Origin of the sequence: Brevibacillus sp. HB1.3 (genome assembly GCF_013186635.1) — a bacterium.
GTDB classification, from domain to species: Bacteria; Bacillota; Bacilli; order Brevibacillales; family Brevibacillaceae; genus Brevibacillus; species Brevibacillus brevis_D.
The window spans coordinates 114,106-171,776 of record NZ_JABMIT010000009.1; the positions used below are offsets into that span (position 1 = coordinate 114,106).

Below are 57,671 nucleotides of genomic sequence, written 5' to 3' on the forward strand. Positions count from 1 at the left end.
GATTATGCCGATCGGGGAAAACCCGTTCTAATTTGTCTCCCACTGAATAAACCTGCCCGTAGCTTAACGCAAGCCAAATCGAGTAGGATGTTCGCCAATAACGGACTAAGCGGGCCACCTTGTGGTGTGCCCTCTACTGTCGAAAGGCAGATACCATTAACCTTGGAGAATGGCTTGTTGGATTAAGCGATCTATCACGGTAGGAATACCTAATAACCTTACTCCTCCGTCAGTTTTCGGGATTTCGACTCTGCGAACAGGGGAAGGTTTATAGGTTCCTTTCATAATCTGCTCTTTAATGGTTAAGCAGTGTTCACGGATATAATCGCGCAGTTGTTCGGTTGAAACACCGTCGATTCCCGCCGATCCTTTGTTTCTTTCCACTCTTTCGAGTGCCACTAATAAATTCTCCCATGATAGAATTTTCTCGAACAGTGCCATGACGATACCCTTTCCTCCGCACGCATCCTTCTAGTCTTGCCGGACAATACTCAGCCCTCTCTTGTACCCTCAGGGCTTCACCCTTATTCTCCAAGAGTAGTTCCTAACGGAATTCTGCTTCACCCTATCATCGCGAAAGTGATTAGTAGATGCGTTGACTTAATGTTCAGCGACTCCTTACGGAGACGGTTACCAACATTTGAAGGCACTTCATGCAGATCTCCCCAGGTAAGAACGATAACTTTCATCCCATGTACCTGCCTAATTTACTGCTATACCCCTTAGCTGTATTGGACTTCGTTTTGTTTAGCAAACTCGCCCGAGTACAACAGCCTCAAATTAGATTCGTGTACCTCAGGTCGGGACTTTGCCGCCGGCTTCCTTCAAATTCCACCTCGCGATGGGCACCCTTGCCTTGGGCTAACGGTTGGTACAGCCAACCCCCGTTCGGGACTTACACCCTAGAGTTATCGCCCATGCTGGGCGCACGAAAAAATCCCGCCCCTCATGATGAGAAGCGGGATCACCTATGTTTATTGGAATGCCTTTCCTGTAACCGCATCTAGCTTGAAGTATGACCTCGTGTCGATCGAATATACCGGGACTGGCTGTGCCTGTACTTTCTTGTTCTGAACAGGGAACACATACCCCAACTCTGTAGGATGGGCTTTCAAAAACAGTTTGGCAGCTGCTTCTTTGGAAATGGCTTTCTTTTTGTCCGGGAAGGGAGCGGTCGGCTTCGTGAAGTAATCCATAAAGTTCACAATTTCCCCTGTCTGTCCGTCTACATTTACGAGGTATTCCTGGTCAGAGACGACAACACCATCATGCAGGGCGAAAAAACTGAAGCTGTACGCCGTGGCAGTAGGCATCGAGATTTTGCTTTGATCGATTTTCAGCTTTTTCACACTTGCGTCAAGGTAGGGCTGCAAAAACTGAACGGCTTTTTCCTTTGCCTCTTCATACGTAAGCTGGACATTTTCCGGATGGTTTTGGTGCTGGGTTGCCGTGGCTGCCCCCCCCTCTCTGCGAATTTGGAAGCCCGTCACGTCTTTATTATTCGTATAGACCAGGATCTTGTCTGCTCCTCCTTTAGACTTGAAAAGTGTCCCCTCCACTCCTTTCTTTTCCGGTAGGATACGCTCATCCATATCAAAGCCGATTCCCTCCATGTTGATCTGGAACTGTTCTGCCAATACTCGCTTCACGTCATCGGCATTACGAGCAGCAAACCGCTTCCCACCAGGCTTGACCGCAATCACGTCAGAGTAACGACTTGTATGCGAAGAGGCGCTTTCGACCTTTTCTCCTGTCACTGCATTCATATATCCACTCGATTTTAGCGAATACGTCAAAGCAGGCTTTCCTGTTGCCTTTTCATGCGCGGAATACGTAAGTTCCATAAACGACGCTACTTTCTCTGGGAGCTTAGCTTCCACCAACACTTTCCCGGGCTGGACAAACAACTCAGATGATGCTCGTAATGGCGCACCTTCCAACGTATCCACGTACATAACACCTTTACCGTTGACGCCGACGACATAACGATCGGTGAAAACAGGCAAACCATTTTCGTAGCGTGTATACGTTACCTGCCAATCATTCGATTCTTGACTGGCTCTGTATTTGTTGAAATCGTCGCCCAATAGCGCCTGTAATAACGCGTCCGCATTTTGTTTGGCAACTGCTGCTGAAGGCTTGTTCTTCTGCTTCGCCTCATATTCGTTTTCATACGTATGCAAAGCACCAGTCTCTGCATCAAGTAGCAGCCTAGCATACCGCTCCTTTTGATCTGTAGAATTAAAAAGCAACTCGTACACACCATTTTTCGGCGGGTTGATCATGAGGTCCATACTTTTCAAGTCCGGCTGGAGAGTGTAAAGGGTTTGGAGTGTTTGTTCTGCTGCTGGCGGCAATCCCAGATTTGTCTCAGCTTGTGCAGTCAGCACTGGATGCTGGCCCCACATTGGGGTCGTTGCTAAAATACTTGCCGTCAGCATTGTTGTTACCAGTTTCTTTGTGTAATTCATAATATTTTCCTCCATAGTAATTTTTTATTTCCTCTATGTAATAGTCGAAAAATAACCACGGAGGTTACAAAATAGGGAGCATCTTCACCCGATACTCCCTCTCTTTTACTACTTGACTACCTTTCCTGATATCGCATCAAGCAAGAAATAAGCCCTCGTGTCTACGGAATAAACCGGAAGTGGTCTTAGCTGCAGCGTCTCCTTTTCTAAAGGCAGTATGTAACCCAATTCAACAGGGTGACTCTGCAAAAATTGCTTGGCTGCTTCTTCCCTCGATATGGCCGTATCAAAATCCGGGAAAGGTCCAATCGGCTTGATAAAATAGTCCATGAAATTCACAATCTGTCCTGTCTGCCCATCTACATTGACGAGGTAATTCTGGTCAGTGACGACTACGCCATCATGCAGGGCGAAAAAACGAAAGCTATACGCTGTTGAAGTAGGCATCATGATCTGACTCTCATCGATCTTCAGTTCCTTCACACTACTGTCCAAATAAGGCTCCAAAAACTGAACGGCTTTTTCCTTTGCCTCTTCATACGTAAGCTTTGCATTTGCAGGCTTGTTATCATGCTGTGTTGAACTAGCCGTCTCGATTTTCCCGCGAATTTGGAAGCCTGTTAGCTCCTTGTTATTCGTATAAACCATAATCTTTTCTGTTCCACCCGAGGACTTGTAGAGAGTCCCTTCCACACCTTTCTTGTCAGACAGTATACGCTCATCTGCCTCAAAGCTAACCCCATTCATATCAATCCCGAACTCCTCTGCCACTACTTTCGCTACTTCATCCGCATCCCTAGCCGCCAGCTTTTTGCCTCCTGGCTTGACAGCAATCACGTCAGAGTAACGGCTCGTATGTGAGGAGACACTCTCAACATCTTCTCCTGTCTCCGCATGAAAATACCCTGTCGTCTCAAGAGAATACGTTAACAACGGCTTACCTGTATCTCTCTCTAATGAATAGGTCAGCTCTATGAGCGTTGCCACTTTTGCGATCACCTCTTCTTCGGACAAAAACGTGCCCGGTTTCGGAAATGCCTCTGACGATACGGGGGGTAGTGCACCTTCAGGTGTATTTACATATGTGACTCCCTTACTGTTGACACCAACGAAATAGCGGTCCAAAAATACCGGCAGCCCATTTTCATAGCGAGTGTACGCAACGGTACTCCAATCATTATTGGTATTCTGACTTACTTGGTATTGCTTGAATTCGTCTCCCAACAGCGCTTGTAAAAAGGCAGCAGACATTTGCTTCGCTTCTTCTTCTGTAGGCGAAGGGGCCTCCTCATTCATCGCTTTCTCATTTTCGTAGTTACTGATTTTCCCCGTGGCTGCCACCATCTCGACAGATACGTACCGCTGCTCCTTTCCTTGCTCCTTTTGATAAAAGACAATTTCATAGACGCCATCTTCTTTTCCGATGACTTTGGGTTCCATCGTCTCTAGCTCCGGAACGAGATTGAACAGCTTTTCTAAGGTTTGCTTTGCGGGAGGTGATACTTCCGCCAGCTTTAGCTGCTGACCCTTCAACACGAGAGGAGCTTCTGGCTGCATCGTCATGATGGATTCCGGATGGGTAATCAGCCGGGTAAAAATCGGCGCCAGGAAAAAGACCGCGAGTAGCACAGCTGCGGATAATCCCAGTCGAATGGTCGTGCGTCGCGTTTTGCTTCTGCTGCGATGCTGTTGATCGACCTCGACCAGCTTTCTTTCCAATGTGTGCAAAAACTCGCTCCGGGGGACTGCATCCGGTCTGTTCCGAAATTCCTGTAACACTTCTTCATCCCTAGGAAATTTCATTCACACCAGCCCCCTTTTCATAGATGTGTAACGCCACTTCTTTTACCATCTTCATCGCACGGTGAAAGTCTACCTTGACCTTCGCCTCTGTGCAGCCGAGAATTTCCGCTGTTTCCTTCACCGTATATTCTCTGATTCCCCGCAATACGATGACGTTTCGGTACTTGGGCTTTAGTTGCAGCAGCGCTTTTTCAAAATGAGTACGTTCCTCTTTATCCTGTAACTCTTTTTCCGGCAAACCCTCCGAGCTGGGCAACAGCTTTAGCAAGGTCCCGGCAAAAATCGTTTGCAGCCGTTTCTTTCTGTATTCATCGATGGCTACATGCTTGGCAATATTCAAAATCCAGGTGCGCATACTCGAGCGCTCCTCAAACCTGTGCAAGGATTTAATGACGCGAACAAACACCTCTTGGGTCAAATCCTCTGCTGCTTCCCGACTTCCGATAAAATGATAGAGATACTGATAGACTTCTTTGGAATACATCCTGTATATCCCCGATATGTCTTGTTGACCTCGATCTTCTCGAGCATCCAAGGCTGCTTCCTCCTCTTCTCGCGACAGGACATGTCTACATGATGGAATCCCGCCCCTCACGATGGGAAGCGGGATCGAATACAATTATTTGAATGACTTTCCTGTTACCGCATCAAGCAAGAAGTAAGAAGCCGTGTCGATGGAATAAACCAAACTTGGCTTTGCTTGCACCTTCTCATTCTGAACAGGGAACATGTACCCGAGCACAGTAGGACGGTCTTTCAAAAACTGCTTGGCGGCTGCTTCTTTGGAAATCGCGGTCTTTTTGTCCGGGAACGGAGCAGATGGCTTCGTAAAGGAATTCATATAATTCACGATTTCCCCGGTCTGTCCGTCTACATTGACCAGGTAATTCTGGTCTGTAACAATCACGCCGTCATGCAGCGCGTAGAAGCTAAAGCTGTATGACGTTGCAGATGGCATCCTGATCTCTTTTTGATCGATTTTCAGCTCTTTTACACTAGAGTCGAGATACGGCTGTAAAAACTGCACCGCTTTTTCCTTGGCTTGCTCGTACGAAAGCTGGGCATTTGCCGGTTTGTTGCCATGCTGTATGGCATTGCCCATCTCGACTTTCCCGCGGATCTGGAAGCCGGTCACTTCGTTGTTGTTCGTATAGACTGTGATTCTGCCATCTCTTCCCTTGGACCTGTAAATCGTTTCCCCTTCTCCTTTCATTTCCGCCGGGGTATTTGTATCCGTCTCTAACGTGATTCCATCCATCTGGATTTGAAATTCTTCTGTCAGCACTCTTATAGCTTCATCGGCATTACTAGCTGTGAGCTTTTTGCCGCCTGGCTTGACCGCAATGACATCCGAGTAACGGCTTTTAAGGGAAAAGGCACTCTCGATTTCTTCTCCTGTCACAGCATCCAAGTATCCGGTCGACTCCAGCGAGTATTTCAAAGCCGGCTTGCCTGTCTCCTTTTTATACGCGGAATACGTAAGCTCCATGAGCGAAGCTACTTTCCCCGTCACTTCTTCTTTGGACATTACCTTTCCTGGCTTGGCAAACAAGGAAGAGGCTGCTCGGAGCGGGGCACCTTCAAACGTGTTCACGTACATGACACTCGAACCGTTGACACCAACGACATAACGATCGGTGAAAACAGGTACACCATGCTCATGGCGCGTGTAGGTAACAGCATCCCATTCACCTTTTGTTGTCTGAGTGGCTTTGTACTTTTTGAAATCATCGCTTAAGAGCTTTTGCAAAAATGCCGCAGATTTTTGTTTGGCCACCGCTTCCGATGGCTGATTGTTTTGCTTCTGCATTTCCTGTTCGTTTTCGTAGCTATGCAAAGCACCAGTCGTTGCATCGAGGACCACCATGGCATACAGCTCCATCTTGTCTGGGGCAATTCTCTTGTCAAAGCGCAGCTCGTACACACCGTTTTTTGGTCCGTTCATCTTTTTGTCCATATTTTTTAATTCAGGCTGGATGGTGTAGAGTGTTTGAAGTGTTTTTTCTGCTGCAAGTGAGAGCTTCACCTGCCCTTGATTGTCTGCAGCTTGTACGGTCATTGTCGGGTGTTGTAGCCATAGCGGAGTTGTCACCAACAGGCTTGCCATTAGTAACGTGCTTGCCAATTTCTTTGTATGTTTCACAGTTGTTCCCTCCCAAGGAATTTTGTGTTTGTTTTTTTGTCCTATGTAATAGTCGGAAAAACCATCGGGAGGTTACAAAATAAAAAAACCACCCTTTCAGGTGGCGATTTTCATGACCCGTGAGCAGTAGAGAGAGTCTCTTCTGGTGCCTCTGTTTGAAAATGTTCTCCCCATTCTCGCAAATACTCAATGACAGGTCCCAAGCCTTGCCCTAGCTCGGTCAATTCGTACTCTACTTTTGGCGGAACGACCGGATATACTTCACGCTTGACGATTCCTGCTTCCTCCAACTCTCGTAATTGTTCTGCCAGCATTTTATGATTCACACCAAGTATATTTTTCTTTAACTCTCCGTACCTTTTTTTTCCTTTGAACAACTGACAAATGATGGATACCTTCCATCTTCCCGCAAAAACAGAGACGGCAAGCTCGATTGGGCAAGGATATTCTTTGCCATTTAATAGGTACCTCATCGCTGGTTTCTTCTTCATCCCACTCACTTCCCTTTTCGTAAGTATTAACCGAAAAAGTGCGTACTTACTTTTCCTTAGTGTATTCGGTATGCTTATTTTTGTAAAACACTTTTAACGGAGGTAGCTCATCATGCATAAAGATCAAATTATAGAAGCCTATCAATTCAGACATGCCTGCAAAGAGTTTGATGCAGCTAAAAAAATTACAACAGAAGACTTTGACTTTATTATGGAGACAGCTCGCCTGTCGCCTAGCTCCTTTGGTTTTGAACCATGGAACTTCCTCGTGCTGCAAGATCCGACGCTTAGAGAAAAGCTGTTGCCTGTCGCATGGGGTGCGCAAAAACAATTGCCGACCGCAAGTCATTTCGTCATCGTATTGGCTCGGACCAAACAAGAAATGGCCGCTGATTCTGAATATATCCAACATATGATGAAAGACACGCAAGCGTTGCCAGAAAACGTCGTACAGCAAAAAGGCGCTGCTTACGATCACTTCCTGAAAAACGATTTCGCCCTGTTTGATGACGAGCGAGCCATGTTCGAATGGGCATCCAGACAGACCTATATCGCGCTTGGCAATATGATGACATCTGCTGCGATGATCGGCATTGATTCCTGCCCCATTGAAGGCTTTGCAAAAGAAAAGGTTGAGGATATCCTTGCGGCGGAAGGGCTGCTGGACAGAGAACGTTTCGGCGTCGCTTGCATGGTGGCTTTTGGCTATCGGAAAAATGAACCTCGTGCGAAAACCCGACAAGCGAAAGAAGAGATTATTCGTTTTATCGGTTAAAATTCAGGATTGGTTACACGTAAAAAGCATTCGTATTCCGAATGCTTTTTGATGCTTTTTGGCGTTCATCTTGACAAAAAAAGTAGTCGCCCGCAAAAGCAAGCGACTCTCTTCCCTACCGATTTCCTTACTTATCCGTATACTGAAAACCTACGATGCGCCCTGCTTCATCCACGGAGATCGTGATTCCCTTGCCTGTGACTGGACGGAACGTCACGTCTGCTGTCACAAAGCTATAGTCATAGTCTTCAAAACTGGCACCGCCACCGCCCCGCTGCACCTTTGCCTCTACTTTATACTGGCTTGCTTGATCGCCCACCAGTTGTTTTAGGAAAGCGGCTGCTTTCTCTTTTGCCACCTTCTCGGCAGGGAGCTTTTTCGAAACCCAATCTGGATTTTGGATCATGACTTTGCCCAATTCGTTTGTACGGGCATCCATGATAACGAAAGCTTCTGCGCGAGGGGTCGGACTGTACACTCGTTTTTGTGCTTCAAGCATTTTCAGGAGCTGCCAGTTACCTTCGATGCCGTAATCATCATAATCGGAAAACTGTGCCGTGTCCGGGAAAAGCTTCGTCACCTCGGCTACTCCCTTTTCCACCTCAGGGGAAAACTTGCTCTGCTCCACACCTGCTGGAATGCTCACTTCGAATGTATTCTCATCAAAAACGGGTTGGAAATCCACCTTGTCTACGGTGTACGAAAATGCTTGTGCTTGATTGTGAGAGAAGTTGCGTTTGAGAAGCAGCCCTGTTTCTTTGTCGATCCACAGGTCATCCTGGTAATGATGAGGCTTGCCATTGATTTTCGCCTCTTCTTTTTTCGCGACGTGATACACCGCTCGATTCAACAGTTCTGCTTCCTTCACGGTGATCGCTACCTTCGAATCTGGCAGCGCCACTTTCAATCGACCTAGCTCTCGCTTCGTCTTGTTGATTTCATTATCGTATGTGCCAATCGTTGCGGAGTGGATAAATCCTCTGCCGCCTTCTTGATACGCTGCCACCTGTCCCGCCTTCCCTACGGCATGCTGAACCCTTTTCCCATCTGAGATTTCCTCTCTCCATTCTCCTTTGATCGTGTTATCCCATGTTTTTGCCTTTTGGGTCTGGGGGCCCTGCTTCACTTTCGAGGTGTGCGTGGATTCGATGTACATGGAGACAGGCTGTTTTTTATCCATTTCTTTGACGAGCTGATCAAAAGTGATCGCTTGTGCTTTATTCGCAGCGGCTACCATGTTGGTTTGTGCCTGTGCGATCCCGAATGGGGATACTGCTGAGAGAAGGACTGCTACCATGCTAACGGTAACAAGTGCTTGCTTTTTCATGTAAGTTCATCCTTTCGACTCGTTGATTGCTGTTCACTTGTTACGATCCTCCTCATGCACAGTTTGTGACACATCCCCCCCAAAAATATATTTTTCAAATTCCTGTCACGTTTTCCTCCCCGGCAGGATCATCCCTTTTAGCAAATCGCTAGTATACATAGGGAGACAAACCACATGAAATTTCAAATGATCAACCACGCTTCGTTTTTATGGGAACACGACTCCATCAAATTATTGACCGATCCATGGCTTACGGGAACTGCCTTTGATAACGGCTGGGGCTTGTTAGCCAAGACCCGCTTCACCTCTGAGGATTTTGCGAAGATTACGCATATATGGTTTTCTCATGAGCATCCAGATCATTTTCATCCACAGAGCCTGCGAACCATACCCGAGGAGTATCGCAAGCGAATTACGATCCTCTACCAGCAGTCAACCGATAAAAAAGTGATCGATTGGTGCCGTGCCTTTGGCTTTCAGCAAGTCATTGAGCTCTCCCCGGACAAGTGGTACTCCTTGTCCGACGATATCTCTGTTTTATGTCGGCCATTTCCTGTCGGCGATTCCTGGCTGTGCATCAAGACAGCTGATATGACGATCCTGAACCTGAACGATTGCGAGGTCAGCACCACACAGGAAGCCAAGGATATCCTGAACCGTGTTGGTGACATCGATCTAGTATGGACGCAATTCTCGTATGCGGGATGGGCTGGGAACAAGGAAGACTTTCTGCTCCGCAAAAAACGTGCTATGGAAAAGCTCGCCCGGGTGAAAAAACAGGTGGAAGTCCTTCAACCTCTCTACGTGATTCCCTTCGCCAGCTTCGCCTGGTTTTGTCACGACGAAAACTATTACATGAATGATGCGATCAATAAAGTAGACAGTGTGTACCGCCTATTGCTAGAAGAAACGGATGCCAAACCAATTATTTTGTACCCCGGGGATACGTGGACGCCACATGAAGCGCATGATCCTGCGAAGGCGCTCGCCCTCTACGCACGCGACTATGAGAAGATGGCTTCCTCTCCTACTCTTCTTTCTTCGGTCAAAATCGAATGGGACATGCTACTCGAGGCTGCCTTGGACTTCAAGGAACAGATTCAAAAAAATAATCATTCGCTGTTTCTCTCTATCGTTAGGCCCGTTACCTTTTATTTGTCAGACTATCAAAAGACATTTCGCTTTTCCCTAGCAGATGGGTTGATCGAATCCCCATGCGATCCACTCGATTGTGATGTGGAACTGTCATCTGAGGCTCTGCATTATTGCTTCACCCATTTGTGGGGCTGGAGTACGCTACGCATCAATGGAAGACTGCAAGCGCCAAAAGGTCGGAATGCCCGTTTCAAGCGCTTTGTCATGCTCGGTCATGTTGCACAGCTAAACAATTTCGGAATTTATATGGGGTGGAACGGGGCATTTTTGCGTTTTGCGTTAAATTATTTGAGAGAGAAGGTTCGCAACCGCTATATTACGACAAACAATATATGAAAATAGGTAATTATACTCATTTTTATCCATTTTAAACAAGTGTATTTTGTACTAGTCCCTTTGGGCATGTAAGGGGGATGGGTTTTTGTTCGAATATTCTCAATTAACCTTTGATATTCCCATTATTATACACCCCATGATAGAATCGGAAAGGAAATTCCGCACATTTCCAATTATGTATAAAAAGGTGGATCAATTCAGATGAAAAAACTAGTATCCGTAGCTTTGCTGCTCTCCATGTTGGCTGTTTCTGCTTGTTCGAACAAGCCAGCTGATACAAAGCCAGCTGAGCAAAATGCAGCACAAACCACAGACGCTGCTAAACCAACTGAAGCTCCAAAAACAGATTCTGCTACACCAGCTGCAACAACAAGCGACAAGCTGGAAGCGAAAAAAGTTCTGAACGACAAAGTGGAAATCTTGATTCCAAAAGGCTTTACTGTCATGTCCGAAGAGATGGCAAAAGCAAAATACCCGATGGAAAACCGTCCTTCCCTGATTTATACCGATGAAAAAGGTTCCATTAACATTGCGTTTAGTCATACAGAAACACCTATTCAGGACAACCTTCTCAAAGACATGAAGGACCCAATGAAACAAGCTTTCTCCAACATGTACCAAGATGCAACCTGGTATCGCGATGAAGTTATCCAAATCAACGGAAAAAATGTTGGTGTGTTCGAACTTCTGACTCCAGCTGCTGATACAAAAATTTACAACCTCATTTTCTTTACAGAGCTCGACGGCAAAATGCTGATGACCACTTTCAATTGCACCGAGGCACAAATGGAAGAGTGGAAACCGCTCGCGCAAGAAATTTTGATGTCTTATAAAGTGCAATAAGGAAACAACGATTCCCCCTTATAAAGAGTAAAAGCACCCGCCTATGGGTGCTTTTTCTGTTTGTTGCATCCAACTCTTTCTACCAACGAAGCAAGGTCTCCCGATGTGGACGTAGCGGCGCCCCAACGGGTAGAGCGGGAGTTACAGTCTGTCGGAAACCCTCTACCACGAATTGAACGTTCTTGTATTACTCATCTGTTAATTCTCGATCTCGCAAGGAAACCAAAATAACGAATCCAATCATCACCTCTGTAATGTTAAACGCTACCTGCTGACCATTCCATACTTGTGATTGCCACATGGCGAACCACTCTGCACCCACAATAGCAAATCCGAAAAACCAGATGCAAAAAGCAACCATGTAAGCGATGTATGCGAATGTTTTCGAGTTATTGAACGTTTTTGCATCCTTTTTTACATGACGAAGCATATTTCCTGTAGCGACCCAACCAAAAAGTGAGAATAATCCTTCCGCAATGATAATTCCAATATAAGCTATGGTGTGAGCAGTAGGATCAGTAATCGCTCGCCACATAAGTGCGTTCCCCTCAAACGTGGTATCCATGGACAGAACATGCTGGACAAATTGATAATTGGAATGGTAGTCCATCAGATTCCCTAAGAAAATGGATGTTCCAAATGCTGCGGATAATGCTACAACCAAAACCTTCAAATACCGTAACGTCAAATTACTCAATAATACTCACGCCTCTCTCCCTATTTCCCATATACTGTCTTTACTCATTCTCGATCAGATTGACACACCCTTTCTATTTGCAAGAAAAATCCATCTATTTTTATCGCGAGTATTCATATCCATTAGATGGAAACCTAATCATACTCATTCGGAAATGGAACTAGCCCATTCATTTATGATTTTTTACCCATCCATGTTCAACAGTTTGGAACGGTTTTGTCACAAGTATTTTTCTTAACAATGTTATGATGAAATGGATTCACCCCCATATAACAAACAATGAATATGTCCAAGGTTGTGATTATTATTTGGAAGCCTGATCGGTCGAGCAGTCAAACTTTATACCATCAAATAGCCGATGAGATTGAACGCAGAATTTCATACGGAGAGTTCCCCCCTGGGAGCCTGCTCCCTTCTGAGAGAAAACTGGCTGAGCAATTAGGAGTAAACCGAAGCACTGTTATTCTAGCGTACGAGGAACTTCGGGCATTAGGCATCATTGAGAGCAGAACAGGAAGCGGTACTCGTGTGTGTAAAAATAAATGGGAGGCAACTCCGAAGCATACACCGAATTGGCATCGATATGTAGAAGGTGGTCAATTCCTCCCGAATTTGTCTTATTTGCGTCGGATCAGAGAGGCCTTGCAAAAAGACAGCAGCCTCATCGATTTTGCGAGTGGAGAATTATCTTCCCAGCTCTCACCAGGCAAGGAGATCAGTACCCAGATGAAGGAAAACCCCTTCACCGAGTATTTGGGATACGATAATCCGCAAGGCTTTACGCCATTGCGTGAAGAACTGGTCTCCTATTTGTCACGTTACCGGAATGTACAGACAACAGACTCTTCCATTCTGATCACGTCGGGTTCTCAACAATCTCTATATTTGATCACCCAATGTCTGCTTGCACCCGGCGATGCAGTTGCCATCGAAGATCCCTCTTATTGTTACTCGTTGCCTATGTTTCAATCTGCTGGTCTCCGTCTGTTCCGCCTCCCCGTCAGCAATAACGGCATGAATCCAGAAGATATTCGAGCCTTGTATAAAAAGCATCGGATCAAGATGATCTTTATCAATCCTACTTTTCAAAACCCGACTGGGGTTTGTCTTGATCCGACTCGGCGCATGCAGCTGTTGGATGTAGCAAGCGAACTTGGTCTTCCGATTGTAGAGGACGATCCTTTCAGTCTCACTTCCTATGACGGCAAGCCTCCACTGCCACTCAAATCATTGGATCAGCTTGGCTCCGTTCTCTACATCGGTTCCTTTTCCAAAATTGCTGCATCCGGTTTGCGAGTCGGTTGGATGGTGGCGCCTCATTCCGTTGTCGAGCGTTTGGCAGATGCCCGCCAGCAGATGGATTTCGGTCTGAGTGTGGTGCCACAAAAAATCGCGGCCCAGTTTCTGCATTCCGATAACTTCCTGCCTCATTTAGAGCGGTTACGCATGCATTTACAGTACAGAAGAGATTTGCTTGTGGAGGCACTGCAAAAAGAATTGCCCAATGAGCTTTCATTCACCATTCCTCAGGGCGGATTACACTTGTGGTGTAAAATTAACCCCGATGTGAACGACAACCAATTATTTGAAGAGGCCCTTCGCAGAGGCGTTGTCTTTGTGCCAGGCAGTGTGTATGGTTCAGACTCCGGCTACGTTCGCTTTACCTTTGCGCGGCCACAAGAAGAGGAAATTACGCTTGGTGTCGCTAAATTTGCGGATGCGTTGAAGGCGGTTTTGTTATAAAGATGGTTGTCGGCTAACGGTTGTGGTCGGGGGAAGCCCTGCCACATGTTTTCCAGTCGCCTGTATCCTCACTACGCTCGGGCGGTCTCCTTCCAAACATGTGACAGGACTTTCGTACAGCTTTTGTTTCTTTCAAGCTATTAGAGCGTTTTGGCAGGTCAAGACAGGAAGCTTTGATTCAAGTATTTTACTACTTGGATTTACCTACAAGGATGTTGGACAAAGCTACGTAGGAGAAGCGCATTTCCAGTCAAGCGCCTCTGGAGCCCATCTCAGCACCGGAAGAAATGGCGGGGAATTTCAGCTTTTATTACATACAAAAACGCATTTGCGTTTTCTGGTTTGAAGCGCTCCCGCCATTTGTTCCGGTGCGGACAGTCTCCCTCCTTGCGGGCGTAGGTTGAAGCGTAGACTGGAAATGCGCTTCTCCTCCGCTACAGCAATTACAAGACCTCCACCGCTTTCATCAAGCAATGGAGGCCTTCTGCATTTGACAAACGGACTTACTTCATCCACTTCACATTCTCTTTTTTCTCTTCATTCACCAACAATGTAAAAACATCGGGTCGCGAGTAATGTCCAACGACATCAAAATCGAATTGGCTATACGCGATATCGCGAATGTCCAGATCAGCGTAAAGAATCTCCTCCCGACCAAAAACAGGCTCGACGATATAGTCGCCCAATGGCCCCACAATCGCACTTCCACCTCTGCTCATCTCGTCTGGTGAAGAGGCCAGATCGTCGTAGCAGGCCAAATCAGTCGGATACATATCTTTTGTTACGTACTGATTGCTCGATAAAACGAAGCATCTGCCTTCCAATGCGATATGGCGGATGGTAGCTTGCCATGCATCCCTCGCGTCTGCTGTAGGTGCGATGTAGATTTGAACGCCTTTTGCATACATCGCTGCTCGCGCTAACGGCATATAATTCTCCCAACAAATCAGGGCGCCGATCTTACCGTACGGGGTATCGAATACCGGCAAAGTACTTCCGTCCCCTTCGCCCCAAATCAGCCGTTCGGATGCAGTTGGCTTCAGCTTGCGATGCACGCCGAGCAGCTCACCATCTGGTCCGAAAAATAAGACGGAACAATATAAGGTGCCACCGCTACTTTCATTGTCTCGCTCGATCACACCAATGATGAGATACACGCCAGCCTTACGCGCTGCCTCTCCGAGCTTATCTGTCTCTTCACTCGGGACGACAATCGAATTGTCCCAATATCGGAACCAGTCTTTGCGCCCTTCCTGGGAGCGGCTGCCTACTTTTGCTCCAAAAGTAAGTCCTCTCGGATACGCAGGGATAAAAGCTTCGGGAAAAACAACGATTTTCGCTCCTTTTTCGCCTGCTTCCAATGTCAGTGAAACCGCCTTTTCCGTACTTCCCTCACGATCCATTATGACCGAAGCAGCTTGAACAACTGCTACTCGTACGTTATGCTGCTGAATTGACATGTTACATCCCCTCCCAATTAGAGCATCTGTCTTGCTTTCCTATTATTCGGCGTACCCGACTGGCTCCCCTACTCCTGCAACGCTTTCATATCCTCGATAATTTGATCGTAGGGCACGTCCATCATTCCTTCATAACGGTTAACCACTGTTCCCTTTTGATCGACCAAGTATAAAAACGTGTCGTGGATGATTTGATCGGAGTTAGGGTCCTTTTCTATTGGCGTCTTGAACGACTTGAGAATAAACGTTTTGATCTCATCAAATCCATAGCCAGTCAAGGCATGCCAATTGGAGAAGTTAGCATTGAATTTACCCAGATAGGACTTCAATGCCTCTGGCGTATCTCTTTCTGGATCAACAGAGAAGGAAACAAACTCCACCTCCACACCAGCTTCTTTTGCTTTTTTCTGCAATTCAGCCATGTTTGCTGTCATCGTAGGACAAACCGTTCCACAATACGTAAAGACAAAGTTAGCAATCCAGACCTTATTTTCCAAATCCTTTGATGAAAAAGGCTTCCCTTCCTGGTCCGTATAAGCAAATTCATTAACCGGATAGTTGTAATCATATCTTGCTGGACCACACGCAGTTACCAAAACCATCAGGATACTGAGCATGATCAACCAAGCTGTTTTTTTCATTGTACCGCTCCTCTCCTATTCCTTTTTCTCAGAAAGCCACTTCGCTAACTGGCCGATTTCTTCTACGTTGAGTACATTTTCATAACCAGGCATACCATTTGCGCCAACCGTAATTATTTCAACGAGTTTTTCCTCCGCCATTTTCGAACCAACTTGCTGCAAGCCTGGACCCACCCTACCGGATAAATCGTTACCGTGGCAGCTCATGCAATTATTTTTGTATAGCTTCATCGCAGCTTTATCGGCATCTGTAACTTCTGTTTGCTCTTCCGTTGCGCCATCGCTGCATGCAGCTGCAACCAAGAACAGGGAACCAATCAGGAGATACTTGATGGCTTTCACAAAAACCCCCTACCTTTCCTACGGGAATGTCGTTACCTTACAAAAAGGGACGGCCTGTAATCGAGAATCAGGGCGTACAGCAGTACGCCCCCCGATTGAATGTATGTCATTATAGTGCGACCATGTTGTACATCATGATCCAGATGGAGCCGATCACGATGAGGAAGACGATAAACAACCCGAGTAAAAGCGACATCAAATTGTAGCGTGGTTTATCCTCCTCTTTCAGGTGCATGAAGAAGAATAACTGGACAATAAACTGGAACAGAGCCGCTCCTAAATAGATGATGAGTCGCTTATCACTATCCAACCAGCCGTTCTCTAGCGCCAGGATGGGAATGATCGTGAAAACAAGCGACAAAACGAAACCGATCACATACGATTTCAGAGAGCCATGACCGCCGTGTTGTTCTGTCGTGCCATGCACAGATTGCTTGTTCAATTAATTCACCCCCATCACATACACAATGGTGAAGACGAAAATCCAAACAACATCAAGGAAATGCCAGAACAAGCTGATGATATTTACTTTTCGTTTCGTTACGGGTGTAATCCCGTGCTTGGCAATTTGCATGATGACGATGATCATCCACCCCATACCGAGCGTCACGTGCAATCCATGCGTCCCTACCAAGGTGTAAAAAGCAGTCAGGAATGCACTCGTGCTAATCGTTGCCCCTTCGCTTACGAGGTGCATAAACTCGTTGATTTCCAGGAACAAGAAGGATGCTCCCAGGAATACGGTAACTCCCAGCCAGTTCATCAAGGCAAGACGATTCCCCTTATTCATAGCGAGAATCGCAAGACCGCTCGTAAAGCTACTGGTCAGCAAAATAAACGTACTCGCGTAAATCCCACTCATCTGAAACAGATCTTTTGGACCCGGACCACCATCCGTGCTCCCTTGCAGTACGATATAAGTCGCAAACAAGGTAGCAAACAAGATGACATCCGTCATGAGGTAGATCCAAAAGGCAAACGTGCGCAATTGCTCTTGGTCTGGATGATGGTCATGATGTCCAGCATTCACATTAGCCATTACGTAATCACCCTCCCTGCTTCTGCCTCTGTACGTTTAATCTCTTCCACCGTGACATAGTAGTCCGTGTCGTAGTTAAACGAGTGAACAACCATACATGCAATCACACCGATAAACCCAGGTACCGCCATCCACAGCCAGTCAAAAATCAAACCGAATCCGACAAAGAACCAGAACATGGACATCACGATTGGAATACCAGAGTTTTTCGGCATATGAATCGGTTCCAGCTCTACTTTCGCCGGCTTTTCCAAGCCTTGCTCGATGCGTAGCTTTCTTTCATGCCAGTCATCTTGAGACGTTACCTGCGGCATAACGGCAAAGTTATAGAACGGAGCTGGAGAAGGAATCGACCACTCCAATGTACGCGCATTCCATGGATCGCCTGTTGTATCTCTCTTCATGTGCTTGATGCTGTGTGCAATGTCCCAAATTTGGACAAGGAATGCTGCACCCATGATTACGGCACCAATCGTCGATACCAGGTTCATTTCGAACCAGCCTTTGTCCCAGCCGTACGTGTAAAGACGACGTGTCATACCCATCAAGCCCAAAGCGTATTGCGGCATGAAGCACAGGTAGAAGCCGATGTTCCACAGCCAGAAAGCCCAACGGCCAATACGCTCATTTAGCTTGAAGCCAAAAATTTTCGGCCACCAGTAGTACAAGCCCGCGAAGAATCCAAATACGACACCCGCAATGATCACTTGGTGGAAGTGTGCAATGAGGAAGTAGCTATTGTGATACTGGAAGTCAGCAGGTGCCACGGATAGAAGGACACCCGTCATCCCACCGATGACGAAGTTCGGAATAATCCCGACCGTCCACAGCATCGGCGTTTCGAACGTAATTTTTCCTCGGAACATCGTAAACAGCCAATTAAACACTTTCACACCTGTCGGAATCGCAATTAACATGGTCGTGACAGCGAAGAATGCATTAACGTCCGCACCGGAGCCCATCGTAAAGAAATGATGCGCCCATACGAGGAACGAGAGAACGCTAATAATGATCATGGCGAATACCATGGATTTGTAACCAAACAGCTTTTTCCGTGAGAACGTTGCAACGATCTCGGAGAAAATCCCGAACGCTGGCAAAACGATAATGTAAACTTCCGGGTGACCCCACATCCAAATCAGGTTGATGTACATCATCGGATTACCACCGCCATCCAAGGTGAAGAAGTGCCCACCCAAATAGCGATCGATAAACAGCAGTGCCAAGGTAACCGTCAAGATTGGGAATGCGAAAACGATTGCGATACAACTCGACAAAACCGACCAGGAAAACATCGGCATTTTCATCAAAGTCATACCAGGAGCACGCACTTTCAAGATCGTCACAATAAAGTTAATCCCGGTCATTAAACTACCGATACCTGAGATTTGAATCCCCCAAATGTAGAAATCCTGACCTGGCCCCGGATTAAAGGCTAGCTCCGAATACGGCGGGTAAGCCAGCCATCCTGCATCCGGTGAGCCCCCAATGACGAAGGACAGGTTAAACAGCATCGCCCCTGAGAAAAACAGCCAGAAGCTGAGCGCATTCAGAAACGGAAAGGCTACGTCACGTGCACCAAGTTGCAGCGGCACGATAACATTGAATAAACCAAACATAAGCGGCATCGCCATAAACAGAATCATAATGACGCCATGCGTCGTGAAAATCTGGTTGTAGTGATCCCCACTCAAAAACTGCATCTCAGGCATGACGAGCTGCGCCCGCATTAAGAGAGCATCTACCCCTCCTCGAAACAGCATGAGAACGGAAGCGAGAATGTACATGATACCGATCTTCTTGTGATCGACAGTCGTTAGCCATTCGCGCCAGAGCCATCCCCATTTTTTAAAGTAAGTCAGCACCGATACGATTGCGATCATACTGAGCACAATACTGACGTCCGCACCGTAAATAAGTGGATCGCCTGTTACGAAAAATTCCGAGGCGAATTCTTTCACACTCTCCCACATCGTTGTCTCTCTCCTCCCTCTTTCTATTTCAACCGACTATTCTTTCACCCGCGCTGGCGGTTGTACTCTCGTAGACAAGCCGTGATTGTGTGAAGCAGCATACTTGGTCACCGTCATTTCGTACAATCCTTCAGGAAAAGCAGAGAAATAGCGCACATCCGATGTTCCTTGTTTGGTCAGCTCTTTGTAACCATCCAGTGTCAGCTCAGGGGAAGTATGTTTCACCTGATTCACCCATTGATCAAAGTCTTCTTGGGAAGTCGCATTCGCAGTGAAGAACATCTTCGCAAATTCTTTTCCGGTAAAGTTCGCACCAGATCCCATGTACTCACCCTGCTCATCTGCTTGCAGGTAGAGAGTCATCGACATGCCGGACATGGCATAAATCTGACCGCCAAGCTGTGGAATCCAGAATGAATTCATCGGGGCGTCTGATGTCACTTCGAAGCGTACCGGCACATCCTCTGGGAACTGTACATAGTTCACAGTAGCAATGCCTTGTTCAGGATATTGGAATAGCCACTTCCAATCCAAATTCGTCACTTGAATCGTGATCGGTTTCTTCTCGGATTCCAACGGCTTGGATGGCTCCAACGAATACGTGTACCGAACTGTCACGATCCCAATTAACGTAATAATGATGATGGGAATGCCCCACCAAATGATTTCCAGTTTCGTACTGTGCTCCCAATTAGGCGTGTACTTTGCCTTTCTTCCTTTTCTGTCACGGTATCGCCATACAATGACAAACGTAAGAATTAGTACCGGAACAATCACAATTAACGTTAAAAGCGTGGATAAAATCATTAAGTCCTTTTGCTGTTCACCAATGGGTCCTTTCGGATCGAGCACGATATAGTTATCAGCGCAACCGGTCGTCAAGAACAGCAGGATGAACATGAACAAAAATGACATACAGCGTACTGTCTTGGACGTCTTCATGTCCTTGTCCTCATCTCCTATCACCATGCACGGGGTACTTTTGAAACAAGTCTTACTCTAAAGCCGGACCGATGGAGTGTCACCAGCCAATGGCAAAGTGGATCAACCAGCCATGTTCAAGAATCCGCTGCATTTTGGTCACTTTTTAGACATAAAAAGAAAAAGACCGCCCCAAGGCGGCCTTTCCTCCTACTATTGTTTGGTTATTCCTTGATGACACGTATGGTCTGTAGTGTCGGGTCTTCAAAGCCCTGTACAGGCAAACCTGCCTCCATGTTTCTTTTCGTATAGATGAGGTTCTCTTCTGAAATGATCTCACCCGGGATAAAGATCGGGATACCTGGTGGATATACCATGACAAACTCCGCGATAATTCTCCCTACAGATTGTTCGACGGGAATCATCTCTGTCGGTGCGTAAAAAGCATCGCGCGGGGTGACAACCAATACCGGTATTTTGGGAAGCTGCATGTTCGGGCGGGCTTTTCTATTTCCTTGATCCGCGAACCCGACAGCCAGCTCCTCCAAGGCATAGACAAGGATTTGCAAATCTTCTCTCGTATCACTTGGTGTGATAATACAAACGATGTTGTACAGGTCAGATAGCTCTACCTCTATGTTATAGCGATCACGGAGCCATTTTTCAGCTTCATATCCTGTAATGCCAAGGTCTTTTACCGAGATGACTAGCTTGGTCGGATCATGGGCAAACGCTCCATTTGTCCCGATAATTTCTCTCCCAATACAATACAACTGATTAATTTTATTGATTTGTACCCGTGCTTCGTTTGCTAACTGAATCGTTTGATCCAATAGCGTTTTCCCGGATGTAACCAACCGCTTTCTCGCCACATCGAGCGACGCGAGCAGTAAATAGGAGGTAGATGTCGTCGTGAGCATGCTATAGATGGCTTGTACACGCTGAATCGATACGAGATTTCCCTGCATGTTCAACAACGAACTCTGCGTCAGAGAGCCTCCTAATTTATGCATACTGCTTGCTGCCATATCTGCACCAGCCTGCATTGCCGATAGAGGAAGCTTCGGATGGAAGTGAACATGTGAGCCATGCGCTTCATCTACGAGTACAGGCACTCCTCTGGCATGCGCAATTTGAACGATACTCTTCAAGTCACCGGCAATTCCGAAATAGGTCGGGTTGATGACGAGGACTGCCTTTGCATCGGGATGCTGTTCCAATGCTTTTTCCACAGCTTGTGGTGTGATTCCATGTGAGATTCCGAAGACAGGGTCTATTTCTGGATGTAAAAAGATAGGAGTCGCACCGGATAAAACAATGCCGCTCATGATAGATTTGTGTACATTCCGTGGCACGATGATCTTATCGCCAGGATTACATACCGCCATAATCATCGTCATGATGACTCCGCTCGTACCTTGAACAGAAAATATGGTGTGATCAGCGCCAAAGGCTTCAGCAGCCAATTCCTGCGCTTGTTTGATAATTCCTTTGGGTTGATGCAGATCATCTAATGGTTCAATGTTAATCAAATCGATGGAAAGTGCATTTTTTCCCATGAACCATCGAAATTCAGGATCCATCCCTTTCCCTTTCTTATGACCTGGTATATGGAATTGGATTGGATTCTTCTGGGCATGCTTTCTCAACCCGTTAAAGAGCGGCGTTTGCCCTTGAATCAACATTTTTCCCACCTCACTATCCTTCCGTGTTGTTTGCATGAGTGATGTTTCTGGGCTGATTATAAAGGAAGCGGCCTCTTCCTTCATGATCCAATCTTGACTTTTATGAACCATCCAATTTGTGTCCTTCCTCGTAATTGGTCTGGTTCATCTTTCGTAAATTGGCTGGTTACAGTGCTGGGGAATTCACTTACAGTGTTGCTACCATGAAATTTTGGAGGCCATATAGATGAAACAACTGCCCACTACACAATCGCGAAAAACACTTGAAAAGATACAATCCTATCAACCTGGAATGCCGATTTGGGAAATAAAAAAAATGTACGGACTCTCTTCTATCATTAAATTAGCTTCAAATGAAAATCCACTCGGCCCATCCCCCAAGATCATCCGCGCCATTCTCGGTGCGCTCCCGGAGCTGCATCGTTACCCCGATGCCCATACAACGACGCTGAAAGAGCATTTGGCAGATCATCTTGTGGTAACTCCGGAGCATTTAATCGTCACGAATGGCGGTGACGAACTGATCAAGCTCATTTCCGAAACCTTCTTGGAAGCCGAGGACGAAATCGTTTTGCCTACGCCGACCTTTCCTGAGTACGAATTCGGCGCACATCTCATGGGGGCTGTCATCAAAACGGTTCCGCTTGAGGCCGATTATGCATTCAATGTTTCTGCAATTTTGGCGGCTATCACGGATCGAACAAAGCTTGTCTACCTTTGTTCCCCGAACAACCCGACAGGCACCTATTTGTCTCGTCAGGATTTGTCGGCATTACTAGACCAATTGCCAGATGGGGTGCTTGTGATACTCGACGCTGCTTACAGTCACTATGTAACGGCTGACGATTACACAACAGGTATTGAATTTGTCCGCCAAGGATACCCTGTTCTCGTTTTGCAAACCTTCTCAAAAATTTACGCGCTTGCTGGTATTCGCGTGGGATTTGGCGTCGCTCACCCATCGGTGATCCAAAAAATCTTGAAAGTAAAAGAACCGTTTAATGTCAATTCCTTGGCACAAACAGCCGCCATTACCGCCCTTGGAGACGTGGAGCATTTTGAAAAATCCCTCATAGAAAACACAAAAGGCCGCAAGCAGCTCTACGATGCGTTCGATGAAATGAATATCCCTTATACCGTGAGCATGTCTAATTTTATCTTGGCAAAATTCGGGCCAAATGCGGGTAGGATTTATCAAGAGCTGCTGGAAAGAGGAATCATTTTGCGGTACGGAGAGACCTGGGGGCTACCGGAGCATATTCGAATTAGTGTAGGTACGCTGGAAGAAAATCAAATTCTCATACAAAACCTCCGTGAACTAATGCTTATTGTGGGAAAATGAACGAAAAATGCCGGATAGAAAATGTCCGGTGTTTTTGCTTTTGCAAAGTGTTTCCTAAGCTGGATTCTCCTTGTGTTTACCCGTCGCCAATACTATACTGAATGCAAATTCCCTAGTCATTTCCATACGAAGCGATGACTGAAATTTCATAACTTACGAAAGCTTTCGCTCCATAGAAAGGTGGATCAGATGTCACTCAAACCTGAAGATTTACAAAGCTACATCGACTCTCCAGATAAACAGCAAAGACTATACAAACGAACGCTCTGGATTGTCGTCATCTCACAAATTTTCGGCGGTGCAGGACTTGCGGCAGGTGTCACCGTAGGGGCTCTCCTCGCTCAGGATATGCTCGGTTCGGAAAGTCTCGCGGGCATCCCTGCCGCATTGCTCACACTTGGCTCTGCTGTCGCTGCATTGTTGGTGGGTCGACTCTCTCAACGCTTTGGACGCCGTTTAGGGCTCGCTAGCGGCTTCTTAGCCGGGGGAATTGGGGCAATTGGGGTGGTGATCGCAGCCGTCGCAAACAGTATTGTCCTTTTATTTGCTTCCTTAATTCTGTACGGGGCTGGCACCGCTACTAACCTGCAAGCCCGGTATGCAGGCACAGACTTGGCAAAGCCTAAACAGCGAGCGACTGCCGTTAGTATTGCCATGGTCTCCACTACATTCGGGGCCGTTGCAGGACCAAACCTTGTGGAGGTCATGGGACGATTCGCTACATCCATCGGTGTCCCCGCACTGGCAGGTCCTTTCATCTTGGGTGCCGCCGCCTTCATCCTCGCTGGTCTCGTATTTTGGGTATTGCTTCGCCCCGACCCGTTCATCGTTTCGAAAGCAATCGCCGAAGCACAACAGGGGAATCAGAGCTCGTCGGCCTGTCTGAATGAGAATCAGCTTGCAAGCAACAACCGGGGAATCATCGTGGGAGCCACCGTCATGATTTTGACGCAGATCGTCATGGTCGCCATTATGACGATGACGCCTGTACATATGAAGCACCACGGACATGGTCTCTCCGAAGTAGGCATCGTCATCGGTTTTCATATCGGTGCGATGTACCTTCCCTCGCTCTTGACGGGTGTACTCGTTGACAAGATCGGTCGCTCCACAATGGCCTATGCTTCAGGTGTCATACTGCTTGCAGCCAGCCTGACTGCTGCTTTTGCCCCAGCCGATTCGATGCCACTACTCATCACCGCTCTTGTGCTGCTCGGACTGGGCTGGAATTTTGGATTAATTAGCGGTACAGCGCTCATCGTGGATGCAACGCAGCCCGCCACTCGCGCGAAAACGCAGGGAACGGTTGATGTCTTGATTGCCTTGGCTGGTGCATCCGGTGGTGCCCTATCTGGTATGGTCGTCGCCAATGCCAGCTACGCAACACTTTCGCTTGCCGGGGGCGCATTATCGCTGTTGCTGGTCCCTGTCCTGATATGGTCCCACAGAAAAAGCAAACACCGTATAGAGATCTCCCAAAACTAAAGCCACCCTCATCAGGTGGCTTTTCCTCTATCCCAAGTATCAAAAAAATAACACTGCTCACAGGCAGTGTCATTTTCCTCCGACTACTTTATCATGTCCTTCACTCGGACTATGCTCATCTATAATCTGTTTTAAGCTAGCGAAGCCAGGAGTAAATTTGCTGTTGGGAATCTTCTTCTTGGAAGAGAGATTTTTCGAGTAAACAGCAGTTTCGTTACCTCTTTTCGCGAAGAACTCAGCTAATTTCATCGTATCCCACTCCTAACTAGCTCTCTTTAAAGTTTTGACCTTATTCACAAACTTGGTAACAAATCCTAATAATAACATATACGTAGTCAACCGCTCGAACTCCTGCATATTTTCGGGAGTAAATGTGTCATTCTTGTAAACAGCGACCGCAAATCCAAGCCGGAACTTGCCGAAATTTTTTACAATTGCAAATTGTTCGATGTCCGTGTTTTGAATTCGTCCCTTTACTTGTTTATCGGCAATTCTGCAATCCTCTTGAAGCATGGAAGACAGTAGTAGCGTACGTACTGTATCAAAATCTTTCAACTCGGTTAAGTAAAACACTTCAAACTGCTTGTCATTATTCGTAGGTACGATCCAATAGCAGCATAGCTCGTCCGGTTTCAATCCATAAATCGTCTTTACTTCCATTTCAAATGCCTTCATAAACGTGATCGCATTCGCATTAATAATAGCTGTTGATTGACCGCTCCCATCCAAGCTGTAAATCGCATTGGCCAATTCTTTCTCACAATATTTCACTTCCATCTGGAACTCGATCTCGTTCCCTCTAATCTTGTTGCAGATGAACAAAACGATGAATATCATTCCTGCCAAAATAGCGGAATACAAGATAGACAAGCCTAGAACAGAGCCTAATGAAGCTAGCTTGTTTTCCTCATGTGGCGGTGCCAGGATAAACAGCCATTCAATCGGTTGAAACATCCACTTATGTATGACTGCTATCAAATCTGGCAGCAAACCTTTTAACAATTCAAATACGAGCCATGAGACCAGAACGAACAAGATGCCAAGAACAGAAAAAACAATCTTCACATGGCTCTGCACGAGATTCTTTAGCACCTGTAAACCTCTCCTTCTGGTAAAGTTTTACATTATTTTAACATTTTATTCAGATTCTACAAATAGGAAAAAACTACCTACATTTAGGTAGTTTTTTAGGCGTTTCTATCGTTATCGTACTAACTTTTTGATTACCTATGTACTGGATCGTCTGCTGTATAATCTTGCTGTTCTCTTCGATTCTCTTCAGTGGTTTAAATGAACTCAACAATTGCACGTTCCCCCTATCGGTATACTGGGTGTAATTCGTGACGTAATGCTCCCTTATTGGTCTGCCCATTTTTCACCGCTATCAAACACGAAATGCTCATCATGACCTTCATCCGTCTTGGTAATACCCCTTACCTTATGCCGTTCTAATTTTGTTTAGACCCCTCTTCTAGGTGCTGCTTTTCCACTATCAGTGACGGTTTTGTTACAAACAAGGGTGCTTCCATTGGCACCATTGACATCCTCAATCCTTGCCTTAATTAAAGATAATCCAAGCGAACAGGAGTTAGTCAGAATGAATTCAATGATAGCGAAGAACGAAACCATTCTAACATTGCCATAGCGGTTATCTTGCTCATGGTAGCGGCTTCCGTCATACTCGATGATACTGAAGTCATTCTACCAGAAATAGCAGCGATGGTGATTGGGATATGGGTATACCAGGAACCGGGATGGATCAGACAGCCTTCTACCATTTTTGTCGCTCCGTCGATCACCGCTGCAATCCGATTTGCAGTGAACCAACTAGACCTTCCGTACCTTGGAAAAGTCAGCATTACACTCGTACTCATGATGCTCTTTTCCTTCATCATCATGCTTGGTGTTCTCGCCTTCAAATTCAATGACGGTCTTGAGAAAAAAGGAAGATACCGTACCAGTATATGCTCGTGTTCCTTATTTTGATATTCGTGTGGATCAGTTTATGCTGGGTGGCAGGCTACCCACAGCTGGCCGTTATTCCGCCCATTCTCGTCGTTGTATATGAATCGCGATGTTCAACGGCAAGATGGCCTTCAAGCTCGGTCTGGTGTTAACCATATCGGCGACACTTGGAACGCTGCTGTACTTCGAGCTTGATTCGTGGGTGTTAATCACTCTGCTTGATATGATTTTGATGCTTATTTTGTTGCGTATCCTAGGTATGCGTGTACCGGCAGCGTACGCTTTTCTCCATTGCTTCCTTTTGTCTTCCCTGATGAAATTGTAGTCATGCTGCCTATCAGAGCGCTCATTGCTTCTGCATTTTTCTGTGAAAAACGTCTCGACGTTTTTCATAAAAGTGGATGCGACCACTTGCGGTCAACAAAGCGGTCATGACCGTTTTGTTTGGCTCCGTTCTCCTCTATAAGAACTGGGAGAGAAAACGAAGTCATCTTCACGCCCCGAATAATTTACCATATCAATAGAGCCACCCTTCTGAGGTGGCTCTTCTCCTTACTGCTTTTTTGGTCCTATCTTTTCCACTTTTGTATCGCCCCATTTAAGTTTGAATATCTGTTGAGTCGAATCATCGAAATTTTTAAATCCATATAAAAAGAGATAGTCTTGATCGCCACTCATTTTCAGACTGGAATATCCACTAAAAGGATGGAGCTTCGTTATTTGGCCATCCTCTAAATTCATTCGCTCCAAGGTAATCATATCGCTCGAATTAGAAAGGTAGTACATAAAGCTTCCAGAAACAATCATACCTTCTGTTCCCAAAAACCCTTGCTTCACCAGCGACGCCTTCGAATCGTTTAATCCAATTTTGAATACATCGACAACGCCATTTTCGTTTACCCATTTTGTAAAGTAGATAAAATCGTTAGACACGCCAATTACCTCTAGCTCCTCCTCGCTGATGAGTGTGTTTTGCGTTCCATCTCTCTTCATTTTATACAGCTGACCCACGTTATCGGTGGTATAAATAATCCAATCCTGATAGAAATACAGACCTCCCACATAATCAAGCAGTCGCTTTTCATTACCACCATCCACATCCATCCTGTAGAGAGCGGCCCAACTAGACTGATAGTAAATTGTGTCGTCTATTACATAACTGGCGTACACGTTATTTGGATCTTCCACATTCGAATTGAGTAGTGCCATATCTGCGCTTTTCACGATTGTTTTGGAGCTGCCATCCGTCTTAATTTTGATGAGCTCATACGTATCTTCATAAGTATCGTTGATATCGTAGGTGTCAAGCTCCAGCTTGTAAAGCGATTCATAAGGCCTATTGCGTGTGTAATAAATCCAGTCTCCCGCGACAGTAATGTCATCAGCCCAATCACTGCTCAATTTTTGCAAGGAGCTCCCATCCTGCTTCATTTTGTACAAACCATTGTCATTGTAATAGATCCAATCTCCTTGCGTTGCTACCGAGCCAGGAGATGCATAGCTACCCAGTGAGCTGCTTTCTGAAGTACTTGTGGTACAACCATAGAGCGTAAACAGCAAGAATATCGTAATGGAAACAATCAGGCTCGCAATGCTTTTTCTTTTCATGATACCACCCCTATTTTTTTACAATAAATGAAAGAAACCCCCACCTAAGCGATGAGTGTTTCCTTTTATAGCATCTATCCTAAAGGGAAATGACACGCGACCTGCCGATCCTGCCCAACCTCTATGAGCTCGGGAATCTCCTTGCTGCATCTCTCCTGCGCCATTGGACAACGCGGATGAAAACGACAACCTGACGGCGGATTGGCCGGAGATGGTACATCCCCTTGCAGGACGATCCGCTCTTGTCGCCGATGCGGAGTGGGCTTCGGAATCGCCGACAACAATGCCGCCGTATACGGATGCAGTGGCTGTGCAAACAAGTCATCCGTTCGTGCAATCTCCACCATTTTCCCCAAGTACATCACGCCTACCCGATCAGAAATATGACGTACCACATTCAGACCATGCGCGATAAATAGATAGGTCAGCCCCATCTCTTTTTGTAATTTCATCATCAGGTTCAAAACCTGTGACTGTACGGACACATCTAGCGCAGAAACAGCTTCATCCGCCACAATAAACCGTGGTGAGAGTGCAATCGACCGCGCAATACCGATCCGTTGCCGCTGTCCGCCGGAAAACTCATGCGGATACCGATTTCGTCTCGAAGGATCGAGTCCCACCAGACTCATCAGCTCGACTACTCGCTCATCCATTTCCTTTGCAGACGCCCGCAGATGAACCCGCAAAGGCTCTCCAATAATATCACTTACCAAAAATCGTGGATTCAACGAACCAAACGGGTCTTGAAAAATAATCTGCATATCCCGTCTCAGCTTTAAATTTTCTTGTCTATTCACCTGATGGATATTGGTTCCGTCAAACAGCACTTCTCCGCTTGTCGCCCTTTGCAAATTCAGCACGACACGCCCCAGTGTCGACTTCCCGCAGCCGGATTCCCCCACGAGCCCAAATGTCTCGCCTGGTCGAATTCCAAAAGATACATCATCTACGGCTTTTACATGACCGATGACACGGCTCAACAAGCCGGCCTTAATCGGAAAATACTTTTTGATATGGTTGGCTTCGATCAAATATTCCCGGTTCATTGGCGGTTCACCTCTGCTTTGCTTCCAGCGACTGAATTGGCACGCTGATTTATTCTGAATTGGTTGCTGACATCTTCATTCAACCAGCAAGCCACTTGTTGTCCCGTAACAACCTCGCGCAAAATGGGCTCCTCTTTTCGGCATTTGTCGATCGCATGCGGACAACGCGGGTGAAAACGGCAACCCGTCGGCAATTGAGTGATGCTCGGGATGGTACCTTGGATGGTGTACAATTCTCCGCCGCGCTCTCCTTCAAAGCCGGGAATAGACTGTAGCAAGCCAATCGTGTAAGGATGCCGGGGCTCGTCAAATATCCGTTCGACCGTTCCCTCCTCCACAATCGTTCCTGCATACATCACCGCGATACGATCCGCCATCTCTGCTGCCACCCCCATGTCATGGGTGATCAGCAAAATCGACATGCCCAATTCCTTTTGCAGCCGTCTGAGCAAATCCAAAATTTGCGCCTGAACCGTTACATCAAGAGCTGTTGTCGGCTCGTCTGCTATCAGCATTTCTGGGTTGCAAGCCAGAGCCATCGCGATGACAACACGCTGGCACATCCCTCCAGACATTTCGTGCGGATACTGTTTCACTCGTACTTCCGGCGCCGGGATTCCAACCAGACGAAGCATCTCGATTGCTTTTTTGAACGCATCCTGCTGGCTCATATTTTGATGCAGCATCAAGCTCTCCGCAATTTGGTCGCCTACCGTAAACACCGGATTGAGAGCCGACATCGGGTCTTGGAAGATCATCGCGATTTTGTTTCCGCGAACGTGCATCATTTCATCCAAGTCCTTTGCTGCCAGATCCTGACCGTTAAATATGACGTTCCCACTCTGAATAAATCCGCCCGCATAATCAATCAGTCGCATGACTGCAAGTGACGTCACACTCTTTCCGCTGCCGGATTCCCCTACCAGGCACACCGTCTGTCCTTTCCCAACGTTGATGCTCACTCGATCCGTGGCCTTGACCGTGCCGTCATCCGTAAAGAAGCAAGTGGTCAAATTTTTTATTTCGAGGATGTTGCGTTCCACTTGTTCAGCCTCCTTTTCGGGTTTTTCTTTTTCTTCCGTGGGTCGAATGCATCGCGGATGCCGTCTCCGACGAAGTTCACCGCTAGCACCACGAGTAAAATACAAAGACCAGGATAAAGTGCTTGTAAAGGATCGACCAGCATGAATTCCTGTGCCTTGCTCAGCATTAATCCCCAGCTTGTTTCAGGTGGTTGAATCCCCAAGCCTAAATAGGAGAGACCTGACTCTGACAGAATGGCCGAACCAACCATGAGAGTCGCGTACACAATGATAGGAGCCATTGCATTGCGTATCAGGTGACGCGTAATAATGCCCCAGTGCGAAACACCAATCGCTCTCGCCGCTTCCACATACTGCATTTCCCGTAGCTGCAAAAACTGCCCGCGCACCAGACGTGCCACACTTGTCCAGCTCGTCAGCGACAAAATCAGGATCATGTAGACAAATTCAGCTCCGAAAAGCGCCAAAACCAGAATGTTAAAAAACAGACTCGGAATGGAGTTCATCACGTCTACGAGACGCATGAAGCAGGTATCAATCCAGCCGCCAAAGTAACCAGAAATCGCTCCAATCAGCGTCCCGATGACGACCGCAGCAAAAGCAACGCTGAAGCCGACCAGCATAGACACCCGACTGCTATGAATGAGGCGGGACAAGATATCACGACCGAGCTCGTCTGTTCCGAGCACATACCCTTCAGTTCCAGGAGGCAGGTTGGTAATCATAAAATCAACCTTTGCCGGATCATGCGGTGCAACCCAATCGGCACCCGCGGCGATCCCAACAAAAAACAGGAGCACGATCAAGCCACCAACGGCATACGGATTGCGCATAAATTTTTTGCCCGCGGTTTTCCATAGCCCAGGAGGCTTTTCCCCAACAGAATTTGTCGGAAGCTGTCCACCCGGTCGATTCGGTTCAACAACAGTGTCATCTTGAAGCTGCACTTGACTCATGCTGCCCTGCCTCCTTTACGTCCAAGCTGCACTCGTGGATCAACCAGTGCGTAGATTAAATCGGCTAGCAGGTTTCCGATAATCACCATCAGTGAAATCAGCAACGTGATCGACATCAACACAGAATACTCACGGGCTACAGCCATTTCTACAAACAGACGGCCCATGCCTGGCCAGTTAAATACACTCTCTGTCAATGCTGCGCCTGCTACCAGCGTCGGCAAATCCAAACCAATGATCGTTACGACAGGGATCAATGCGTTCCGCAGAGCATGGCGGAAAATCACTCGTCTTTCCTTCATCCCTTTGGCACGTGCCGTACGAATATAGTCTTGCTCCAAAACCTCCAGCATACTGGCGCGCGTATATTTGACATAGGCTGCGATGTTCACCAGTGTTAACACGGTAACAGGTAGAATCAAGTGCAAAATGAGGTCGCTTACTTGTCCCTCTTTTCCCATCGTGTACATGTCAGATAGTGGGAGCAGATTCAACTGCATTGCGAAATACTGTTGGAGCATAATCCCAAACCAGAAGGTCGGCATCGCGAATCCGAGATAGGCAACGATGGAGGCGATCTGGTCAGATAGACCGTATTGCTTTGTACTGTTGTAAATGCCCCACGGGATGGCGATCAGCATGGAAAGCCCCCACGCTACAGACATGAGCACAAACGTATTCCAGACCGTCGGCCACAAAATATCACCAACTGGAACGTTATTTTTAAAGGTATGGCCCAAATCTCCTTGCAGCAAATTACCTACCCATTTCATGTATTGAATATAGACAGGCTGATCCAACCCCATATTTTTCATCTGAATAAGCTGTGCTTCAGGAGACATTCCCGGTGAGAGCATGACTTTTAGCGGTCCCCCGGGTGCTGCATGCATGAGTCCGAACGAAACTACTGTGATCAAAAATAAAACAAGCACGGCTTGTAGTACGCGGCGTACTAAATATTCAGTCAATCAGCATCCTCCTTTCGTTTGAAAGGGGAAGGGGCAATAAGGCTGCCCTTCCCCCCTTTTCCTATTGCTAACCGCTACTAGCCGAGCTTATTTTTTGGTATCGTCGATCCACCAGTTCAGGAAGCCAAAGGTCTCCCCATACGGAATCATAGATACCGGTTTAAACTCATCCTTATATTTGACGCGAGAAGTCATGCCTCGTGGCGTTCCGTACTGATACATGAATACGTAGGGCAGGTTCGTCGAGATTTCTTTTCCGACTTCTTTATAGATTGCAGCGCGTTCCTCTTGTTTGACCGTAGATACAGCCTTTTCCCAGAGCGCATCCAGCTTCGGATTGTCGTACCAGCCAGCGTTGTTGCCAGGCGGGAATGCCTTTTTCCCGAAAGTAGAAATGCCATCCGGATCTGGATCAGACAATTGCCATCCGAGTAACAGAACCTGGAATTTACCAGGGTTGGCATACTGATCGACAAGGGCCGAGAAGTCTAATGCTTTTGGCTTCGCTTCAATTCCGATTTCTTTCAGGTTTTGCTGAATAACGACTGCTGCCTGTTCACGGCGACTGTTCCCCGAGTTGAAAATGAATTCAAAGGAGAAGCGATTGCCGTCTTTGGCAAGAATTCCATCTGCCCCGGCTACCCATCCGTCTTCTTTCAGCAATTGTTTCGCTTTCTCTGCACTATATTCGTAATGGACTGCTGCATCGCCCGGGTCTGCCCATGTACCTGGCAGGAACGGTGCATCCATAATTTTTCCGGTTCCTTTCAAGATATTGTCGATAATACCTTGACGATTGATTGCGTGGGCAATGGCCTGACGCGTTTTTTGACCTTCAAACAACCCGTAGTTGTTCGGGAAGTTCTTCTTGTCAAAGTTGAACGCAAAGTATTCATAGCTAGGACCTGGCTCCGTCGAAATGTTAATCGTTCCTTTCGCCTTCACAGCTTCGAGCTGCGTGACAGGAATGGAATCTACCAAGTCAACGTCGCCTTTCATCAGAGCCTGTACTTGTGTGTTTTGATCCGCATAGATTTTGTACACAACCTTTTGAATATGCGGCTTCTTTTCACCCCAGTAATTTGGGTTAGCATCTAGCACATGGAATTCCTTTTGTTTCCACTCGGTCCATTTGTACGGTCCGGAAGTAGGTGTCTTGGCTGGATCTTTTCCGTAAGTATGTGCTTGCAAATCTTTAAACGGTACGTCTTTCAACACGTGGGCTGGTGCCAACTTTTGCATTAATCCAAAAGCAAATGGAGCGTACAATTGTTTCAATTTGATTTCTACGGTGTAATCATCCAGTTTTTTCATCTCTTTCACTTTGTCGTATTTCGTAATTTCTGGTGATCCAGTCTCAGGAGTTTTGATGGCATTAATGGTAAAAATCAAGTCGTCAGCCGTGATTGGCGTTCCATCGGACCATTTCGCATTATTCTTCATTTTGATGGTATAGGTGAGGCCATCCTCGCTTATTTTCGGCAACTCGGCTGCAAGGGACCAAGGGTAAACTGCTAAATCAAAAGACGGGTTCCGATTGTACAAATACGCCTGGGTGTACTCCATAACGTCGCCGGATGCCGTATCATTTCCGAAAATCGGATTGAGCGTGACGATGTCAGACGTCGTAGAATGCGTAAATGTTCCACCGTCTATTGGTTTCTCATCATCCGTACTGGTCGCCTGAGGAGCCACCTGCTCCACCGGTTTTTTTGTTGGTGCTGGTGTTGTAGTTCCTGGCGAAGCATTGTTCCCGCTTGAGCAACCGACCAATAGCACGCCGGTTAAAGAGAGCAACGCCAACGGCTTTAACCAACCTCTCCCTTTTTTCAAATCATTTCCCCCTCTTTCACATGTTTTTCAAGCCTTTTCCATAATGGGCAATACATCCCAAGGCCTGTCTTTTTAATATTAAATAATTTTCTGTTATTTGAAAATATTTTCCCTTTAAAAGATTTGAAAAAATCAGATGATTTTATATTCTTTTATAAACCTTAATAATAAATCCCCCTTCAAATAAAGGGGGAGCGAACCTATCTGCTCTACACCGTTTGGAACTGCAACAGTTCACGTACAATGACTAGCGCCTTGTCGATATCTGCTGTCTCAATACCAGAATGAGTAACCGCTCGAATTCTGCCGTGACCGAGCTCAGCTACGCGCAGCCCATGTGCTTGCGCTGCTTCTATGAAGGTCTGCCACGTATGGACTGGGTGTTCAATCCGGAAGAACACAATATTGGTCTCTACATCTTCCACATGAGTCACGATTCCTGGAATCTCTGCCAGACCACGTGCCAAGCGTAGGGCGTTAGCGTGATCGACTGCCAATTGATCCGTCATTCGCTGCAAGGCAACCAGGCCTGGCGCTGCAATAATCCCTGCCTGACGCATACCGCCACCAAGCATTTTGCGCAGACGATACACTTTCTGAATAAAGTCTTCTGTTCCGACGACAAGGGAACCAATTGGTGCTGACAATCCTTTCGACAGACATATTTGCACGGAATCTGCATAACGCGCAATCTCAGCTGCATCCACGTCAAGAGCAACAGCCGCATTGAACAAGCGTGCACCGTCCATATGAACAGGTACAGCCTTTTCGTTTGCAAATGCGCGAACCTCTTCCAAATAAGACAGCGGCAGGACACGTCCCCCCATCCGGTTATGCGGGTTTTCCAGGCAGATCAGGGAAGGCAATGCGAATTGTGGATCTTCTGGCTCCAACGGAAATACCCGCTCCATATCAGCGATGTCCAACCTTCCATCTGGCTGCGTCGGAATCGGCTCGTACATAATGCCACCACACACAGCCGCGCCACCCGCTTCATAGATGTAAATGTCCGTCTCATTGCCTACAATGACTTTGGAACCGCGAGGACAATGCGCCATTAAGGATGCCAGATTGGCCATCGTTCCACTCGGCATGAGAATGGCTGCCTCTTTGCCCAGCTTCCTCGCCGCTTCTTGCTCCAATTGGCGAACCGTAGGATCTTCCCCATACACATCGTCACCGAGTACCGCCTCTTGAATAGCATCCATCATCTGACTTGTCGGCAAAGTGAATGTATCGCTTCTCAATTCTATCAACGGTTTCATACCCCACTCTCCAATTGCTGACCTACTTGTACTCTCAGGCCGTCTTTCACCTGCTGGATCAGCTCAGCCGTCTCGCTGTATTGCTTGCCTTCCACGATGACATAGCCGAGACGATGCGAGAAATTTTGCGGAGGCTGGACGTTTTGTCCGATTTTTGCATGAATCGCTACCTCAGCAATCCCCGGCAGGTTGCAAACGGTATCCATTCCATATATCCCGCTAAATGTTCCCTGACTCTCAGACACGAGAAAATGGATGCCTGCATAGCGTTTCTCTTCGATGGTTTGAGACAATTCTGGCGTAAGTCCAGCCGCGCACCGAATCTGTTGCAAAAGCAAATCAATCCCCGTAGAGCGGCGAACCAGCTCTGGAATCATTCCTCCGGCAAGCCTTGCGTTGACTTCGATGACAACACAACCTGCTGATGTCCACTTCACTTCCGTATGGGCAGCACCGAACTGGTAGTTCACCGCTGCTAATGCCCTTTCCACCGTTCGCTCGATCTCTTGCTTCTCTTCTACGGACAGCGGTGCGGGGAAAATATGCCCTGCTTCCACGAAAAATGGATATCCCGTTAACTGTTTCTGGGTAATGCCGATGACAAAGCATTGCCCTTGCCACGAGAACGTCTCCACACTAAATTCAGGGCCCTCGACATACTGCTCGAGAAGAACTGTCCGAGCTGTTTCCTGGCCGCGCGCATTGTACTTGATTGCAAGGATTTCCGCTGCCATATGCTCCACTTCATCCCAGCTAAAGCACAGCCGCACGTTATTGGACCCGCTATCGTCAGCGGGCTTCACCACGCAGGGCAGAGAAATGAAAGAGCGCGCTTCCATCAATGCCTCCATAGAGCTTATTGCTAAAAATGTCGGCTGCGACACTTGCTGACCCTGAAGCCTCTCACGAAATATCGCTTTATTGCGGCAGGCCTCAATTGCCTCCAGCGAATTGCTTATCCAACCGAATTTCCGGGCCAGCTTGGCAACCGACTCGAGGTAATAGTCGCTTGTCGACATGATTCCGGCTATCTCTCTGCCTTCCTTACTCACTTGTGCTACACTGTCAGTCAGCTCTGCCTGGGAATTCGTGTCTGTCACGACTATGTGACATTCCAACTCATTCAAACCGTGGTAACGTTCAGGCTTCTCTGTGAAAAATACGGGCGTAAACCCCAATTCCCGCGCCTTTTTCATAGCGAGCATACCTGTCCCCGTCGTATTCGCTTCAACGAACAGAAAATGTTTGTTCATTCGGATACATCCCCATCAATTTAGAATAGGACCAGCTAGTCACGACTGTCTTTGGTTCCACACATTGCGGCGTGTCTCGCAGGTTCTCCTGCATTAGACCCTTGCTCTCTCGGTAGGAGTGGCTATAGATCGTATCGACATAACGATCCCCTCGATCCGGCAATATGGCGACGATATTACACTCACTCCCGACCTGGCTCGCTAACCAGTTGGCTACGGCGTACACGGAACCCGAGCTGTTACCAGCAAAAATATGCTCAGTACGCGCCAACTGCAACGTAGCCGCAAATGCCTCAGCATCGTTCAACCAATGCACTTCATCGATCATGGAAAAGTCTACATTCTCGGCGATTAAGCTGTTTCCCAAGCCACCTTGTAGACGCGTCGGCTGATCGGGCTGTCCGAATATCACACTCCCTGCTGCATCGACCGCCACGACGCGCAGCTCCTTATAATGACGCTTCAATTCTCTGGCGGTCCCGGACAAGGAGCCTCCACTGCCGACTGCTCCAACAAGCACGTCAATTCGATCGAGGTCTTGCATCAACTCGGATGCCAGCGCAGCATAGGCACGCGGATTTTCCGGATTATCGTATTGTCGAGGCCAGAACGCTCCTGGATACTCGCTCATTAATTCTTGGAGTCGCTCCAGTCTGGCGCTTTGCCACCCTTGTTTTCCCATCTGCGAAACGACGTGAACATGGCAGCCAAGCGAGGTCAACTTGGCATAGGTAATCGGGTCAATTCTCGGATCAGTCACGATGTGTACGTCATGCCCCAACTGACGCCCAACCAAGGCCAAGCCGCAAGCCAACGTTCCTGACGAGCTCTCGATAATCGGCATGCCCTCCTGAAGTTCTCCCGACTGTATCGCTGCCAGGATCGACTGCTTGGCTACACGATCCTTCATACCGAACGGATTCATTAATTCGAGCTTTGCAAATACGGAGCCCACTGCCCTTTCATCAAGTCTCAGCTTGACCAGAGGGGTATCCCCGATCGTATCTGCCAACTGTTCATACCGCATCTACGCTCACATCCTTCCCTTGCTTGCCAGAAAGAAGCCTCTTCATTACCCTCTCCCGCCTTTCTTCGATCGTCTGCAATTGCCCTTGTCGATCTTGCCATTCCCGTTGCAGCTCCTCTGCATGCTCCCTCTGCGCTGTCAGCATCTGCTGTACTTCCTCAGGGTTCGTGGAGCCCGCTGATTTCTTCGCGTACAAGCCGCCCTGCACATCGAAGGAAGCAGCGAGGAGTGCGGCCGTATCCGGTACTTGAAAGCCTGCTTCCGCGCAAGCTTCATCGAGTAGCCGTGGATCTCCCGGCTCCGGCGATACACCGTGTTCCAGCGCGCGAACGATGTATCTGCCTGCGATTACCTGTGCTGTGCGATACGGAATCCCATGCTCCAGCGTCAGCAAATTCGCAAGAGTAAATCCTCCAAAGAAGTCCCGTTTACATATATGGAGCAAACGATCCTCATTGAATTGCAAATGATCGATCACCGCCTTTAACAGGCGCAAGAGCGTTTTGGTTTGTTGAAACAACGTCAGAAGATGAGTACCCGCCTCTTTGGACGTCTCTACCAAATTCGTGAAGGCTGTATTGCGCTGACCGAGCACCATATCCATATAAAATCCGGTTAGATGCGCACTCTTTCCCCGGATACGCTCCAGGATCGGGAAATTTCTTTTCTGTGGCATGGCAGAAGATATTCCGGATAGCTCATCCGGCAATTGGAGGAAGTTCATTTCGCTGCTGCCCCATTGAATCAAATCTGTTGTAAACCGGGAGATCAATACGGAGAAGGTCGACAGCTCTCCTGCCATCCTCAAGACCCACTCCCGAGACGCAACCGCCGACAACGCACTCATCCGAGGCTGTCGAAACCCGAGGAGCTTGGACAACCGTTGACGGTCCCACGGCAGTTCCACTCCTGCCATGGCCCCTGCCCCAAGCGGGCACTGATTGATTTCGTCATAGATTTGTATCCATCGATTCATGGCTTGCAAAAATTCACTGTTCATAGAGGAAAGATAGAATCCGGGGGTAATTAATTGTGCGGATTGGTAGTGTGTATATCCCGGCATGGGAACCGAACGATATTGAACAGCCAGTGTATGCATCGATTGAATAAGCTGTCCCAATTCTTCTATTATCTCTAGCCATTGCGTACGACCAAACATCACCTGGGCGCACGCTTGAACATCATTGCGGCTGCGATCCATATGCCAGCACGGTACCGGTCTCGGGAGCAAACCTTCGATATAGCGCTCGAGGGCAAAAGAGATATCAGACATGTTCTGCCCGGGGTCAGGAGAGATTGTTTCTGGTGTAGCGGTCTGAAGTGCCTGCGCGATATTCAAAGCGTCTTGTCGTGTAATCAAGCCCATCCTGACATATTCCAACAGCATGGCGAATTCAATCTGAATATACCCAGGCAGCAAATGATCGACTTCATATTTGAACTGTGGCTCCAATACTTCATCATGCAAGAGGCGGCTTGGTGTCGAAGCTATACGGCCCGTTAATTTTATACTCATGCAAAAAGTACACCTCGCTTCCGACTGAGTAACGATCCAATCAAGAGCTGCCCTAAAGAGAGATGCCTCCTGATTTTTGTTCCACATATTCGTAGCTTTGTTCTTTTTTCATTCTCAAGTGTGGATTCATCAGCATGAGAACCACAATGAGAAGTCCCGCTCCGCCAATGATTCCAAAGATCGTAAATATGGAAACAAGACCAGTAGTCAGACCTACCAGGAAGACCGAAACAGGCATAGCGCACAGAACCATTACACTAATCAAGCTCGATGCTCTTCCCAAGACTTCTTTGGGCACCATCAAGGTGATCAGCGTACCCATTTTGATATTCACAAATGCGGAGCCTATTCCATTCACAAATACACAAATGACTTGCCAAACAAGCGGAATGCCAAACGCAAACATCCCGATTCCGATGCTGAACAGACTAATGCCGCAGCAAATGTAAATAATCGCATCGTATCGATTCAAATAATTAATACAGAGGGACCCAAGCAAAATCCCGATAAAAAAGCTGATCTCGAGCAGGGCCAATTCGGTAACATTGGAAACGATCAGTGGCAGCAGGATCGTTTCTGGAGCCGTCAAAAAATTGAGGATGGTAAAATAAATCATGCAGTTTCGCAGAAAGTCATGCTTCGTAATCGCATGGATTCCATCCTTCAAATCCGTCATGATCATCTTGGCTGTAAACTCACTGACAGTAGAAATGACAAGCTCTTTCTCGTTAATCCATAAAACAATCAGAGCACCCAATAAATAGGTGGCGGCATTCAAAATAAAAGCATATTCCATTCCAAACGCGATCAACCCCGCTGCCAATGCCGGAGCCGCCAAACTGACAATCGTTTGAATCATCTGCGATAAGCTTTGGGCCTGCGTCATATGGTGTTCGGGAACCAGTGTCCGTATCGCTACCGTCAGTGCAGGCCTGAAGAAGGCACTGACGGTGGTCAGCAGAACGGCAATGATAATCAGTGCAGCAGGATGTAGCCGATTAAACAAAAACAACAGGACGATGCACAAAATGAGCGCGGCTCTCAATAAATGCGAAACGACCATGATCCTCTTTTTATTTCCTCGGTCAACAATAACGCCTGCGAACAATCCGAATATGATCAATGGAATGGTCTCCGCTGCCAATAAAATCGACATTAACAAAGGACTTTCCGTCAAAACCTTCATTAGCCAAATAAGCGCTAATCGATACACTCCATCTCCCATATTCGAGACAAATTGCGAAAAGATTAAATAGCGATAACTTTTCAAGCTCAGCAACGCCCGAAAAGATACCTTTTCATTAACGCTTACTGGCTGTTCCATCTCGATCATCCACTCCCAATACGAACGCTACGTGTGGTACACCTGCACTTCTTTATTTAATTCGCTTAACCATCTATACCCTAGTTCGAGCTTTTGATAGAAGTCAGGTTCTTCTTTCAACAATAAAATACCGAGGCTGGTCCCGCTGTGTGCCACAACCGTACCTAACCCACCAATTTTCTCGTTAATCTCCATGACTTCCGGCAATAGCTTCTTAGGCAGAATTTTTTGATTCAAGATCGCACTTCTGGACGACACGGCACCTATCGTGTGGACATCTCTTTCTCTGATCGCTTTCGTAATTTTTTGCAGCAACACGCTGTACTCCATCTTTTCTTCGTGGGTATAGGGCTTTGTTCGCTTATTGAACTCAACAGTATCGATGGTTCCTCCCTCATCAATACTTACAATGCATAATGCCGGGAGTTCCCCGATGTATTCTCGCAATCTGACTTCTTTATGGTAGTAAGAAACGGAACCTTCATACATCACGCCATCCGTCGGCTCAATACTCGACAAAAACCACTCTAGTAGTGAAGGCTCAATGTTTATATGAAAACAATCCCCAACCGCTCGGGAGGCAGCCACCAAATCTGCTGATGAGCTTGCCAAGCCTTTTCCAACCGGAAGTTCGGAGTTGATCTCTAAAATTCCACCCGCTGGCAATCCATAGTGTTGAATGATTTTTTCGACCAACCTTTTTGATTTTTGCTTGGAGCTTGGCACGATGACGATCTCCTGTAAGCTTGGAATCGAATAAAAAGTAGCGTAAGATGCATTTTTGATAGGCAGAGTCACCAGAAAATCCAGATTATTTTCCTCTACAATCCCCTGCAGAAGTTCCCCAAAAGTACCGACAGAAACACCGATACCTACGTCATTCGTATTAGGAAAACGACTAATGGAACTAGTCTTGATCATGCTCATAGTGGCCCCCCGTTTACACGAATATGATTTGGTGCTGATTCTCCTATCTCTATCGCTTCCGCAGGACGATAGCGCTTCATGAAGTAATCGAAAAATTCAATTTTGTTGAATTGACTTTTATTCGTACTAACAAAGACTCCCATTTGTTTTTCTGGCAGGAACCACATAAATGAGTGAAAGCCGATGACCTCTCCTGCCTTCGCCAAAATATTCTCATGTACGTATTCTGGGTGGAATTTTGCTGTAAATCCATACCCTGTATATGTTCCTTTTGGATGAAGAACTGATTTACTGGAGAACATTTTTTCTATCGTATCTGCCTCTAAAATGTTTTCTTTGCTATCAGCACCTCCACGTAACAGAGCCAGCATAAATGTGCCAATATCGTGCCCCGTGGAAAGCATGCTGCCGTCTGGTGAGATCGCAGGGCTGAAATCGTACTTTTGCACGGCCTGATACCCCAGATCATAGCCTGTGGCCATTTTTGCCTGTAATTCTGGTTGTAGTAGAAAACTGCTATTTGTCATTTCGAGAGGCGCAAAGAAATGCTCACTTACATAATGATCAAAGGAAACGCCCGTAACTCTTTCCACGAGGTAACCCGCCAGCATAAAGGCAAAATTCTCGTTCCCAAATTGTTCGCCAGGTTTGTATACCACGGTTGGCATATAGCGGTGAATATACTCTCGTAACGTTAGGGAGTCACGCCCGCCAAAATTATAGCTTTGATCATTTCCCGCGTCCGGCGAGTCAAACCCTGTTGTGTAGCTGAGTAAATGTTCTACCGTTAGTGGTCCCTCGACTCTTCTCGGTATTTCAATATCGAGGTATTGCTCAACATCCTCGTTCCATCCAATCAGCCCTTGCTCCACTAGCTTCATAATGGCAGCGACTGTTACGAGCTTGGAAATCGATCCTACCCTGACTACGGTATCGTCTGCACTCATAGGCACTTTCTCTGATAGATTGGCGTAACCGTAAGCTTTCTTCACTTTCACTTGGCCGTGCTGAACTACCACCGCAATTGCACCAGGAAGATCATTCATCATAGAAGAGTCGAAAAATCCGTCTATCACTGCTTCGAAATCTACATATTCTCCAGCGATTTCGTGGTCAGGACTGTTGCGCAATTTCATCATGCAGTGCTGGATGACCTCCCTTAGACTATCCTGGAGGCATGCCGTAAGTCGTTCGATGGTATCCGTTTTATACTGTGCCTCGCTGTAAGCGATCATAAAGCGAAAGCTCCCATTCAACACCACGCACTCAATGTCAATCTTGCATTCCCGGAACTGCTCCAGACTCATTGATTCTCCGCCTGAGCATGTGGACAATTGAATGTCGTCATCCTTGTCCTTCCGATCCATATCAAATTGTCCCAAATAATTAAAGCTGACCTCAGGCTGTACATTCATGGTGGTGTTTAGCGATTTTGCAGACAAATATTTCAATACACCGTAGTGAATCCCTTTATGTGGGATTCGCCGTACCTCTTTTTTGATTTTCGGAATGATAGCTGACGGATTCATTTCGTTCCCGACGTCAACCATTACTGGATATTCACTCGTGAACCATCCTACTGTGCGGTTCATGTTCAGATCTGGTAGAATCGATTCCCTACCATGCCCTTCCATATTCAAAGCAAGGCAATCGATATTCGCCCATTTTTTGAAGGCCATTCCAATAGCAGCCAACAAAAGCTCATCGATTTCCGTCTGATAGGCACGATTGGCTTGTTTTAGCAATTCCTCGGTTTGCTGCTGATTCATTATGACCGTTTTCGTCCTGGTTGTTTTCCGAAGAGGTTTTTGCTCAGCGTAATCCGTTGGCAACGTTAGCGTATCCCTCTCCTCGATGCGGATCCAATATTCACGCTCTTGTTCGAGTCTTTGGCTATTGGCATACTCGTTCAATTGTTGCGCCCATAATTGGAAGGAATCACTTTTTAAAGGCAAACGCATCTCTTCGTTACGGAGGAGCTGCCCATAAGCTGTTTTGAAATCGTCGATTAAAATGCGCCATGATACCCCGTCTACGACTAAATGGTGAATAGCAATCAGCAAGTGATCGCCATCCGGGCATCGGAATAACCCCAGCCTCATTAATGGGCCATCAAAAATGTGAAGCCTTGATTGAATTTCACTGCATTTCAAGTCCATCGCTTGTTCGAGCTCGGACCCGTTCTTGTCTTGATAGTCCCAAATCTCCAGACTATACATGCCGCTAGTGTTGACGCCTCGATTGTAAACTTCATAGCCGGTAGTGGTCTCGCGGAAAATCATTCGCAGAGCATCATGGTGTTGTACCAGCTTATCGATGACTTTGCGAACCAGCCCTTCGTCAAAACGCTCTTTGCGGTACAACACAAAGGATTGGTTATAGTGATGGAGATGCTGGCTGTGTTCTTGCATCAACCAATGTTGAATCGGTGTCAGTGGTACAACGCCTTCCATATCCTTCTGGTCAATTTTTCGATTCAATGGTTTCAGTTTTGTACTCAGTTCTGCAATCGTTGGATATTTGAAAAGATCCCGAATTTCCATTTTGTATCCCAAAGCTGCCAATTGCGAGGAGACTTGAATCGATTTGATAGAATCGCCACCGAGCTCAAAGAAATGATCCATAATCCCAATCTTTTTCTCATGTAAAATGTCTTGCCACACAGCTACCAGTAGCTTCTCGGTGTCCGTTTTAGGCTCCACGTATTCCCTTTCACTCTGCAAGACGATGTTGATATCCACTAGCGCTTTTCGATCAATCTTTCCATTCGGCGTTACTGGTATTTCCTCTAGCTGAACAAAATGGGATGGGACCATAAATGCCGGTAACGACTTCCGCAACAATTCTCTCAATACGTTCGATTCCACCGAATCTGCCGCTACATAGAATGCAATCAGCCTTTTTTGACCAGATTCATCCGCTCTTGCAATAACGATGGCCTCGCGAATATCGCCCATTCTTCGTAATTCCGCTTCGATTTCTTCCAATTCGATTCGATTCCCACTTATTTTCACCTGATTATCCGATCGCCCTAAAAATTCAATATCTCCGCTTGGGAGCCAGCGAGCCATATCCCCTGTCTTATACATGTTTTCGCCGGTACAAAATGGATTGGGAACAAATTTTTCATTCGTCAAATCTGGCTGCTTGAAATATCCTTTTCCTACTCCCAAGCCTCCAATATACAGTTCTCCCGGGACACCTACAGGCTGCACATGAAGATTGGCGTCCAAAATGTACATCTTCACTCCTGGCAAAGGCTTGCCAATCGGCAAAAATTTGTAATCCTGCTGGTCAACTCTTTCATAATAGGAGGAATCAATAGTTGCCTCCGTCACTCCATAGCAGTTTAAGATTCTCATTGTGCTTCCGTATCGATCGACAAGCTTGTGAAAAGCATGTAACGGGCATTGATCCGAGCCAAGAATCAATATTTTCATGAAGTCTATGTTGAGTCCGTTTTCGTAGACATAGTCCATGAAAGGAAGCACCAGGACGGGAGTCGAGTCAAACAAATTAATCTCATGCTTTTCCATCAGGTGATAAAGGCGCTCCAAATCTACTCTCGCATCTTTTGGGCAAATAACCAGCTTCCCACCGTATAACAGACATCTCATATAATCACCAGTAAACACATCAAAAGAAAAACTTGCCCATTGCAAACTCCTGACTGGGAATTCATCCAGCTTGTATTCTTGTTTCCATCCGTGTGCAAGCGAATGAAGCTGGCGGTGTTCAATCATGACTCCCTTTGGCGTTCCCGTAGTGCCTGATGTATAAATCACATAAGCAAGCTGATCAAGCTGAACAGGTAACCCCAGATTCGTATTCTCCTGATGATAGGACTCTTCATCGTCAAGCATGATCATTTTTTTGTCAGCATTCACTTTATGGCGTACCGACTGATGCAGCAGCAAAACTTCTGCTCCCGAATGTTCCAGCATGTATCGTATCCGCTCTTCCGGGTAATCAGGGTCAATCGGGACGTAGGCTCCACCCGCTTTCAAAATGGCCAATACGCCAACGACCATCTCTATGGACCGTTCCGCGATGATCCCCACCAATTGATTGGCACAGACGCCCTCAGCTACCAATGTCCGCGCCAGCTGATTGACCCGTTTATTCAGTTCTGAATAAGACAGTTCTTGCTCTTCAAAAGCGAGAGCAATTCGATCCGGTGTTCTCTCCGTTTGTTCCTCGAATAATTCGATGATCGTTTTATGCTCATCCCCATTGGTAAAAGAAACTTCCTTATAGGCAGAGATCATTGCCTGTTTTTCTTCCACGGACAATAATTCGATATGCTTGAAATGAATATCTGGTTGATTGGCTACCTGTTCGATGATGTTGCCCAAATATCTGAGCATCCGTTGCACCGTTTCTGGCTTAAATAAATCCGTGCGATATTCGACAGTTAAACCCGCTCCATTTTCTAGTTCCACGCATACGAGCGATAAATCGAAATTCGTCATGGAATTATAGGATTCAACTGCTGTCATTTCCAAACCGTTTATTTTATTTTCCTCTTCTACTTTTTCGATATATTGGAACATAAAAGAAAAAATAGGATTGCGGCTAACATCTCTTTCCGGGTTAATTTTTTCGACTAATTTATCAAATGGATACGCATGATGCATGTAAGACTCCAGTGCTTGCTGTCGCCAAACATGCAACGCCTCGATAAAGGTATGCTCCTGATTGACTTCCAGTCTCAAAGGGAGTGTATTAATAAAAAATCCAATGACCTGTTCAATATCTATGTGATTCCGGCCAGCCTCTGGGGTACCGATGATGATATCCTGTTGATTGGTCAGCTTGGACAGCCAAATGCCTATCGTTGATAAAATCACCATAAACATGGAGGCATCATGCTGCTGCGCAATCTCTCGCATTCGACCAAACGTTTTTTCCGAAATCCGATAAGTTTCCAGTGCCGAAAAATACGTTTGTACAGGCTGGCGCTGAAAATCTGTCGGCAAGTCCAATACGGGAATCTCTTTTTCAAATGTCTTCAGCCAATACGCTTCTGATTCTCCTAGCTCTCCATGTTGAATCGATTGATTTTGCCAGACTGCGTAATCTTTATACTGAATGCTCAATTCCGGCAATTCGGGCTCTCTCCCTTGATGCAAGGATTCGTAGATGATGCCCAAATCCTTCATCAAGATCCCCCATGACCATTGATCACTGATCATGTGATGCATGTTCATTAACAACACGTATTTTTCTTCGGCAGCCTTGCATAGCTTCACCCGAAACAATGTATCCCTGTCAAAATCAAAGCTGGTTTCCGTCTCTTTTTGGATAACCAGATCAATCGCTTCTTGCTTCGACGCTTCGGACTCCTTGGAAAGATCGACAAATGCATAGGTGAAGTCATTGCCCGGCAGCACCTGTTGAACGGGACGCCCGTCTTTTAACAAGAACTTTGTTCGCAGCACTTCATGTCTTTTCACCAACAACCCGAAGGCCTGATGCAAAATACGCTCATTCAACGATCCCGTGATATGGTAGATCGTCGGCATGTTATAAGCCGTGTTCTCAGGCTCTAGCTGCTGAATGAAAAACAGTCTCCTTTGGGCATGTGACACCGGGTAATACGCTTGCCCATCTGCCTTGGGAATCGTAAATCGATCCTGTTGCATATAGCGCTCTCCTGTGGATAGGGCTTCCTCAGTATGAAACAGGGAAGATAACTCCCGAATGGTTCGATGCTCGAATAAGTCCTTGATGGTAACTTCTATGCCCATCTCTCTTTTCATGCGCAAACGAACCTGAATGGTTTTCATAGAGTGCCCGCCAAGCTGGAAAAAGTCATCGTCGATCCCGATGTCTTCTATGTTTAACACGGTACGCCAGATAGCTGCCAAGCTTCGTTCCAGATCATTGCGCGGAGCGACAAATGCTTCTGACTTCTTTTGAATCACGTCTGTCTCTGGCAATGCTTTTTTGTCTACTTTTCCGTTGCGATTCAGTGGCATCGCATCCAGGATGACGATACGCCCTGGAATCATATACTCCGGCAAGATCGTTCTGAGATAGGTTTGCAGCTCCTGTTCACTCTGCTGCTCATGCATGACCACATAGCAAACAATGCGATTCTGCCCATGTTCATCTTCTCGCGTAACCGCTACACACTGTCTCACCAGCGTGTGACGTAAAAGGGCGTTTTCTATCTCGCCCAGCTCGATGCGATGTCCGCGTACTTTTACCTGAAAATCAGCACGCGTAACAAATAGGAGTCTCCCATTTGGCAAAAAACGTCCCAAATCGCCTGTCTTATACAACCGTTCCGTTCTGCCCTGCAAAAATGGATTTTTTGAAAAGGCTAGCTCCGTGCGTTCAGCATCATGGAGATACCCCCGCCCTACGCCAGTTCCAGAAATGTAGATTTCCCCGACACACCCAACCGGAACGGGGCGCATCCATTTGTCCAGTACATAGTGCTTCATATTGGCGATCGAGCTTCCTAGGGCCACATAAGGATAATCATCATGGGCATACGAACGATCAATGATTTCGTGCATCGTATCATCGGAACACTCCGTAGCTCCATACGTGTTTACTACGATCACATCGGGATACAGGTCTTGCCACTTTTTGCATAGGGTTACTGGCAATCCTTCTCCCGTAGAAATCATGTATTGCAATTGAGGCAAAGCGTGCTGTTCCGGCGGGAGAGTCAGGGCAGCATTGTGCAATGCTTCTATCATCGCTGGTACCATCTGAATCACGGTGACACCATCTCGATTCAAGGCTTGGAGCAATGCATCCGGATCAGTAGCCGTCTCGTTGTCGTAAATCACAAGCTTTCCCCCTGCCATCAAAGGAGCGAGGAACTGCCACACCGATATATCAAAGCAATGGGAAGCATTCTGCACAACGATGCTGTCTGAATTCAATCCAAGGACATCCATTTTGGCGTAAAGATGATTCAGCATGCCACTATGCTCGATCATTGCCCCTTTTGGCATACCCGTGGAGCCTGAGGTAAAGAAGACGTTTGCCAAATCATCATGAGCATTGATGATCTCGGGATTCGATGTATCCGCCGCTTGCAAAGAAGGGATGTCTGCGCTTGACCCGTCCCCCTTGTTCAGGCAAAACACGACCGGCTTGTGCTCCAATCTATCTGCCAAGGTCATGCTCCGCGCTTGGAAACTCTCCTCAGTCAGTAAGACCTTCGCCTTGCTGTTAGCAAGGATGGTAAGAAGACGTTGATCGGGATGGGCTGTATCCAGCGGCACATAGGCCCCTCCTGCTTTCAGCACAGCCAGAATGCCAATCAGCATATCGATGCTTCTCTCTGCAAATAGGCAGGCAAGATCATTTCGTCCAAATCCTTGTTTTCGCAGCCAGTGCGCCAAGCGGTTCGAACCCTCATTCAATTCCCGGTAGGTGATGGATTGCTTCCAATCGATAGCAGCAACAGCGTCAGGATTGCGCCCCGCCTGCTCTTCTATCACTTGCTGCGCAAATGGCTCCATGCTACGATTCGACTTCGCAAAATTACCCATCACCTCTGTCATGATCCCTTGTTCTTCATCCGTCACGATGTTCAGATCGCTGATATTCCTGTCTGTCTCTTGGCAAATCTGCTCGAGCATATGGATGTAATGGGATTGCAGCCGTTCCAGATCGCTCTTGGAGGACGCATTCTCATGGAAGAATTGAATCTTTAAGGACTGCCCGACCGTTATGACTATCTCCACTGTTTGGAGGCCGCCGCGATAAAGCATGGCAGATTCCTGGTGATCTTCTACACCATTTCGTATTGTCAGTGTCGTTCCAAATATCGAATCCGTTTCGCGTACACCTGCATAGCTACGGATCATGTCTAGTGTGGCCCTTTCATGTTGCTGCAATTGTTCCCAGCCTTTCTGGACTTCCTTTACCACATCACGCACTTTTTGATTCGCATGCACGTTCAGGAAGACAGGTAAGCTGTGAGCCAGTGGCCCAATAATGGTATTCGCCTCTTTCCATGCTTCGGGTCTGCCAGAGACGGTAACGCCAATGACCAGCTTGTCCTCGCCACTGTACATATTCTCCAAGAGGAGCCAAGCAGCCTGAAAAATTGCCTCTACGGATACTCGCTGCTCGAATGCCATCCTTTTGATCGACGTGGTTAACGCTTCGGAAAGTACCGCGTTGCAACTGATCAAATGACTTGCTTCCTTTTGTACCCCTTGTACTGGATAAAACACATTCTCGCTTTCATAGCCGTGGAATTGATTTGTCCAAAAGCTTTTGACTTTGGAGCCATCTTGGCTTGACTCCCAAGCAACGTACTCTTTGAATGAGGCCCGCTGGTCAACAGATGGCTTAGTACCCCGTACCCGTTTCAGCCATTCCGCTACAAGAAGCTCGCGACTGGCATCGTCCATACATAATGCATGATGGGTCCAGATGAGGACAGCTTGATTGGTGTCCATCTGTAAAATCGATACTCGGATTAATGGCCCCTCCTCATACGCAATGGGCTCCTGATGGGATGTAAGCGTAGAGAGATACACTTGCTCTTGCTGTTCAGGTGATAATTCCCGTACATCGTTCCAGTCAATGGGAATGGGTAGCTCCTTCAATACGACTTGTACATGTTTATTTTTGAGCTGGCGGCAAACCATTCGCATCACCGGCGTCTCGCTGACTAATTCCTTCCACGTTTCCTGAACGCTTTCCGGTTCGAGACGGTGCTCGATGAGATAGCGCATGGTTGTCATCTTGTCAGGGCGTAATAATTCCTTTTGCACCATGGAAAGCTCTATGACTTCCAGTACGTTCTCTTTTGTTAAATGCTTCAAGCCAGTCCACCTCTTTCGCTACAGAAATAATTGTTCTAAATCATCACTGGTCAGGAATTGGCTGTTTAGATGACTGACAATCTCGCGGATTCTTTGATGCGGCTCGGCTGTCACACTTTCCAACAAGTATGCATAGTGGGTGCAAATCCGCTGCACGGTCTCCTTCTTGAATACATTCGCACGATAGGTAATGGTGCCATTTATGTGATCGTTAGTTTCAAGGATGCGGAATTGAAAATCAATCGTGGAGGGATATTCGTTCTCATTCATTTCAAATAAGAGTTGGGGCTCATGAGGTTTAGGAAAGGACGCTTGATGATAGTGGGCTTCTTTTAACTTGCTCTGTACTTGCAAAACCAAATCGCCAAATAGTGGATTGCCGGATAGATCCGCTCGTAAAAGCAAGGCGCTTGGGGCGTCCTCACACTCATCCCGCCCCGCACGAAATGCCAAAGCCAAATCCTCCTTCTCGGTTTCTGCATACAAAAGTACGAGAAATGCAGTCATGAATATCGCATAGGAAGAGGTATCCCAAACTTCAACGAGTTGAGCGATCCCATTCTCCTGCATGCATGACAATTCAAACGTCTCTTGCTCGAACTTCATAGAGTCAGTAGAGACCGAAGTGACGTCCTCTGGCAATATCTTGAGGGAAGGCAAATAGGCAAGACTTCTTATCCAATCGTTGGGCTGACCTGCATATACAAGGATGGTTTCTCCGTCATTTTTCAAAAGAGAAAGACTGGTGCGTTCAAAGTCGGCAACCCATTTAGCAATGGTTTCTTTATCCAAAATATCCGAATTGTACTCGAATCCTGCCAAGATATCATGATGGTTATCCTTTTCAACGACCAAACACAAATCATACTGGGATACATTTTTTCCAATCGGATAGGTGCTTACGGTAAGACCGTTGCTATCAAACGTATTTTGGGCATTACCCAGCATAATGGCTGCATTTTGCTTAATCGCTTTTTGATGGACGAAAGCCGTTGAAAAAAAGGACGCATATTTTTTATCGCGCTCATATTGCAACTCAGCTGCAATCAAAGAAATGGGATAGTTTTGATACTGTGAACATACAGACAACTCTTCATGAATCTGCTTTGCCAACTCACGTAGCGAGCTGTTCTTTGGTATTTTGATTCGCAGAGGAAGCATCACCATACACGGTCCCATGATCGTATGAAACTCTCTTTTTGGTCTGCCGTATCTCGGTACGCCAACAATGATGTCGTCTTGCCCAGTTATCCGATAAAGAAAAGCACTAAAAAGGGATAAATAAATGACATCGGTAGGATATTTGTTCTGTTTATGATAAGCAATCAACTCATCCCGGAGTTCGCGGGTAAACGTGAAGAATGATATCCCGCCTTTAAACGAAGGGGTACTCGGACGCTTTTTATCTGCCGGTAATTCAAACCTCTCTAGATTTCCGCCCAATTTGCTTTTCCAAAAAACTCTCGCAGCCTCGCCTTCTTGGCTGGCTATGTACTTCTGTTCCCACTCCACAAAGTCCGCGTATTGGTGTATTTGTGGTTGCAACTCGTGATCATTGCCCGTTATCAGTTGCTGGTAGATCATCGTAAATTCATCGAGCGTGAGCGAGACACTCCACCCATCAAAGCAGATATGGTGAAACTTGAAGCTTAAAATACTGCCGCTCCCTTTATAATCCAGCAATCTGCAACTGAATAACGGCCCTTCTTCCAACGTAAAAGGCTTGCTAAACTCTTGATGAAAATAGTCTCTAATCATCGCATCGTCCCAAGTAGCGGAAGACACATGTTCAAAATCCAATACGGGCTCGCTATATACTTTCTGGATGGGCTCGTCTTCCAAAACAAAAATGGAACGATAGATTTCGTGGCGTTTTACGATCTCGTAAAGAGCACGGAGCGTAACCGATACATCCAATCGACCTTCAAATCGGAACAAATACTGCTCCTGATAATAGGGACTCATTGGATAGACCAAATCGTGAAGATAGTAATCTTTTTGAGCCTCAGACAGAGGGATGGTTTTGACAAAGGTTTTATCCATCATTCGTAGTCTCCCCGATACGCAAGTGCGTAATGGTTGGGCATGCGGCTCTCACCAGCATGCCCCAACATCCGTAAACTCGCTAACTGAACAGTTCATTGAAATCATATTCTTCCACCAGGTTTATTTGAGACAAGCGCTGCATAGGATTGTCGATCATTTGACAGATAACATGCTTTAGCTGATCCAGTAACGCATTCATGGCATTCTCGCTGAATGCTTCCATGTTGTAATGTGCCGTTAACGTCAGTTGGTCATGACGCGTGGACAAAAATAACATCATATCCAATTGATCATCTTGAACAAAGTGGCTGCCTTCATACGTTTTGATTAACGATTCATCCAGAAAACGACGTAACGGACATTCCGTAAAGGTTATTTCATCTGATTCAGGCTGATTGTTCGATACGTGTTGTCCAATAAAAACAAGGGAATACAAATTCTTCTTATCGCCCGTGACAGCTAACTGATCCTCTACGACCAAATTGTACGGATACTCTTGATTCTCGTACGCACCGTATGCAGTTTCTCTTGTTCTGTTCATCATTTCTAGTACGGTCGGGTTGCCAGACAAGTCTGTACGCATGGCAACCGGATTGATTAGCGGACCAATAATTCCTTCAAGGTCCGTCTGCGTACGGCCAGATAATGTCGATCCGACAGTAAGGATGGTTTGATCCGTGAGAAGTGACAGCCAAATGTTGATCGCTGTCAGCAGGCTCGTATAGACGGTACCACCAGCGATTCGAGTCAATTCCAAAAGCGCTTGTCCCGTTACTGGCTCAATGGGAAGCGATGCTACGTTTGAAATTCGGTTGCCGTGAGTGAGTGAATGTGTCTCTCGCGGTATGAACGGCGCATCTACATTTTGTTGCAGCTGTTTTAACCAATAGTCCCGTTGTCGGTTCAGTTCACCGTTTTGCAATCGTGTTTGCTGCCACAAGGTGTAGTCCATATAATCCAATGGTTTGGAAAACTCCTTTTGCACACCGCTCTGTACTTGTTGATAAATGTCCGCGAGATCATGGATAAACACATCTAACGACCAGCCATCAAATCCAATATGATGAGCACTCAAGATAAGGAAATGCTTCAATGGTGTCATCCGATACAAAGTCATCCGGAAGAAAGACTCTCGTGAAAAATCAAATGGCTTGTACAAAGTGGATTGTAAATCGGCTGTGATTCGCTGTTCGCCTTCCGTCACAGATAACGCTGACAAATCTACAAACGCATTCTCCACCTCAAGGTCGTCATGCACTTTTTGATACAATTGCCCTTCGTTTTCTATAATCGTCGTGCGCATGATTCTGTGACGTTCAAACATGAGGCTCATAGCCCTGTGCATAGAATGACTGTCAACGGGACCCGCTACTTCAAAGAGGTAAACCCCTCCTACTGCTTCTTGGTCACTGAATTTTGCATGAAACCATTGTCTTCTCTGCCCATGGGATACTTCGAATAAGGAGACCTCTCTCTGATTTTCCACTCGCGATACTTCATGGATGCGGGTATTCGCCTCGCTGCCTTGCTTAATCTCAGATATACGAGCGGCAATCGCTTCAATGGTTGGAAACTCAAATATTGTGCGCAACGGTATGTCCATCCCAAAAACGATTCGCATGCGGGAAATGACTTGCGTAGCCAATAAGGAATGTCCCCCTCTATCAAAGAAGGAGTCCCTGATCGAAATCTGATGCACTTGCAATATATCGCACCAGATGGAGTGGATAAGCTCCTCAGGTATCGTGCGCGGCTCGATGATCGAGAAATCGTTTGGTTTCATGACTGGTAATTCCAGCTTATTTCGATCAATTTTTCCACTCGTGGTTTTGGGAATGCTGGCCAACTTCATGAAATAAGTTGGAATCATATAAGCAGGCAAATGCTCCTTCAGGAATGTCCGCCATTCGTTTACATCCCCGTCCCCCACGATATATGCAGCCAATTCGGTAGCTGACCTGTCGTTTTTAACAGAAATAACGGCTGCTTCACGAACGGACGGATGTCTGCTTAATGTGGATTCAATTTCACCCAATTCCACCCGCATGCCTCTGATCTTGATTTGATTATCTTGTCTGCCTACGAATTTGATGTTGCCCGAAGGCAGGAAGTACCCCTTGTCACCGGTTCGATATATCCTTTCCCCTGGTACAAACGGATTCTCCATAAATACTTCTTGGGTTTTCTCCTGATTATGCAGATAGCCTCTGGCCAATCCAAGGCCACCAATATACAGGTCGCCGATGACACCAATTGGGACGGCCTTCATATTCTGATCAAGCACATAGATTCTGTTGTTATCAATCGGCTTGCCTACACTCACACAATCCTTTTCCAGCGCGTCCATTGGCGAGCATGTGTATATGGTGGAGTCGATCGAAACTTCTGTGGCCCCCCATGTATTATGGAGCTTGGCATTTAGCATTTGATAAAACTTGCCCACCGTTTCGGGTAATAGTGCCTCACCACTGGAGATGACATTTTTTAATTTGTGCAAGTTGGCTGCATCCTCTGGCGTAAGGGCGTCCACAAACATATTGAGCATGCTCGGTACAAATTGAATGCACGCAACCTGATAGTGTATGGCAGCCTGGATAATTGCCTCAGGGTCCCGATGCAGCCATGGTTCCAAGAGTGATATCCGTCCCCCTACAGACAATGGCCAAAAAAACTCAACGGCTGCATCATCAAATGTTAACGTTGTTTTTTGCAGAACAGACTCGCCCTGCTCCAAGCCATGTTGGCGCTGCATCCATAACATGCGATTTACCCAACCATAATGGTGGTTTTCCACGCCTTTCGGATTTCCCGTCGAGCCTGACGTGTAATATATCGAGACCAAATCTGTCGGCTTAACGGTTTGCTCCGGCAATCCCTCTGGCATGCTTGCTATTTTTTCCTTTTCCGCTTGGGAATCTATCCATCTAACATGAGTGGCTTGTCCAAACAGGTTCATGAACTCCGGCTCAGATATACAAATGTTGGTTTTGGAGCCCTCCAACAGTTTCGTCATCCTCGCTTGCGGCATCTCTGTATCCAAGGGGAGAAATGCTCCGCCAGCTTTTACGATGCCGAGGATCGATATGACAAGCTCAATGGAGCGATTCATACAGATACCGACAGGCGTATTGGGTCCAACACCCAGCATCATCAGGTAGTGCGCCAACTGGTTAGAACGTCTATCCAATTCTTGATAAGTAATTTTTTCACTGCCATATTCAGCTGCGATGAGTTCCGGTGTCTTTTTTGCTTGTTCGATAAACAAATCATGTAGGCATGTATTCTCCGGAATGGCGACTGCTGTATCATTCCACTCCACGAGGATTTTGTGGCGTTCTTCCTCGCTCAACAATTCTAGCAAGGCCATCGGCATGTCCGGTGCGTTCACAAGCTCTTGCAACCAATTCGCGAAGTGGTCTGTCATTTTTTCAATCGTGGATGGATCAAATAAATCTGTGTTGTAAATCATGTTCATTACGAGACCGTCCTCAGATTCACCCATGGATAACTGAAGATCAAATTTCGCCACATTGATCTGAACCGGCATTTTTTCCAATTGCCCACTGGACGAATGATAGACATCCGCTTTCATTTCCGCCCATGTAAACACCGTCTGAAATACCGGGGAGTAGCTTGTATTGCGTTCCAGTTGTAGTATTTCTACGATTTTTTCAAACGGGACATCCTGATACTCCTGTGCCTGTAACGCTTTTTCTTTTACTTGGGCAAGCAATTGCTTGAACGTTGGGTTGTCTTGGAGGTTAGCCCGGTAGACGAGCGTATTGACGAAAAAGCCAATCAAGCCTTCGATTTCCTTTACGTTTCGGTTCGCTATGGGGCTACCCACCAAAATATCAGTCTGTCCGGTATATCTCGATAAAAAGGCTTGGTAAGCGGCCATCAGGGTCATGAATAAGGTGGTATTCTCTTGCCGACTGAGCGCTTTCAGCTTTTCAAGCAGTTCGGATGCCAGTACAATTTTATGCATACTCCCGGCATAGGTTTGAATGCTCGGTCTTGGTCGATCAATCGGCAATTGCAAGACAGGAAGCTCCCCAGACAACTCCGCTTTCCAATAATCCAGTTGTTGGCTCATCACCTCATCCGTCAGCCATTCGCGCTGCCATACCGCGAAATCCGCGTATTGAATCGGCAATTCTCCCAGTTTCGCACGTCCTCTGCTCTCTGCTGCCTCGTAAAAGGCCAGCCATTCTTCCAATAAGATATCCTCTGACCAGCCATCCGTGATGACGTGATGCATCGTACAAAGCAAAAGGAACTGATCCTCTTCAACGACGATTAACTTGGCTTGAATCAAAGGTCCCCGCTGTAGATCAAACCGTTTATCTGCTTCCTGCATGATAGTATCGTGGATTTGCTCTTCTTTTTCAGCGGCAGATCGATCTCGTAGATCAATCACGGGCAACGTTCGATACACATGGGGTTCAATGACCTGGAAAGGTTGACCCCCGTCATTCGAAAACACTGTGCGCAAGATGTCATGGCGTTGAAGTAACGCATTCCATCCTGTTTCCAACGCCTGCACATTCCACTCCCCGGTTAAGCGCCACATGTGAGGAACGTTGTACGCCGTACTCTCCGGCTCTAATTGATGTAAAAACCATAGTCGCTGCTGGGCATGCGATAACGGTAGCCTTTCTCTATGCGAGGCTTTCGCAATAGCTGGTGTCCGTACTCGTTTGCCATCCCGGCCCAGCTCCATGATTTTGGCATCTAGGCTTGCGATCGTCGGGCATTCAAACAGGATGCGCAACGGGATAGACAGATGGAAGGCTTCCTGCAAGCGGGAAATGACCTGCGTCGCAAGCAGCGAGTGTCCGCCCAAATCGAAAAAGGAATCGTGGATACTCAAGCATTCTGTTTCCGTTTTTAAAACGTCATGCCAAATGGATGCGATCCGACTCTCTGTATCCGTACGTGCTGCGACAAATTCATCCTTCATCGTGCGCATATCTGGCAGCGGCAGTGCTTGACGGTCCACCTTCCCGTTAGCTGTAAGCGGGAAAACATCCATTTTCACAAAATAGGAAGGGACCATGAAAGACGGCAATTGTTCACCCGCATACCGTCTCCATTCATCGACATCCCCGTCACCCGCGATATAAGCAATCAGACGTTTATCATCCGCTCCATAATCATGTACAAGGACGACGGCGTCTCTAACGCTCTCATGCTGGCTGAGGACAGCTACAATCTCACCGAGCTCGATCCGGTTTCCTCTTATTTTGACTTGATGATCTTTTCGCCCGATAAATTCGATTCCACGCCCCGGCACATATTTCACCAAGTCGCCCGTCCTGTATAACCTCGCTTTGGGGTCTTGTTGAAACGGATGTGGAATAAATTTCTCTTCGTTCATCTCTGGTCGATTCCAGTATCCGAAAGCCAGTCCCT

38 protein-coding genes and 2 pseudogenes (1 of these 40 running past the window's edge) are annotated in these 57,671 nt (G+C 46.8%); 7 read left to right on the forward strand and 33 right to left on the reverse strand.

Annotated features, from left to right (window positions below):
* Window positions 1–162: 162 nt before the first annotated feature.
* The 6 genes and pseudogenes from HPY31_RS20595 to HPY31_RS20620 form a co-directional block, all read right to left on the reverse strand.
* A pseudogene (locus tag HPY31_RS20595) lies at window positions 163–441 on the reverse strand (reverse transcriptase domain-containing protein); the annotation flags it as partial.
* 533 nt (window positions 442–974) lie between these two features.
* Entirely contained in the window at window positions 975–2,471 is a 1,497-nt protein-coding gene (locus HPY31_RS20600; RefSeq protein ID WP_172142256.1) for a YcdB/YcdC domain-containing protein, read from the reverse strand.
* 108 nt (window positions 2,472–2,579) lie between these two features.
* Window positions 2,580–4,274, reverse strand: coding sequence for a YcdB/YcdC domain-containing protein (locus HPY31_RS20605; RefSeq protein WP_172142257.1), 1,695 nt, complete (start codon window positions 4,272–4,274; stop codon window positions 2,580–2,582).
* Window positions 4,261–4,809 carry an RNA polymerase sigma factor gene (locus HPY31_RS20610; protein ID WP_172142258.1) on the reverse strand — a complete coding sequence of 183 codons (549 nt, stop codon included), beginning with the start codon at window positions 4,807–4,809 and terminating at the stop codon, window positions 4,261–4,263. Before HPY31_RS20610 ends, HPY31_RS20605 begins: the two co-directional genes overlap by 14 nt.
* An 84-nt stretch (window positions 4,810–4,893) precedes the next feature.
* A complete protein-coding gene (locus HPY31_RS20615) occupies window positions 4,894–6,417 on the reverse strand; it encodes a YcdB/YcdC domain-containing protein (RefSeq protein ID WP_172142259.1) in 1,524 nt (507 codons plus the stop codon).
* 110 nt (window positions 6,418–6,527) lie between these two features.
* Entirely contained in the window at window positions 6,528–6,908 is a 381-nt protein-coding gene (locus HPY31_RS20620) for a winged helix-turn-helix transcriptional regulator (RefSeq protein ID WP_172142260.1), read from the reverse strand.
* 112 nt (window positions 6,909–7,020) lie between these two features.
* Between HPY31_RS20620 and HPY31_RS20625 the strand changes: the two genes are divergently transcribed.
* Entirely contained in the window at window positions 7,021–7,683 is a 663-nt protein-coding gene (locus HPY31_RS20625; protein WP_172142261.1) for an NAD(P)H-dependent oxidoreductase, read from the forward strand.
* A gap of 127 nt (window positions 7,684–7,810) precedes the next feature.
* On the opposite strand, the gene HPY31_RS20630 is transcribed toward HPY31_RS20625, so the two are convergent.
* Entirely contained in the window at window positions 7,811–9,010 is a 1,200-nt protein-coding gene (locus HPY31_RS20630; protein WP_172142262.1) for a hypothetical protein, read from the reverse strand.
* Between the two features lie 174 nt (window positions 9,011–9,184).
* Here HPY31_RS20630 and HPY31_RS20635 point away from each other — a divergent pair, with 174 nt between their 5' ends.
* Window positions 9,185–10,501, forward strand: a complete 1,317-nt coding sequence (locus HPY31_RS20635) for an MBL fold metallo-hydrolase (RefSeq protein WP_172142263.1) — start codon at window positions 9,185–9,187, stop codon at window positions 10,499–10,501.
* 201 nt (window positions 10,502–10,702) lie between these two features.
* Complete coding sequence (locus HPY31_RS20640) at window positions 10,703–11,344, forward strand: hypothetical protein (protein ID WP_172142264.1); 642 nt, start codon at window positions 10,703–10,705, stop codon at window positions 11,342–11,344.
* 187 nt (window positions 11,345–11,531) lie between these two features.
* Here the strand turns inward: HPY31_RS20640 and HPY31_RS20645 are convergent, their stop codons facing one another.
* Entirely contained in the window at window positions 11,532–12,041 is a 510-nt protein-coding gene (locus tag HPY31_RS20645; protein WP_172142265.1) for a DUF2165 family protein, read from the reverse strand.
* Window positions 12,042–12,320: 279 nt separating this feature from the next.
* Between HPY31_RS20645 and pdxR the strand changes: the two genes are divergently transcribed.
* The gene (pdxR, locus tag HPY31_RS20650) at window positions 12,321–13,784 is read left to right on the forward strand and encodes a MocR-like pyridoxine biosynthesis transcription factor PdxR (RefSeq protein WP_172142266.1); all 1,464 of its coding nucleotides are present in this window, start codon (window positions 12,321–12,323) and stop codon (window positions 13,782–13,784) included.
* A gap of 503 nt (window positions 13,785–14,287) precedes the next feature.
* On the opposite strand, the gene HPY31_RS20655 is transcribed toward pdxR, so the two are convergent.
* From HPY31_RS20655 to HPY31_RS20690, 8 genes are all read right to left on the reverse strand, one after another.
* On the reverse strand, window positions 14,288–15,244 hold the full coding sequence (locus HPY31_RS20655) for a carbon-nitrogen hydrolase family protein (RefSeq protein ID WP_172142267.1): 957 nt from the start codon (window positions 15,242–15,244) through the stop codon (window positions 14,288–14,290).
* 68 nt (window positions 15,245–15,312) lie between these two features.
* On the reverse strand, window positions 15,313–15,885 hold the full coding sequence (locus HPY31_RS20660; RefSeq protein ID WP_172142268.1) for an SCO family protein: 573 nt from the start codon (window positions 15,883–15,885) through the stop codon (window positions 15,313–15,315).
* 15 nt (window positions 15,886–15,900) lie between these two features.
* On the reverse strand, window positions 15,901–16,227 hold the full coding sequence (locus HPY31_RS20665; protein WP_172142269.1) for a c-type cytochrome: 327 nt from the start codon (window positions 16,225–16,227) through the stop codon (window positions 15,901–15,903).
* A gap of 109 nt (window positions 16,228–16,336) precedes the next feature.
* Window positions 16,337–16,669: a cytochrome o ubiquinol oxidase subunit IV gene (gene cyoD / locus HPY31_RS20670; RefSeq protein WP_064202019.1), complete on the reverse strand. Its 333-nt coding sequence runs from the start codon at window positions 16,667–16,669 to the stop codon at window positions 16,337–16,339.
* Window positions 16,670–17,266: a cytochrome o ubiquinol oxidase subunit III gene (cyoC, locus tag HPY31_RS20675; RefSeq protein ID WP_172142270.1), complete on the reverse strand. Its 597-nt coding sequence runs from the start codon at window positions 17,264–17,266 to the stop codon at window positions 16,670–16,672.
* The gene (locus tag HPY31_RS20680) at window positions 17,266–19,239 is read right to left on the reverse strand and encodes a cbb3-type cytochrome c oxidase subunit I (RefSeq protein WP_172142271.1); all 1,974 of its coding nucleotides are present in this window, start codon (window positions 19,237–19,239) and stop codon (window positions 17,266–17,268) included. Before HPY31_RS20680 ends, cyoC begins: the two co-directional genes overlap by 1 nt.
* A gap of 36 nt (window positions 19,240–19,275) precedes the next feature.
* Window positions 19,276–20,181, reverse strand: a complete 906-nt coding sequence (cyoA, locus tag HPY31_RS20685; protein WP_172142272.1) for a ubiquinol oxidase subunit II — start codon at window positions 20,179–20,181, stop codon at window positions 19,276–19,278.
* Between the two features lie 203 nt (window positions 20,182–20,384).
* Entirely contained in the window at window positions 20,385–21,842 is a 1,458-nt protein-coding gene (locus HPY31_RS20690) for an aminotransferase class I/II-fold pyridoxal phosphate-dependent enzyme (RefSeq protein WP_172142339.1), read from the reverse strand.
* 229 nt (window positions 21,843–22,071) lie between these two features.
* Between HPY31_RS20690 and hisC the strand changes: the two genes are divergently transcribed.
* Together hisC and HPY31_RS20700 are read left to right on the forward strand one after the other, a co-directional pair.
* Window positions 22,072–23,187 (forward strand): histidinol-phosphate transaminase, encoded by a 1,116-nt coding sequence (gene hisC / locus HPY31_RS20695; protein WP_172142273.1) that lies wholly within the window; start codon window positions 22,072–22,074, stop codon window positions 23,185–23,187.
* Between the two features lie 189 nt (window positions 23,188–23,376).
* Window positions 23,377–24,672 carry an MFS transporter gene (locus HPY31_RS20700; RefSeq protein WP_172142274.1) on the forward strand — a complete coding sequence of 432 codons (1,296 nt, stop codon included), beginning with the start codon at window positions 23,377–23,379 and terminating at the stop codon, window positions 24,670–24,672.
* Between the two features lie 69 nt (window positions 24,673–24,741).
* Here HPY31_RS20700 and HPY31_RS20705 read toward each other — a convergent pair whose 3' ends face one another.
* Both HPY31_RS20705 and HPY31_RS20710 read right to left on the reverse strand, forming a co-directional pair.
* On the reverse strand, window positions 24,742–24,921 hold the full coding sequence (locus HPY31_RS20705) for a hypothetical protein (protein ID WP_172142275.1): 180 nt from the start codon (window positions 24,919–24,921) through the stop codon (window positions 24,742–24,744).
* Between the two features lie 12 nt (window positions 24,922–24,933).
* Entirely contained in the window at window positions 24,934–25,764 is an 831-nt protein-coding gene (locus HPY31_RS20710) for a hypothetical protein (protein WP_016741856.1), read from the reverse strand.
* Window positions 25,765–26,269: 505 nt separating this feature from the next.
* On the opposite strand from HPY31_RS20710, the pseudogene HPY31_RS20715 reads away from it, so the two are divergent.
* Window positions 26,270–27,161 (forward strand): annotated as a pseudogene (locus tag HPY31_RS20715) (hypothetical protein).
* Between the two features lie 28 nt (window positions 27,162–27,189).
* Here the strand turns inward: HPY31_RS20715 and HPY31_RS20720 are convergent.
* The 15 genes from HPY31_RS20720 to HPY31_RS20790 all read right to left on the reverse strand — a co-directional run.
* Window positions 27,190–28,245, reverse strand: coding sequence for a DUF5050 domain-containing protein (locus HPY31_RS20720; protein WP_172142276.1), 1,056 nt, complete (start codon window positions 28,243–28,245; stop codon window positions 27,190–27,192).
* 74 nt (window positions 28,246–28,319) lie between these two features.
* On the reverse strand, window positions 28,320–29,294 hold the full coding sequence (locus HPY31_RS20725) for an ABC transporter ATP-binding protein (protein ID WP_172142277.1): 975 nt from the start codon (window positions 29,292–29,294) through the stop codon (window positions 28,320–28,322).
* Window positions 29,291–30,337: an ABC transporter ATP-binding protein gene (locus HPY31_RS20730; RefSeq protein WP_172142278.1), complete on the reverse strand. Its 1,047-nt coding sequence runs from the start codon at window positions 30,335–30,337 to the stop codon at window positions 29,291–29,293. The genes HPY31_RS20725 and HPY31_RS20730 overlap by 4 nt, the downstream gene beginning before the upstream one ends.
* Window positions 30,313–31,293 carry an ABC transporter permease gene (locus HPY31_RS20735; protein ID WP_142498147.1) on the reverse strand — a complete coding sequence of 327 codons (981 nt, stop codon included), beginning with the start codon at window positions 31,291–31,293 and terminating at the stop codon, window positions 30,313–30,315. Before HPY31_RS20735 ends, HPY31_RS20730 begins: the two co-directional genes overlap by 25 nt.
* The gene (locus HPY31_RS20740) at window positions 31,290–32,261 is read right to left on the reverse strand and encodes an ABC transporter permease (RefSeq protein WP_016741862.1); all 972 of its coding nucleotides are present in this window, start codon (window positions 32,259–32,261) and stop codon (window positions 31,290–31,292) included. The genes HPY31_RS20735 and HPY31_RS20740 overlap by 4 nt, the downstream gene beginning before the upstream one ends.
* Window positions 32,262–32,348: 87 nt before the next feature.
* Window positions 32,349–34,094, reverse strand: coding sequence for a peptide-binding protein (locus tag HPY31_RS20745; RefSeq protein ID WP_172142279.1), 1,746 nt, complete (start codon window positions 34,092–34,094; stop codon window positions 32,349–32,351).
* Between the two features lie 209 nt (window positions 34,095–34,303).
* The gene (ltaE, locus tag HPY31_RS20750) at window positions 34,304–35,359 is read right to left on the reverse strand and encodes a low-specificity L-threonine aldolase (RefSeq protein ID WP_172142280.1); all 1,056 of its coding nucleotides are present in this window, start codon (window positions 35,357–35,359) and stop codon (window positions 34,304–34,306) included.
* Window positions 35,356–36,612 carry an ATP-grasp domain-containing protein gene (locus HPY31_RS20755; RefSeq protein WP_172142281.1) on the reverse strand — a complete coding sequence of 419 codons (1,257 nt, stop codon included), beginning with the start codon at window positions 36,610–36,612 and terminating at the stop codon, window positions 35,356–35,358. Before HPY31_RS20755 ends, ltaE begins: the two co-directional genes overlap by 4 nt.
* On the reverse strand, window positions 36,587–37,639 hold the full coding sequence (locus HPY31_RS20760) for a PLP-dependent cysteine synthase family protein (protein ID WP_172142282.1): 1,053 nt from the start codon (window positions 37,637–37,639) through the stop codon (window positions 36,587–36,589). Before HPY31_RS20760 ends, HPY31_RS20755 begins: the two co-directional genes overlap by 26 nt.
* Window positions 37,629–39,155, reverse strand: a complete 1,527-nt coding sequence (locus HPY31_RS20765; RefSeq protein WP_172142283.1) for an argininosuccinate lyase — start codon at window positions 39,153–39,155, stop codon at window positions 37,629–37,631. The genes HPY31_RS20760 and HPY31_RS20765 overlap by 11 nt, the downstream gene beginning before the upstream one ends.
* Before the next feature lie 52 nt (window positions 39,156–39,207).
* A complete protein-coding gene (locus HPY31_RS20770; protein WP_172142284.1) occupies window positions 39,208–40,479 on the reverse strand; it encodes an MFS transporter in 1,272 nt (423 codons plus the stop codon).
* Between the two features lie 27 nt (window positions 40,480–40,506).
* The gene (locus HPY31_RS20775; RefSeq protein ID WP_172142285.1) at window positions 40,507–41,406 is read right to left on the reverse strand and encodes a GHMP family kinase ATP-binding protein; all 900 of its coding nucleotides are present in this window, start codon (window positions 41,404–41,406) and stop codon (window positions 40,507–40,509) included.
* Window positions 41,403–50,210: a non-ribosomal peptide synthetase gene (locus HPY31_RS20780; RefSeq protein ID WP_172142286.1), complete on the reverse strand. Its 8,808-nt coding sequence runs from the start codon at window positions 50,208–50,210 to the stop codon at window positions 41,403–41,405. The genes HPY31_RS20775 and HPY31_RS20780 overlap by 4 nt, the downstream gene beginning before the upstream one ends.
* A gap of 18 nt (window positions 50,211–50,228) precedes the next feature.
* Entirely contained in the window at window positions 50,229–52,256 is a 2,028-nt protein-coding gene (locus HPY31_RS20785; RefSeq protein WP_172142287.1) for a condensation domain-containing protein, read from the reverse strand.
* Between the two features lie 79 nt (window positions 52,257–52,335).
* Window positions 52,336–57,671: the 3' portion of a non-ribosomal peptide synthetase gene (locus HPY31_RS20790; RefSeq protein WP_172142288.1), read on the reverse strand. 4,207 nt of this gene lie beyond the right edge of the window; only the last 5,336 of its 9,543 coding nucleotides appear in the window; the start codon falls outside the window, past its right edge; it ends in the stop codon at window positions 52,336–52,338.

Bases quoted from the DNA above. Each gene is read 5' to 3' on its own strand.
- HPY31_RS20765 (WP_172142283.1), bottom strand. From the start codon at position 39,155: ATGAGTATAAAATTAACGGGCCGTATAGCTTCGACACCAAGCCGCCTC.
- HPY31_RS20775 (WP_172142285.1), bottom strand. From the start codon at position 41,406: ATGAGCATGATCAAGACTAGTTCCATTAGTCGTTTTCCTAATACGAAT.
- HPY31_RS20630 (WP_172142262.1), bottom strand. From the start codon at position 9,010: ATGAAAAAGCAAGCACTTGTTACCGTTAGCATGGTAGCAGTCCTTCTC.
- HPY31_RS20705 (WP_172142275.1), bottom strand. From the start codon at position 24,921: ATGAAATTAGCTGAGTTCTTCGCGAAAAGAGGTAACGAAACTGCTGTT.
- HPY31_RS20735 (WP_142498147.1), bottom strand. From the start codon at position 31,293: ATGAGTCAAGTGCAGCTTCAAGATGACACTGTTGTTGAACCGAATCGA.
- HPY31_RS20600 (WP_172142256.1), bottom strand. From the start codon at position 2,471: ATGAATTACACAAAGAAACTGGTAACAACAATGCTGACGGCAAGTATT.
- HPY31_RS20635 (WP_172142263.1), top strand. From the start codon at position 9,185: ATGAAATTTCAAATGATCAACCACGCTTCGTTTTTATGGGAACACGAC.
- cyoA (WP_172142272.1), bottom strand. From the start codon at position 20,181: ATGAAGACGTCCAAGACAGTACGCTGTATGTCATTTTTGTTCATGTTC.
- HPY31_RS20605 (WP_172142257.1), bottom strand. From the start codon at position 4,274: ATGAAATTTCCTAGGGATGAAGAAGTGTTACAGGAATTTCGGAACAGA.
- hisC (WP_172142273.1), top strand. From the start codon at position 22,072: ATGAAACAACTGCCCACTACACAATCGCGAAAAACACTTGAAAAGATA.
- ltaE (WP_172142280.1), bottom strand. From the start codon at position 35,359: ATGAAACCGTTGATAGAATTGAGAAGCGATACATTCACTTTGCCGACA.
- HPY31_RS20655 (WP_172142267.1), bottom strand. From the start codon at position 15,244: ATGTCAATTCAGCAGCATAACGTACGAGTAGCAGTTGTTCAAGCTGCT.
- HPY31_RS20755 (WP_172142281.1), bottom strand. From the start codon at position 36,612: ATGAACAAACATTTTCTGTTCGTTGAAGCGAATACGACGGGGACAGGT.
- HPY31_RS20720 (WP_172142276.1), bottom strand. From the start codon at position 28,245: ATGAAAAGAAAAAGCATTGCGAGCCTGATTGTTTCCATTACGATATTC.
- HPY31_RS20760 (WP_172142282.1), bottom strand. From the start codon at position 37,639: ATGCGGTATGAACAGTTGGCAGATACGATCGGGGATACCCCTCTGGTC.
- HPY31_RS20660 (WP_172142268.1), bottom strand. From the start codon at position 15,885: ATGAAAAAAACAGCTTGGTTGATCATGCTCAGTATCCTGATGGTTTTG.
- pdxR (WP_172142266.1), top strand. From the start codon at position 12,321: ATGAATATGTCCAAGGTTGTGATTATTATTTGGAAGCCTGATCGGTCG.
- HPY31_RS20725 (WP_172142277.1), bottom strand. From the start codon at position 29,294: ATGAACCGGGAATATTTGATCGAAGCCAACCATATCAAAAAGTATTTT.
- HPY31_RS20700 (WP_172142274.1), top strand. From the start codon at position 23,377: ATGTCACTCAAACCTGAAGATTTACAAAGCTACATCGACTCTCCAGAT.
- HPY31_RS20680 (WP_172142271.1), bottom strand. From the start codon at position 19,239: ATGTGGGAGAGTGTGAAAGAATTCGCCTCGGAATTTTTCGTAACAGGC.
- HPY31_RS20640 (WP_172142264.1), top strand. From the start codon at position 10,703: ATGAAAAAACTAGTATCCGTAGCTTTGCTGCTCTCCATGTTGGCTGTT.
- HPY31_RS20625 (WP_172142261.1), top strand. From the start codon at position 7,021: ATGCATAAAGATCAAATTATAGAAGCCTATCAATTCAGACATGCCTGC.
- HPY31_RS20785 (WP_172142287.1), bottom strand. From the start codon at position 52,256: ATGATGGATAAAACCTTTGTCAAAACCATCCCTCTGTCTGAGGCTCAA.
- HPY31_RS20620 (WP_172142260.1), bottom strand. From the start codon at position 6,908: ATGAAGAAGAAACCAGCGATGAGGTACCTATTAAATGGCAAAGAATAT.
- HPY31_RS20770 (WP_172142284.1), bottom strand. From the start codon at position 40,479: ATGGAACAGCCAGTAAGCGTTAATGAAAAGGTATCTTTTCGGGCGTTG.
- cyoC (WP_172142270.1), bottom strand. From the start codon at position 17,266: ATGGCTAATGTGAATGCTGGACATCATGACCATCATCCAGACCAAGAG.